Annotated in this window: 69 protein-coding genes (2 of these 69 cut by a window edge); 13 read left to right on the top strand and 56 right to left on the bottom strand. The window is 70.7% G+C overall.

The window, feature by feature from the left end; translation table 11 throughout:
• From AMK18_RS11055 to tsaB, 6 genes are all read right to left on the bottom strand, one after another.
• On the bottom strand, positions 1–326 hold the beginning of the coding sequence (locus tag AMK18_RS11055) for a hypothetical protein (RefSeq protein WP_073862656.1). The gene continues 340 nt to the left of window position 1, outside the view; the window shows 326 of its 666 coding nt (coding positions 1–326); the start codon lies at positions 324–326; the stop codon falls past the left edge of the window.
• Positions 327–373: 47 nt separating this feature from the next.
• A complete protein-coding gene (locus AMK18_RS11050; protein WP_018101176.1) occupies positions 374–844 on the bottom strand; it encodes a VOC family protein in 471 nt (156 codons plus the stop codon).
• Between the two features lie 80 nt (positions 845–924).
• On the bottom strand, positions 925–1,197 hold the full coding sequence (locus AMK18_RS11045) for a hypothetical protein (protein WP_073862655.1): 273 nt from the start codon (positions 1,195–1,197) through the stop codon (positions 925–927).
• Positions 1,194–2,294 carry a tRNA (adenosine(37)-N6)-threonylcarbamoyltransferase complex transferase subunit TsaD gene (gene tsaD / locus AMK18_RS11040; protein WP_018101178.1) on the bottom strand — a complete coding sequence of 367 codons (1,101 nt, stop codon included), beginning with the start codon at positions 2,292–2,294 and terminating at the stop codon, positions 1,194–1,196. The genes AMK18_RS11045 and tsaD overlap by 4 nt, the downstream gene beginning before the upstream one ends.
• Positions 2,294–2,788, bottom strand: coding sequence for a ribosomal protein S18-alanine N-acetyltransferase (rimI, locus tag AMK18_RS11035; RefSeq protein WP_018101179.1), 495 nt, complete (start codon positions 2,786–2,788; stop codon positions 2,294–2,296). The genes tsaD and rimI overlap by 1 nt, the downstream gene beginning before the upstream one ends.
• Positions 2,785–3,432: a tRNA (adenosine(37)-N6)-threonylcarbamoyltransferase complex dimerization subunit type 1 TsaB gene (gene tsaB / locus AMK18_RS11030; RefSeq protein ID WP_018101180.1), complete on the bottom strand. Its 648-nt coding sequence runs from the start codon at positions 3,430–3,432 to the stop codon at positions 2,785–2,787. The genes rimI and tsaB overlap by 4 nt, the downstream gene beginning before the upstream one ends.
• A gap of 232 nt (positions 3,433–3,664) precedes the next feature.
• Between tsaB and AMK18_RS11025 the strand changes: the two genes are divergently transcribed.
• Complete coding sequence (locus AMK18_RS11025) at positions 3,665–4,210, top strand: hypothetical protein (RefSeq protein ID WP_018101181.1); 546 nt, start codon at positions 3,665–3,667, stop codon at positions 4,208–4,210.
• A gap of 448 nt (positions 4,211–4,658) precedes the next feature.
• Here the strand turns inward: AMK18_RS11025 and tsaE are convergent, their stop codons facing one another.
• The 8 genes from tsaE to AMK18_RS10985 form a co-directional block, all read right to left on the bottom strand.
• Positions 4,659–5,210: a tRNA (adenosine(37)-N6)-threonylcarbamoyltransferase complex ATPase subunit type 1 TsaE gene (gene tsaE, locus AMK18_RS11020; protein ID WP_073862654.1), complete on the bottom strand. Its 552-nt coding sequence runs from the start codon at positions 5,208–5,210 to the stop codon at positions 4,659–4,661.
• Complete coding sequence (locus AMK18_RS11015) at positions 5,179–6,417, bottom strand: alpha/beta fold hydrolase (RefSeq protein WP_073862653.1); 1,239 nt, start codon at positions 6,415–6,417, stop codon at positions 5,179–5,181. Before AMK18_RS11015 ends, tsaE begins: the two co-directional genes overlap by 32 nt.
• Positions 6,418–6,456: 39 nt before the next feature.
• Positions 6,457–7,605 (bottom strand): alanine racemase, encoded by a 1,149-nt coding sequence (gene alr / locus AMK18_RS11010; protein WP_073862652.1) that lies wholly within the window; start codon positions 7,603–7,605, stop codon positions 6,457–6,459.
• A 52-nt stretch (positions 7,606–7,657) separates the two neighbouring features.
• On the bottom strand, positions 7,658–8,044 hold the full coding sequence (locus tag AMK18_RS11005) for a DUF488 domain-containing protein (protein WP_018101185.1): 387 nt from the start codon (positions 8,042–8,044) through the stop codon (positions 7,658–7,660).
• A 50-nt stretch (positions 8,045–8,094) separates the two neighbouring features.
• A complete protein-coding gene (locus tag AMK18_RS11000; RefSeq protein ID WP_073862651.1) occupies positions 8,095–9,561 on the bottom strand; it encodes an NAD(P)H-hydrate dehydratase in 1,467 nt (488 codons plus the stop codon).
• A gap of 119 nt (positions 9,562–9,680) precedes the next feature.
• Positions 9,681–10,049, bottom strand: coding sequence for a holo-ACP synthase (locus tag AMK18_RS10995; RefSeq protein WP_073862650.1), 369 nt, complete (start codon positions 10,047–10,049; stop codon positions 9,681–9,683).
• Between the two features lie 22 nt (positions 10,050–10,071).
• Positions 10,072–11,919, bottom strand: a complete 1,848-nt coding sequence (glmS, locus tag AMK18_RS10990; RefSeq protein WP_018101188.1) for a glutamine--fructose-6-phosphate transaminase (isomerizing) — start codon at positions 11,917–11,919, stop codon at positions 10,072–10,074.
• A 93-nt stretch (positions 11,920–12,012) separates the two neighbouring features.
• Positions 12,013–13,500, bottom strand: coding sequence for an MFS transporter (locus AMK18_RS10985; RefSeq protein ID WP_073862649.1), 1,488 nt, complete (start codon positions 13,498–13,500; stop codon positions 12,013–12,015).
• Positions 13,501–13,632: 132 nt separating this feature from the next.
• On the opposite strand from AMK18_RS10985, the gene AMK18_RS10980 reads away from it, so the two are divergent.
• The 3 genes from AMK18_RS10980 to AMK18_RS10970 all read left to right on the top strand — a co-directional run bounded on the left by AMK18_RS10980 (position 13,633) and on the right by AMK18_RS10970 (position 16,478).
• Entirely contained in the window at positions 13,633–14,616 is a 984-nt protein-coding gene (locus AMK18_RS10980; protein ID WP_073862648.1) for an Lrp/AsnC family transcriptional regulator, read from the top strand.
• Between the two features lie 122 nt (positions 14,617–14,738).
• Positions 14,739–15,416 (top strand): type 1 glutamine amidotransferase domain-containing protein, encoded by a 678-nt coding sequence (locus tag AMK18_RS10975; protein WP_073862647.1) that lies wholly within the window; start codon positions 14,739–14,741, stop codon positions 15,414–15,416.
• Positions 15,417–15,575: 159 nt separating this feature from the next.
• Positions 15,576–16,478 carry a LysR family transcriptional regulator gene (locus AMK18_RS10970; RefSeq protein ID WP_018101192.1) on the top strand — a complete coding sequence of 301 codons (903 nt, stop codon included), beginning with the start codon at positions 15,576–15,578 and terminating at the stop codon, positions 16,476–16,478.
• Here AMK18_RS10970 and AMK18_RS10965 read toward each other — a convergent pair.
• Positions 16,429–17,397, bottom strand: coding sequence for a LysR family transcriptional regulator (locus tag AMK18_RS10965; protein ID WP_241836535.1), 969 nt, complete (start codon positions 17,395–17,397; stop codon positions 16,429–16,431). The two genes, AMK18_RS10970 and AMK18_RS10965, sit on opposite strands and share 50 nt — an antisense overlap.
• Positions 17,398–17,520: 123 nt before the next feature.
• On the opposite strand from AMK18_RS10965, the gene AMK18_RS10960 reads away from it, so the two are divergent.
• The 3 genes from AMK18_RS10960 to AMK18_RS10950 all read left to right on the top strand — a co-directional run bounded on the left by AMK18_RS10960 (position 17,521) and on the right by AMK18_RS10950 (position 19,610).
• Positions 17,521–17,919 (top strand): nuclear transport factor 2 family protein, encoded by a 399-nt coding sequence (locus tag AMK18_RS10960; RefSeq protein ID WP_073862645.1) that lies wholly within the window; start codon positions 17,521–17,523, stop codon positions 17,917–17,919.
• A 26-nt stretch (positions 17,920–17,945) separates the two neighbouring features.
• A complete protein-coding gene (locus AMK18_RS10955; protein ID WP_073862644.1) occupies positions 17,946–18,878 on the top strand; it encodes a zinc-binding dehydrogenase in 933 nt (310 codons plus the stop codon).
• Positions 18,879–18,965: 87 nt separating this feature from the next.
• On the top strand, positions 18,966–19,610 hold the full coding sequence (locus AMK18_RS10950; RefSeq protein ID WP_073862643.1) for a dihydrofolate reductase family protein: 645 nt from the start codon (positions 18,966–18,968) through the stop codon (positions 19,608–19,610).
• A 13-nt stretch (positions 19,611–19,623) separates the two neighbouring features.
• On the opposite strand, the gene AMK18_RS10945 is transcribed toward AMK18_RS10950, so the two are convergent.
• Positions 19,624–20,082 (bottom strand): DUF4396 domain-containing protein, encoded by a 459-nt coding sequence (locus AMK18_RS10945; protein ID WP_073862642.1) that lies wholly within the window; start codon positions 20,080–20,082, stop codon positions 19,624–19,626.
• A gap of 135 nt (positions 20,083–20,217) precedes the next feature.
• Here AMK18_RS10945 and argG point away from each other — a divergent pair, with 135 nt between their 5' ends.
• Positions 20,218–21,663, top strand: coding sequence for an argininosuccinate synthase (gene argG / locus AMK18_RS10940; RefSeq protein WP_018101198.1), 1,446 nt, complete (start codon positions 20,218–20,220; stop codon positions 21,661–21,663).
• A gap of 87 nt (positions 21,664–21,750) precedes the next feature.
• Here the strand turns inward: argG and AMK18_RS10935 are convergent, their stop codons facing one another.
• Both AMK18_RS10935 and AMK18_RS10930 read right to left on the bottom strand, forming a co-directional pair.
• Complete coding sequence (locus AMK18_RS10935; RefSeq protein WP_018101199.1) at positions 21,751–22,503, bottom strand: DUF6008 family protein; 753 nt, start codon at positions 22,501–22,503, stop codon at positions 21,751–21,753.
• Positions 22,504–22,679: 176 nt separating this feature from the next.
• A complete protein-coding gene (locus AMK18_RS10930; RefSeq protein ID WP_241836534.1) occupies positions 22,680–23,528 on the bottom strand; it encodes a hypothetical protein in 849 nt (282 codons plus the stop codon).
• A 137-nt stretch (positions 23,529–23,665) separates the two neighbouring features.
• Here AMK18_RS10930 and coaA point away from each other — a divergent pair, with 137 nt between their 5' ends.
• The 3 genes from coaA (at position 23,666) to AMK18_RS10915 (ending at position 27,268) form a co-directional block, all read left to right on the top strand.
• Entirely contained in the window at positions 23,666–24,658 is a 993-nt protein-coding gene (coaA, locus tag AMK18_RS10925; RefSeq protein ID WP_018101201.1) for a type I pantothenate kinase, read from the top strand.
• 19 nt (positions 24,659–24,677) lie between these two features.
• A complete protein-coding gene (locus AMK18_RS10920; RefSeq protein ID WP_073862640.1) occupies positions 24,678–25,634 on the top strand; it encodes a DUF389 domain-containing protein in 957 nt (318 codons plus the stop codon).
• A gap of 83 nt (positions 25,635–25,717) precedes the next feature.
• The gene (locus AMK18_RS10915; protein WP_073862639.1) at positions 25,718–27,268 is read left to right on the top strand and encodes a PH domain-containing protein; all 1,551 of its coding nucleotides are present in this window, start codon (positions 25,718–25,720) and stop codon (positions 27,266–27,268) included.
• Between the two features lie 37 nt (positions 27,269–27,305).
• Here AMK18_RS10915 and glmM read toward each other — a convergent pair whose 3' ends face one another.
• The 4 genes from glmM to AMK18_RS10895 all read right to left on the bottom strand — a co-directional run bounded on the left by glmM (position 27,306) and on the right by AMK18_RS10895 (position 31,694).
• Complete coding sequence (gene glmM, locus AMK18_RS10910; RefSeq protein WP_018101204.1) at positions 27,306–28,664, bottom strand: phosphoglucosamine mutase; 1,359 nt, start codon at positions 28,662–28,664, stop codon at positions 27,306–27,308.
• A gap of 163 nt (positions 28,665–28,827) precedes the next feature.
• A complete protein-coding gene (gene rpsI / locus AMK18_RS10905; RefSeq protein ID WP_018101205.1) occupies positions 28,828–29,352 on the bottom strand; it encodes a 30S ribosomal protein S9 in 525 nt (174 codons plus the stop codon).
• 45 nt (positions 29,353–29,397) lie between these two features.
• Positions 29,398–29,841, bottom strand: a complete 444-nt coding sequence (rplM, locus tag AMK18_RS10900) for a 50S ribosomal protein L13 (RefSeq protein WP_018101206.1) — start codon at positions 29,839–29,841, stop codon at positions 29,398–29,400.
• A gap of 224 nt (positions 29,842–30,065) precedes the next feature.
• Entirely contained in the window at positions 30,066–31,694 is a 1,629-nt protein-coding gene (locus AMK18_RS10895; protein ID WP_198957010.1) for an ABC-F family ATP-binding cassette domain-containing protein, read from the bottom strand.
• 58 nt (positions 31,695–31,752) lie between these two features.
• Between AMK18_RS10895 and AMK18_RS10890 the strand changes: the two genes are divergently transcribed.
• Positions 31,753–32,607, top strand: a complete 855-nt coding sequence (locus AMK18_RS10890; RefSeq protein ID WP_073863229.1) for a hypothetical protein — start codon at positions 31,753–31,755, stop codon at positions 32,605–32,607.
• Positions 32,608–32,615: 8 nt separating this feature from the next.
• On the opposite strand, the gene truA is transcribed toward AMK18_RS10890, so the two are convergent.
• From truA to AMK18_RS34400, 34 genes are all read right to left on the bottom strand, one after another.
• Positions 32,616–33,470: a tRNA pseudouridine(38-40) synthase TruA gene (gene truA / locus AMK18_RS10885; RefSeq protein WP_073862638.1), complete on the bottom strand. Its 855-nt coding sequence runs from the start codon at positions 33,468–33,470 to the stop codon at positions 32,616–32,618.
• Between the two features lie 88 nt (positions 33,471–33,558).
• Positions 33,559–34,035, bottom strand: coding sequence for a 50S ribosomal protein L17 (gene rplQ / locus AMK18_RS10880; protein WP_018101210.1), 477 nt, complete (start codon positions 34,033–34,035; stop codon positions 33,559–33,561).
• Positions 34,036–34,173: 138 nt separating this feature from the next.
• Entirely contained in the window at positions 34,174–35,196 is a 1,023-nt protein-coding gene (locus AMK18_RS10875; protein ID WP_003966937.1) for a DNA-directed RNA polymerase subunit alpha, read from the bottom strand.
• A gap of 137 nt (positions 35,197–35,333) precedes the next feature.
• Positions 35,334–35,738, bottom strand: coding sequence for a 30S ribosomal protein S11 (gene rpsK / locus AMK18_RS10870; protein WP_003948617.1), 405 nt, complete (start codon positions 35,736–35,738; stop codon positions 35,334–35,336).
• Between the two features lie 105 nt (positions 35,739–35,843).
• Entirely contained in the window at positions 35,844–36,224 is a 381-nt protein-coding gene (gene rpsM / locus AMK18_RS10865; RefSeq protein ID WP_018101211.1) for a 30S ribosomal protein S13, read from the bottom strand.
• Positions 36,225–36,415: 191 nt separating this feature from the next.
• The gene (gene rpmJ, locus AMK18_RS10860) at positions 36,416–36,529 is read right to left on the bottom strand and encodes a 50S ribosomal protein L36 (RefSeq protein ID WP_003956441.1); all 114 of its coding nucleotides are present in this window, start codon (positions 36,527–36,529) and stop codon (positions 36,416–36,418) included.
• A 60-nt stretch (positions 36,530–36,589) separates the two neighbouring features.
• Complete coding sequence (gene infA / locus AMK18_RS10855; RefSeq protein WP_003956442.1) at positions 36,590–36,811, bottom strand: translation initiation factor IF-1; 222 nt, start codon at positions 36,809–36,811, stop codon at positions 36,590–36,592.
• Between the two features lie 164 nt (positions 36,812–36,975).
• Positions 36,976–37,812, bottom strand: coding sequence for a type I methionyl aminopeptidase (gene map, locus AMK18_RS10850; RefSeq protein ID WP_073862637.1), 837 nt, complete (start codon positions 37,810–37,812; stop codon positions 36,976–36,978).
• Between the two features lie 129 nt (positions 37,813–37,941).
• The gene (locus AMK18_RS10845) at positions 37,942–38,601 is read right to left on the bottom strand and encodes an adenylate kinase (protein WP_018101213.1); all 660 of its coding nucleotides are present in this window, start codon (positions 38,599–38,601) and stop codon (positions 37,942–37,944) included.
• Positions 38,601–39,920 carry a preprotein translocase subunit SecY gene (secY, locus tag AMK18_RS10840; protein ID WP_018101214.1) on the bottom strand — a complete coding sequence of 440 codons (1,320 nt, stop codon included), beginning with the start codon at positions 39,918–39,920 and terminating at the stop codon, positions 38,601–38,603. The genes AMK18_RS10845 and secY overlap by 1 nt, the downstream gene beginning before the upstream one ends.
• Before the next feature lie 225 nt (positions 39,921–40,145).
• A complete protein-coding gene (rplO, locus tag AMK18_RS10835; protein WP_018101215.1) occupies positions 40,146–40,601 on the bottom strand; it encodes a 50S ribosomal protein L15 in 456 nt (151 codons plus the stop codon).
• 1 nt (position 40,602) lies between these two features.
• Positions 40,603–40,785: a 50S ribosomal protein L30 gene (rpmD, locus tag AMK18_RS10830; protein ID WP_003966943.1), complete on the bottom strand. Its 183-nt coding sequence runs from the start codon at positions 40,783–40,785 to the stop codon at positions 40,603–40,605.
• On the bottom strand, positions 40,785–41,390 hold the full coding sequence (gene rpsE / locus AMK18_RS10825; RefSeq protein ID WP_018101216.1) for a 30S ribosomal protein S5: 606 nt from the start codon (positions 41,388–41,390) through the stop codon (positions 40,785–40,787). Before rpsE ends, rpmD begins: the two co-directional genes overlap by 1 nt.
• Before the next feature lie 46 nt (positions 41,391–41,436).
• Positions 41,437–41,820, bottom strand: coding sequence for a 50S ribosomal protein L18 (gene rplR / locus AMK18_RS10820; RefSeq protein ID WP_018101217.1), 384 nt, complete (start codon positions 41,818–41,820; stop codon positions 41,437–41,439).
• Positions 41,821–41,822: 2 nt separating this feature from the next.
• A complete protein-coding gene (rplF, locus tag AMK18_RS10815; protein ID WP_018101218.1) occupies positions 41,823–42,362 on the bottom strand; it encodes a 50S ribosomal protein L6 in 540 nt (179 codons plus the stop codon).
• Between the two features lie 21 nt (positions 42,363–42,383).
• Positions 42,384–42,782 (bottom strand): 30S ribosomal protein S8, encoded by a 399-nt coding sequence (rpsH, locus tag AMK18_RS10810; RefSeq protein ID WP_018101219.1) that lies wholly within the window; start codon positions 42,780–42,782, stop codon positions 42,384–42,386.
• Positions 42,783–43,006: 224 nt separating this feature from the next.
• Positions 43,007–43,192 carry a type Z 30S ribosomal protein S14 gene (locus tag AMK18_RS10800; protein ID WP_003948630.1) on the bottom strand — a complete coding sequence of 62 codons (186 nt, stop codon included), beginning with the start codon at positions 43,190–43,192 and terminating at the stop codon, positions 43,007–43,009.
• A gap of 2 nt (positions 43,193–43,194) precedes the next feature.
• Positions 43,195–43,752 (bottom strand): 50S ribosomal protein L5, encoded by a 558-nt coding sequence (gene rplE / locus AMK18_RS10795; protein WP_018101220.1) that lies wholly within the window; start codon positions 43,750–43,752, stop codon positions 43,195–43,197.
• Entirely contained in the window at positions 43,752–44,075 is a 324-nt protein-coding gene (rplX, locus tag AMK18_RS10790) for a 50S ribosomal protein L24 (RefSeq protein WP_003966949.1), read from the bottom strand. Before rplX ends, rplE begins: the two co-directional genes overlap by 1 nt.
• A 2-nt stretch (positions 44,076–44,077) precedes the next feature.
• Positions 44,078–44,446: a 50S ribosomal protein L14 gene (gene rplN, locus AMK18_RS10785; protein ID WP_003966950.1), complete on the bottom strand. Its 369-nt coding sequence runs from the start codon at positions 44,444–44,446 to the stop codon at positions 44,078–44,080.
• Between the two features lie 100 nt (positions 44,447–44,546).
• On the bottom strand, positions 44,547–44,834 hold the full coding sequence (rpsQ, locus tag AMK18_RS10780) for a 30S ribosomal protein S17 (RefSeq protein WP_018101221.1): 288 nt from the start codon (positions 44,832–44,834) through the stop codon (positions 44,547–44,549).
• A complete protein-coding gene (gene rpmC, locus AMK18_RS10775) occupies positions 44,834–45,058 on the bottom strand; it encodes a 50S ribosomal protein L29 (RefSeq protein WP_014047786.1) in 225 nt (74 codons plus the stop codon). The genes rpsQ and rpmC overlap by 1 nt, the downstream gene beginning before the upstream one ends.
• Positions 45,058–45,477, bottom strand: a complete 420-nt coding sequence (rplP, locus tag AMK18_RS10770; RefSeq protein ID WP_018101222.1) for a 50S ribosomal protein L16 — start codon at positions 45,475–45,477, stop codon at positions 45,058–45,060. Before rplP ends, rpmC begins: the two co-directional genes overlap by 1 nt.
• A 5-nt stretch (positions 45,478–45,482) precedes the next feature.
• On the bottom strand, positions 45,483–46,319 hold the full coding sequence (rpsC, locus tag AMK18_RS10765) for a 30S ribosomal protein S3 (RefSeq protein WP_018101223.1): 837 nt from the start codon (positions 46,317–46,319) through the stop codon (positions 45,483–45,485).
• Positions 46,319–46,666 carry a 50S ribosomal protein L22 gene (gene rplV, locus AMK18_RS10760; RefSeq protein WP_004571827.1) on the bottom strand — a complete coding sequence of 116 codons (348 nt, stop codon included), beginning with the start codon at positions 46,664–46,666 and terminating at the stop codon, positions 46,319–46,321. Before rplV ends, rpsC begins: the two co-directional genes overlap by 1 nt.
• A gap of 40 nt (positions 46,667–46,706) precedes the next feature.
• On the bottom strand, positions 46,707–46,988 hold the full coding sequence (rpsS, locus tag AMK18_RS10755) for a 30S ribosomal protein S19 (RefSeq protein WP_018101224.1): 282 nt from the start codon (positions 46,986–46,988) through the stop codon (positions 46,707–46,709).
• A gap of 12 nt (positions 46,989–47,000) precedes the next feature.
• A complete protein-coding gene (gene rplB / locus AMK18_RS10750; RefSeq protein ID WP_018101225.1) occupies positions 47,001–47,837 on the bottom strand; it encodes a 50S ribosomal protein L2 in 837 nt (278 codons plus the stop codon).
• Positions 47,838–47,875: 38 nt separating this feature from the next.
• Positions 47,876–48,199: a 50S ribosomal protein L23 gene (gene rplW / locus AMK18_RS10745; protein WP_018101226.1), complete on the bottom strand. Its 324-nt coding sequence runs from the start codon at positions 48,197–48,199 to the stop codon at positions 47,876–47,878.
• Positions 48,199–48,849 carry a 50S ribosomal protein L4 gene (gene rplD / locus AMK18_RS10740; protein WP_018101227.1) on the bottom strand — a complete coding sequence of 217 codons (651 nt, stop codon included), beginning with the start codon at positions 48,847–48,849 and terminating at the stop codon, positions 48,199–48,201. Before rplD ends, rplW begins: the two co-directional genes overlap by 1 nt.
• Before the next feature lie 4 nt (positions 48,850–48,853).
• Entirely contained in the window at positions 48,854–49,498 is a 645-nt protein-coding gene (gene rplC, locus AMK18_RS10735) for a 50S ribosomal protein L3 (RefSeq protein WP_018101228.1), read from the bottom strand.
• A 14-nt stretch (positions 49,499–49,512) separates the two neighbouring features.
• Positions 49,513–49,821 (bottom strand): 30S ribosomal protein S10, encoded by a 309-nt coding sequence (gene rpsJ, locus AMK18_RS10730; protein ID WP_003948644.1) that lies wholly within the window; start codon positions 49,819–49,821, stop codon positions 49,513–49,515.
• Positions 49,822–50,247: 426 nt separating this feature from the next.
• Positions 50,248–50,940, bottom strand: a complete 693-nt coding sequence (locus AMK18_RS10725; protein ID WP_241836533.1) for a hypothetical protein — start codon at positions 50,938–50,940, stop codon at positions 50,248–50,250.
• A gap of 194 nt (positions 50,941–51,134) precedes the next feature.
• Positions 51,135–51,659 carry a hypothetical protein gene (locus tag AMK18_RS34190; RefSeq protein ID WP_079199265.1) on the bottom strand — a complete coding sequence of 175 codons (525 nt, stop codon included), beginning with the start codon at positions 51,657–51,659 and terminating at the stop codon, positions 51,135–51,137.
• A gap of 73 nt (positions 51,660–51,732) precedes the next feature.
• Positions 51,733–52,281, bottom strand: a complete 549-nt coding sequence (locus tag AMK18_RS34400) for an SMI1/KNR4 family protein (RefSeq protein ID WP_143202266.1) — start codon at positions 52,279–52,281, stop codon at positions 51,733–51,735.
• Between the two features lie 380 nt (positions 52,282–52,661).
• Between AMK18_RS34400 and AMK18_RS10710 the strand changes: the two genes are divergently transcribed.
• Positions 52,662–53,052: the 5' portion of a DUF5959 family protein gene (locus AMK18_RS10710; protein WP_073862636.1), read on the top strand. Its footprint extends 44 nt past the window's final position; only the first 391 of its 435 coding nucleotides appear in the window; its start codon is at positions 52,662–52,664; the stop codon falls past the right edge of the window.

Here is a 53,052-nt window from a genome sequence, read left to right as displayed (position 1 = left end):
GCCACGTCCCGGCGCAGTCCGGAGACGAGCAGGATCACCGCCGGGATCAGGGCGGCGGCGCCCATCGCGAGCAGCACCACGCCCAGGATCGCGCTGATGAAGTCGTACGACTCCTCGAAGGTGATGATCGCCGTCCCGATGAACGACCAGCCGATCGCGCCGACCACCCCCCACAGCCACAGCAGCCCGAGCCGGCCGGGGCCGATGTGCGCCTTGACCAGCACACCGAGCAGGAAGGACCGGTCGGCGAGCAGCGCGTCCCGGTCGGGCCAGGAACGTATCTCCACGGGCGGCGGGGGCGGCGGCAGCACGAAGCGAGGGGACATGGGGCAGACCCTATCGAGCACCCCTGGCCCCAATTACCGCACGGGGATCAGGCGTTGCGGATGGCCTCGATGTCCAGGCGCTTCATGCCGAGCATGGCCTTCATCGCGCGGGCGGCCTTCTCCGGATCCGGGTCGGTGAGCGCCTCACCGAGGCCCGGCGGGACGATCTGCCAGAACAGGCCGTACTTGTCCTTGAGCCAGCCGCACTGGATCTCCTGCCCGCCGCCGGAGGTGAGCTCGTTCCACAGCCGGTCCACCTCCTCCTGCGAGTCGCACTCGACGGAGAGCGAGGCGGCCTCGTTGAGGGTGATCTCGGGCCCGCCGTCGAACGCGACGTACTCCGCGCCGTCCAGCTGGAACCGTACGGTCATCGCCGTGCCCTCCTCGCCGGGGCTCGCGGCGGTCCAGCGGGTGGTCTCCAGGACGCGCGAGTCGCCGCCGACGACGGAGACGTAGTAGTCGGCCGCCTCCTCGATCACGCCCTTCGGATACCAAAGGAACGTGGTGACCTTCTGCATGGTCCTCTCCTCATGTACAGGGGCAAAGTGCCGTGAAGGGTAGACCGCGCGGGCGCCCGGAACTCATCGACGTGCCGGGGCTAGATCTCTCCCAGCGATTCGAAGCGCCAGCGGTGGACCGGCCGGGTGACGAGGTCCGGACCGGGCTCGGGCAGCTCCGGGAGCTCGTCGGCGTACCCGCCCTGCCACCAGGTGATGACGAGCACCCGGTCCTGCGGGGCGCGCAGCAGCTCGCTGCGGAGCGGGGGGCGGGACAGCGCGGCGGCGCGGGCGCGGGCCCACTCCGCCAGTTCGCCGCCCCGGCCCTCGGCGGCGCGGGCCTCCCACATCAGGGCGGTGACCGGGGCGCTCATGAGTAGAGGTTGTCCTTGCTGATCTCGTGCACGTGGTCGTGGTCGTGCGTGTGGGCGCCCGGGACGTGGGTCTCGGTGACGGGCAGCGAGGAGTCGGCGGACAGCTCCAGGTCGGAGGCGGGCCGGTTGCGGGCGACCATCTCGGCGCCGAGCGCGGCGACCATCGCCCCGTTGTCGGTGCACAGCTTGGGGCGGGGCACGCGCAGCCGGATGCCGGCCCGCTCGCACCGCTCCTCGGCGAGCGCGCGCAGCCGGGAGTTGGCCGCGACGCCGCCGCCGATCATCAGGTGGTCGACGCCCTCGTCCTTGCAGGCGCGGACGGCCTTGCGGGTGAGCACGTCCACCACGGCCTCCTGGAAGGACGCGGCCACGTCGCGCACCGGCACCTCCTCGCCGGCCGCCCGCTTGGCCTCGATCCAGCGGGCGACGGAGGTCTTCAGGCCGGAGAACGAGAAGTCGTAGGCGGGGTCGCGCGAGCCGGTGAGCCCGCGCGGGAACGCGATGGCGGCCGGGTCGCCCTCGCGGGCGAGGCGGTCGATGACTGGGCCGCCGGGGAAGCCGAGGTCCAGCACCCGGGCGATCTTGTCGAACGCCTCGCCGGCCGCGTCGTCGATGGTCGCGCCCAGCGGCCGGACGTCGTTGGTGATGTCCGGCGCGAGCAGCAGCGAGGAGTGCCCGCCGCTGACCAGGAGTGCCATGGTCGGCTCGGGCAGCGGGCCGTGCTCCAGCTGGTCGACGCAGATGTGGGACGCCAGGTGGTTGACCCCGTACAGCGGCTTGTTCAGCGCGTACGCGTACGCCTTGGCGGCGGAGACGCCGACGAGCAGGGCGCCCGCGAGGCCGGGTCCGGCGGTGACGGCGATGCCGTCGAGGTCGCGGCCGCTGACCCCGGCCTCCTTCAGGGCGCGCTCGATGGTGGGGACCATCGCCTCCAGGTGGGCGCGGGAGGCGATCTCGGGGACGACGCCGCCGAAGCGGGCGTGCGTGTCGACGCTGGACGCGACGGCGTCCGCGAGGAGCGTGGTCCCCCGGACGATGCCGACCCCGGTCTCGTCGCAGGAGGTCTCGATGCCGAGTACGAGCGGTTCGTCAGCCATCAGTCAGTCTCGTTTTCTTCGTGTACGTGGAGGCGCATGACGAGCGCGTCGATGTTGCCCGGCTGGTAGTAGCCGCGGCGGAAGCCGATCGGTTCGAAGCCGAAGCGCTCGTAGAGCTTCTGGGCGCGCGTGTTGTCGACGCGGACTTCGAGCAGCACCTCGGCGCACTCGAAGGCGGTGGCGTGCCGGAGCAGATCGGTCAGCAGCTCGGAGCCGAGCCCTCCGCCCCAGTGGTCGCGTGCGACGGCGATCGTCTGTACGTCGGCGAGGTCGCCGGCGGCCGCGAGGCCCGCGTATCCGACGATCCGGCCGGTGCCCGGCTCCTCGGCGACGACGTAGCGGCGGGTGGCCGCCGGGCCGCGCGCATGGGCCAGCTCGGACCAGAACATGCCCGCCGACCAGGCGTCCTCCGGGAACAGCTCGTGTTCGAGGGCGAGCACGGGGTCGATGTCCCACCAGCGCATCTCGCGCAGCACCGCAGTCGTGACGGTCACTTCGGGGTGACCACCTTGTAGTTCTTCGGGACCTGCGCGTCGGGCCTGCGGAGGTAGAGCGGCTGCGGCGCCAGCAGCTCCTCGCCGGCCGCGAGGCGTTCGGCGGCGAGGCCCGCGAGGGCGCCCGCCGCGAGGTGTTCGGGGCCGCGCGCGTCCGGGAACGCCTCCGGGTAGAGCACCGCGCCCGCGCCGACGACCGGGAGGCCCGCGAGCCGGTCCGCGATGTCGGCGGGCCGGTCGACGGAGGGGCCTTCGGTCCGGGTGCGGGCGTCCTCGTACCGCGCCCAGTAGACCTCCTTGCGGCGGGCGTCCGTGGCTACGGCGAACGGACCGTCGAGTCCGGAGCGCCCGGCGGCGTACGCGAGGCCGTCCAAGGTGCACAGGCCGTGCACGGGCACGGAGAGCGCCGAGCCGAAGGTGGCGGCCGTCACCAGGCCGACGCGCAGTCCCGTGTACGGGCCGGGGCCGACGCCCACGACGACGTCCGTCACGGCGTCGAGTTTCACCCCGGCGTCCGCGAGGACCCGGTCGACGGCGGGCAGCAGCAGCTCCCCGTGCCTGCGGGCGTCGACCTGCACGGACTCGGCGACGACGCGGGTCCCGTCGTGCAGGGCGACGGTGACGGCGGGGGTGGCGGTATCCATTGCGAGCAAGAGCACGCAAACAGCCTACGGCTCCGGCGCGGCCCGCCCCGCGCCCCGTACGGCATCCCTGCCGGGGCGGTCCCGGCTGCTACCGTCACCGGGTATACGCGGAGTACGTGTAAACGCTTGAACGCTTGTACGACTTACGGTCCGCGTACGACTTGTGGTTCGCGCCTGACGGCACACGACAGCGAAAGAGGCACGCACGGTGGCAAGGGGCAGCTCGGGAATCGTGGCCGCGCTCACCGCGGCGGCCGTCGTGGCGGTCGGCTTCCTGGCGTACCAGGCTTCCGCGAATGTGCCGGACGACCTGGCGTCGAAGCCGAAGGCGTCGAGCAGCGCCTCGGCGTCCGCGCCGGCCGGGGGCCACAGCAAGCCCAAGCCGAAGAAGGACCCGCTGGCCGTTCCCGCCGGTTCCGGCACCGGGGCGCGGGTCGTCTACGCGCTGCACGACCGCCGGGTGTGGCTGGTCGACGCGAAGGGGAAGGCGTCGCGGACGTTCAAGGTGATGCCGAGCACGGTGCTCGCGACGCCGGGCACGTATCACGTGACGTCGCGCTCGGGCAGCGTGAAGGGGTCCGACGGCGTGCCGATCGAGCACGTGGTGCGGTTCGCGACGGTGAACGACGTGACGATCGGTTTCAGCGCCGCGCAGGACGGGTCGATGGAGGAGCCGGATCCCACGGTGAAGGCAGGGGGCGTGCGGATGTCTCGGGCCGACGGGGATGCGGTGTGGCGGTTCGCCACGGTGGGGGCGACCGTGGTGGTGGTCCCCTAGCCGGGGGCGCCCTCAAACGCCGGACGGGCTGGTTTTCCGCGGGCCGTCGGTGCCCGCGCTCACCGATGTCCTCAATCGCCGGACGGGCTTGATTTTGCCGCCCGTCCGGCTTTTGCCGTGCGGGGGGATTTCGCCGCGTGGGCAGGGTTTGCCGCGTGAGCGGCGTTGACTGGGCGCGCAGGATTCACCGGGCGGGGCTGGTTGCGTGGCGATGGCGGCGTTGATACCGCGTTTGCCGCTGCCGTCGCGGCCAGCAGTGTGCTCATGGGAACCGCCGTGCTCGGCGGTCCCGGGTCACGGTCGGATGTCGGCATGGCGCCTCCTGGGGCTCCGGCTCCGGGGGAAGGCGTGGTTAGGTAGACCTAACCCGCTCTCGTCCTCCATGTCACCATGCCCGCCCCGTCCCGCGCAACATTTTGCCGACACCACGTCGGAAACTGCGGGGCGGTCAGCCCCACGGCGTCCAGGACTCGTTGCGCAGGCCCGCCCAGCGCGGCCCGACGCCCACCAGGGTCACCGTGCGGCGTTCGTCGTCGGTGTCCCCCACCGCGCGGTCGATGAACACCTGGAGCCGGTCGTCCGAGAGCTCCTCGACCTTGCCGTCGCCCCACTCCACGACCACCACGGACTCCGGCAGCGACACGTCGAGGTCCAGGTCCTCCATCTCGTCCAGCCCGCCGCCCAGGCGGTACGCGTCGACGTGGACCAGCGCGGGCCCCCCGGAGAGCGAGGGGTGGACGCGGGCGATCACGAACGTGGGGGACGTCACCGCACCCCGGACGCCCAGGCCCTCGCCGAGTCCCCGGGTCAGGGTCGTCTTGCCCGCGCCCAGCTCGCCGGTGAGCATCACGAGGTCGCCCGGGCGCAGCGCGGCGGCGAGGCGGCGGCCCAGGGCCTGCATCTGTTCGGGGGATTCGAGGGCGAGGCGCACGGTGACGGCGCCGGGGACGTTCTCGTACGCGGTGGCCTCAGCGGCCGCCGGGCTGTTCTGCGGTTCCATGCCCGCCAACGTTAGAGGACTCCGGTACGGCTCCGGCCCGCACCAGCAGGTCCGCGAGCCGGTCGGTCACCGTCTCGGGGTGCTCCAGCATCACCAGGTGCCCGGCGTCCGGCACGATGACGAGTTCCGCGTCGGGCAGCAGGTCCGCGATGGCCTCGCTGTGCGAGCTGGGCGTCACGAGGTCCTTGTCCCCGGCCAGGATGAGGACCGGGAGGTCGCGGAAGAGGGGCAGGGCCGCGCTCTTGTCGTGCTCCGCGAAGGCCGGGTAGAACTCGGCGACCACGTCGATCGGGGTGGACTCGATGAGCCGTTCCGCGAACCGCGCGACGGCCGGGTCCACGTCCCGGGAGCCGAAGGAGTACCGCTTGATCAGCCCGGCGAACAGGTCAGCGGTCGCCCGGCGCCCGCGCTCCACCAGCTCCGCCTGCGAGCCGAGCGCCCGCAGCACTCCGGGGAGGACGCGCCGCACGGCGTTGACGCCCATCACGGGCAGCCCGAAGCTGACCTCGTTCAGCCGGCCGCTCGACGTACCGACGAAGGCGACGGCGACGACCCGGTCGCGGAGCAGGTCCGGGTACTGGTCGGCGAGCGCCATGATCGTCATGCCGCCCATCGAGTGGCCGACGAGGACGAGCGGGCCCTCGGGGGCGGCGGCGTCGATGACGGCCTTGAGGTCGCGGCCGAGCTGGTCGATGCCGACGGGCACCCCGCCCCCGGCGCGGGCCTGGGCGCGGCCGCGCTCGGAGCGGCCGTGGCTGCGCTGGTCCCAGTGGACGGTGCGCACGAGACCGCGCAGGGCGGCGCGCTGGAAGTGCCAGGAGTCCTGGCCGAGGCAGTAGCCGTGGCTGAAGACGACGGTGACGGGGGCGGGCGCCTTGCGGCCGAAGAGGCGGCGTCGGCGGGAGCCCGAGGGGGCGGTGTCCTCGGGCGGATCGACCTCGTCCACCTCGTAGTAGAGCTGGGTGCCGTCGTCGGCGGTGGCCCGGCCGGGCGTCCCGCGCAGCGCGCCGTACGGGCCGGTGGCGTCCAGGGCGAGGCGCGCACGTTGCCGCATGCCCCGGCCGACGGTCAGCCGCTCCACGGCGACCCCGGCCGCGGCCCCGGCGGCGAGCACGCCTATGGCGGCGCCGGCGATGCCCGCCCGGCGCCAGCCGGCCCCCGAGGCGGCCGCCGTCGCCACCACGTCACCCGTGCTGAAGTCGCTCACCCGTGCCCCGCTCCTCGTGGGTCGTGTCAGTGGGTCGTGTCAGTCGGTCGTGGCGCCCAGGTGGACGCGCGGTACCCGGGCCCCGATCCGGGTGACGATCTCGTACGCGATGGTGCCTGCGGCCTCCGCCCAGTCCTCGGCGCTCGGCTCGCCCCGGTCGCCGGGCCCGAACAGCACCGCCTCGCCGCCCGCCGCCACCTCGTCGCCGTCCAGGTCCACGACGAACTGGTCCATGGCGACCCGGCCCGCGATCGTCCGCCGCACCCCGCCGACCAGGACCGGGCCCCGGCCGGACGCGTGGCGCGGGATGCCGTCGGCGTAACCGAGGGGCACCAGGGCGAGGGTGGTCTCGCGGGGGGTCGTGTAGTGGTGGCCGTAGCTGATGCCGTGTCCGGCCGGGACCTGCTTGACCAGGGCGACCGACGCGGCGAGCGTCATCACGGGGCGCAGCCCGAAGTCGGCGGAGGTGCCCAGCTCCGGGCTGGGCGAGATGCCGTACATGGCGATCCCGGTCCGCACCAGGTCGAAGTGGGAATCGGGGACGGTCAGGGTCGCCGGGGAGTTGGCGATGTGCCGCACCTCGGGCTCGACGCCCGCCTTCTCCGCGTACGCCACCATGTCGCGGAAGGTGTCCAGCTGGGCGGTGATCGAGGGGTGGCCCGGCTCGTCGGCGCAGGCGAAGTGGGACCAGAGGCCGGTGACGCGGACGGTGCCCGCGCGCTCGGCGGTGCGGGCGGCGGCGACCAGTTCGGGCCAGTCGGCGGGCTGGCACCCGGCCCGGCCGAGTCCGGTGTCGGCCTTGAGGTGGATGCGGGCGGTCCGCCCGGCCGCCGCGGCGGCCTCGGTGACCTCGCGCAGCGCCCACATGCCGCTGACCGACACGTCGATGTCGGCCTCGATCGCCTCGCGCCAGGGGCCGCCCGGGGTCCAGAGCCAGCACAGCATCGGGCCGTCGATCCCGGCCACGCGCAGGGCCAGGGCCTCCTGCGGGGTCGCGGTGCCCAGCCAGGCGGCGCCCGCCTCCCGCGCGGCGCGCGCGCAGGGGACCGCGCCGTGCCCGTAGGCGTCGGCCTTGACCACGGCCATGAGTTGCGCCCCGGCCGCCCGGGCACGCAGGACGCGCACGTTGGCGCGGAGTGCGGCGAGGTCGATCTCGGCACGGGCTCGCAAGGACGCTGTCTCGTTCATATCGCGCCCAGTCTCTCAGAGCCGCCCGCGCGGGCCGGTCCGGCGGGGCGCGTCAGCGGTGGCGCAGCTCGTGTTCCAGATGGTCGGCGAGGACCGGTACGTGGCTGTGCTCGACGTCCTTGACGGCCGTCACGAGCGTCACCGGGCCGCCCGCGCGGACCAGCCCGGCCAGCTCGTCCACGGCCGCCGACTCGGCCGGACCGGCGAGCTCCGCGCGGTAGCGCTCCACGAAGGCGTCGTAGCGGGTGGCGGAGCGGTCCTCGTGGTACCAGGAGCGCAGCTCGTCCGACGGGGTGAGGTCCTTGAGCCAGCGGTCGATCGCGGCCTTCTCCTTGGACACCCCGCGCGGCCACAGCCGGTCCACCAGGACGCGGGTGCCGTCGCCCTCCTCCACCCCGTCGTACACCCGGCGTACGCGCACGTCACCGCTGCTGCTCACGGCCGGTCACCTCTCCTCGGGTCCTCGGCGGTCGTCCTCCTCAGCTTCGCTCAGGCCCGGACGTCCCGCCACGCCCCGGGGATCGCGTCGGCGACGTCCATCGCGGCGAGCGGGGAGCCGTCGGCGGCGCGGCGGGCGGCGAGCCCGTGCAGATAGGCCCCGGCGGATGCGGCGTCGAGCGGGGCGAGCCCGGCGGCGAGCAGGGAGCCGGTGAGGCCGGAGAGCACGTCGCCGCTGCCCGCGGTGGCGAGCCACGGGGTGCCGGTCGGGTTGACCCGGACCGGGGTGTGCGGGGCGTCCGTGGCGATCAGGGTCGTAGAACCCTTCAGCAGCACGGTCGCCCCGAACCGCCCGGCGAGTTCCCGTACGGCGGCGAGCCGCCCCGCCTCGACCTCCTCGCGCGCCACGCCGAGCAGCGCGGCGGCCTCCCCGGCGTGCGGGGTGAGGACGGTGGGCGCGGTACGGGCCCGCACCACGTCCGGGTCGAGCAGCCGCAGCCCGTCCGCGTCGACCAGCACCGGCACCTCGGTGGCCAGCACGTCGGAGACGGCCGCCCCGGCCTCGGTGCCGTCGCCGAGCCCGGGGCCGACGACCCACGCCTGCACCCGCCCGGCCTCCGAGGGGCGGCCCGCGTGGACCAGGGTCTCCGGATGCCGGGCGATGACCGCCTCGCCGCCGGGGCCCGCGTAGCGCACGGCGCCCGCCCCGGCGCGCAGCGCCCCGGAGACGGCGAGGACGGCGGCGCCCGGGTAGCGCGCCGATCCGGCGGCGATACCGACGACCCCGCGCCGGTACTTGTCGCTCTCGGCGGCGGGCACGGGCAGCAGCGCGGCCACGTCCGCGTACTGCAGCGCTTCCAGGTCGGGCACGGCGGGGAGTTCGGGCCCGAGGCCGATGTCCACGAGGCGCAGCGCCCCGGCCCGTTCGGCGGCCGGGTCCACGAGCAGCGCGGGCTTGTACGCGCCGAAGGTGACGGTGGCGTCGGCGCGCACCGCGTCGCCGGTCACCTCGCCGGTGTCCGCCTCGACCCCGCTGGGCAGGTCGACGGCGACGACGGGCGCGCCGTGCGCGGTGTACTTCCGGACCAGCTCGGCGGCCCCGGGGCGCAGTCCGCCGCGTCCGCCGATGCCGGTGATGGCGTCCACGACGAGGTCGATCCGCCCGGCCCAGTCCTCGTGCGCGGTGCTCTCGGCACCGTCGACCACGTGTCCCCCCGCCGCGACCAGGGCCGCGCTGCCGCCCTCGTGGGCCCGGCCCGGGGTGACCCGCACGGCGACCACGCCGGCGCCGCGCCGCGCGAGCCGCGCCCCGGCGTACAGCGCGTCGCCGCCGTTGGCACCGGTGCCGACGAGGAGGACGACGCGCGAACCGTAGACCCGCCCGGCCCGACGCAGCAGATCGGCACAGGCAGCGGCGAGCCCGGCAGCGGCCCGCTGCATCAACGCCCCTTCGGGAACCCGCGCCATGAGGGCGGCTTCGGCGGCCCGTACGGTGTCAACGCTGTAGGCAGTACGCATGCCTTCAACGTACGCACGTTCAGTGGCGCACGCAGACCTCAGCGAAATCAAGCCCGTCCGGCGATTGAGGACGGAACCGGCCCGCCGGACCCCCCGAGGCCACAGGGGCGGAGCCCCCGTCACCCCTCAGCGATCACCACGGCCGACGCCACCCCCGCGTCATGGCTGAGCGACACATGCCACTGCCGCACCCCCAACGCGGCGGCGCAAGCCGCCACCGTCCCGCGCACCCGAAGCCGCGGCTGCCCGCTCTCCTCCACGTACACCTCCGCGTCCGTCCACAGCAGCCCGCCAGGCGCGCCGAGCGCCTTCGCCAGGGCCTCCTTCGCGGCGAACCGGGCGGCCAGCGAGGCGATCCCGCGCCGCTCACCGCTCGGCAGCAGCAGCTCCGCCTCCACGAACAGCCGCGCAGCGAGCTGCGGCGTACGCTCCAACGCCGCGTCGAACCGCTCGATCTCCGCCACATCGATCCCGACCCCGATGATCACGTTCCCACCCTCACTGCTCGGCTCACTCCACGGTGACGGACTTCGCCAGGTTGCGCGGCTGGTCCACCTCGTTGCCGCGGGCCGTCGCGAGTTCGCAGGCGAAGACCTGCAACGGCACGGTGGCGACCAGCGGCTGAAGCAGCGTAGGCGTTGCGGGGATGCGGATGAGGTGGTCGGCGTACGGGACGACCTCGTCGTCGCCCTCCTCGGCGATGACGACGGTCCGGGCGCCCCGGGCCCTGATCTCCTGGATGTTGGACACGATCTTGCCGTGCAGCACGGACCGCCCGGCCGGGGACGGGACCACGACGACGACGGGCACCCCGTCCTCGATGAGCGCGATCGGCCCGTGCTTCAGCTCACCGGCGGCGAACCCCTCGGCGTGCATGTACGCGAGTTCCTTGAGCTTCAGCGCGCCTTCCAGGGCGACCGGGAAGCCGACGTGCCGGCCGAGGAAGAGCACGGTGTCGTGGGAGGCCAGGGACCGGGCCAGCTCGCGGACCGGCTCCATGGTCTCCAGGACCCGTTCGACCGAGCCGCTGATCTCGGAGAGCTGCCGGATGACGGTGCGGATCTCGTCGCCCCACTTGGTGCCGCGCACCTGGCCCAGGTAGAGGGCGACGAGGTAGCAGGCGACGAGCTGGGTGAGGAACGCCTTGGTGGAGGCGACGGCGACCTCGGGCCCGGCGTGCGTGTAGAGGACCGCGTCGGACTCGCGCGGGATGGTCGAGCCGTTGGTGTTGCAGATGGCGAGCACCTTCGCACCCTGCTCGCGGGCGTGCCGCAGGGCCATCAGGGTGTCCATGGTCTCCCCGGACTGGGAGATGGCGACGACCAGGGTGTGCGGGTCGAGGATCGGGTCGCGGTAGCGGAACTCGCTGGCGAGCTCGGTCTCGCAGGGGATGCGGGTCCAGTGCTCGATGGCGTACTTGGCGATCATCCCGGCGTGGTACGCGGTCCCGCAGGCGACGATCACCACCTTGTCGACCTCGCGCAGCTCGCCGCGCGTGATGCGGACCTCGTCCAGGTGGAGGGTGCCCTCGGGGTCGATGCGGCCGAGGAGGGTGTCGGTGACGGCCTTCGGCTGCTCGGCGATCTCCTTGAGCATGAAGGACGCGTACCCGCCCTTCTCGGCGGCCGAGGCGTCCCAGTCCACGTGGTACTCGCGGACCTCGGCGGGCCGGCCGTCGAAGCCGGTGACGAGGACGCCGTCCCGGCGCAGCTCCACCACCTGGTCCTGGCCGAGCTCGATCGCGGACCGGGTGTGCTCGATGAACGCGGCGACGTCGGAGGCGAGGAAGGACTCGTCGTCCCCGAGCCCCACGACGAGCGGGGAGTTGCGCCGGGCGCCGACCACCACGTCGGGCGCGTCCGCGAAGACCGCGACCAGGGTGAACGCCCCTTCCAGGCGGCGGCACACCTGGCGCATGGCCTCCGCCGGCTCCCCGCTCTGGCTGTACGCCTCGGCGAGGAGGTGGGCGACGGTCTCGGTGTCGGTCTCGGAGAGCAGGTCGTGGCCGCGCTCGCCGAGTTCGGCGCGCAGGGCGGCGAAGTTCTCGATGATCCCGTTGTGGACGACGGCGACGCGGCCGGCGTTGTCGAGGTGCGGGTGGGCGTTGACGTCGGTGGGCCCGCCGTGGGTGGCCCAGCGGGTGTGCCCGATCCCGGCGGTCCCGGCCGGGAGCGGCTGTTCGGCGAGCGCCTTCTCCAGGTTGACCAGCTTCCCGGCCTTCTTGGCGGCGGCGAGCCCGCCGTCGGCGAGGACGGCGATGCCCGCGGAGTCGTAGCCCCGGTACTCCAGCCGCTTGAGGCCCGCGACGACGACGTCCTGCGCCGACTGCCCGCCGACGTAACCCACGATTCCGCACATAGTGGTCCCTTCCTGGTCACCAGCCCCTGTTCTTCGCATAATCGCAGAAAACCGGGTCCACCAGCCGATTGAGCACCACGCGCCGCCGCGCCCTCACCCGGCCCGTACGGCCTCCGGCACGGGTTCCCCGACCCCCTTCGGGGCCACCGGCCGCTCCCCCTTGACCAGCAGCAGCACCGCGACGCCCGCGACGACGCCCACCGCACCGGCCACCACCGCGGCCGTGTTCAGCCCCGAGGCGAACGCCGTCCGCAGCGCGTGCTCCGGCATCCCGGCGGCCCGCAGCCCCGCCGCGCCGCCGCCCGCCAGGGCGTGAGACGTCCCGTCGCCCAGGCTGTCCGCCATCCGGGAGGTCAGCACGGTCCCGAGCACGGCGACCCCGAAGGCGTAACCGAGCTGGCGGAAGGTGTTGACCGCGCCGCCCGCCATCCCGGCCCGCTCCGGCGGGACCGCGGCGAGCGCCGCGCCCGCGATGGCCGGCGAGACCAGTCCCGTACCGATGCCCGCGAGCGCCAGGCCCGGGATCAGGGCGGGCCAGGAGGAGCCCGCGCCCAGGACCGCCTGGGCGAGGGTGCCGGCGCCGATGAGGGCGAGTCCGATGCCGATGGTGAAGCGCGGCTGCACCCCGTGCAGCAGCCGGCCGCCGGCGGCGGCGACCACGAAGGAGGTCGCGGCGAGCGGCAGGACCGCCAGACCGCCCTGGACCGGGCTGAGTCCGAGGACCGTCTGCAACCAGATGGAGGTGTACGGCAGCACGCCGAAGGCCGCCATGTTGAAGGCGAGCGACCCGGCCATCACCCCGGTGAACGCGGAGGTCCGGAACAGCGACAGGTCGAGCAGCGGGTGCGCGACGCGCAGCTCCACGACGACGAAGCAGACCAGGGCGAGCGCGGCGACGGCGAACGTGGCGAGCGTCTGCCCGGACGCCCAGCCGACGCTGCCCGCCCGGACGACGGCGTACGTGGCCGCCCCGGCGAACACCGCGAAGGCGGCGGTCCCCGCCCAGTCGGTGCGCCGGTCCCGCGCCCCGTGCGACTCGGGCACGGTCCTGCCGGTCAGCCAGATCGCGACGACGCTCACGGGGAGGTTGACGTAGAAGATCCACCGCCAGCCGGGCCCCTCGGCGAGCAGCCCGCCGACCACGGGCCCGATCGCGGCGGCGCCCCCGGCCACCGCGCCCCAGAGCCCGAGCGCCACGGACCGGTCCTTGCCCTGGTACACCGAGGCGAGCAGCGGCAGCGTCGTCGCGAACATCGCGGCGGCCCCCACGCCCTGGACGGCGCGCGCCGCCACCAGCAGGCCCGGTGACGAGGCGAGCCCGCAGGCCAGCGAGGCGGCGGCGAAGAGCACGACGCCGATGACGTGGACCCGGCGGCGGCCGAGCCGGTCGGCCGCCGCGCCTATGCCGAGGAGCAGGGCCGCCAGCGCGAGGGCGTAGCCGTCGATGACCCATTGCAGATCGGAGAGCGAGGCGTCGAGCGCCTTCGCCATGCCGGGCAGTGCCACGATGACGATCGTGACGTCCAGCAGCAGCATGAACGTCCCCAGACAGACCGCGGTGAGCGGCCCCCACTTACGCATGTCCTTGATTCCTTCTCCCGTACGGGTTCCGCGTGACCGGCGGCCACCCCCGTACGATCGGACGGAGGCGGCCGGAATCCCCAGCCAGTGACGCCCCGGCGCCGGAATCCGACATGGAAGGGGGCTTCGGCAGTGGAATCACCCACCCGGGGCGACGTCCTGGACCTGCGCATCCTGCACGCGCTGGAGCTGGACGCCCGTGCGCCCTTCAGCCGGATCGCGGCCGCCCTCGGCGTCTCCGACCAGACGGTCGCGCGCCGCTTCCGCGCGCTGCGGGCGGAGGCGGGGCTGCGGGTGGTGGGGGTGCGGTGCGCGGCGACCGAGGAGTCGTTCGAGCACTGGCTGCTGCGGGTGCGGTGCGCGCCGGAGGGTGCGATGCCGATCGCGGAGGCCCTGGCCAAGCGCCCCGACACGTCGTGGATCGGGCTGACGTCGGGCGGTACGGAGGTGACGTGCACGGTCAACGTGCGCAGCCGGGACGACGCGGACGACCTGCTGATCGGCAAGCTGCCGCGTACCCCGCACATCGTGGACATCCGCGCGCACCAGCTGCTGCACCGGTTCTACGGCGGTCCGGCCGGCTGGCTGCACAAGAGCGGGGCGCTGACCCCGGAGGAGACCGCCGCGCTCACCACGTCCCCCTCCCCCGCCCCGCCCGGCCCGGCCGTCATCACCGCCGAGGACGAGCCCCTGGTCGCCGCGCTGGAACGGGACGGCCGGGCCACGTACCCCGAGCTCCAGCGTGCGAGCGGCCTCTCCGAATCGGCGGTCCGCCGACGGCTGGCCCGGCTGGTGGCCTCGGGCGCGCTGTACGTGGACGTGGAATTCGACTCCGCCCACCTCGGCTACCGCAACGCGAGCATGCTGTGCGTCACCGCCGCGCCCCGCGCCCTGCACGCGGTGGGCACGGCCCTGGCCACGGACCCCGAGGTGGCCTACGCGGCGGCCACCACGGGCCCGTCGAACCTGATGGCCGTCGTGATCACCCGCGACTCCGGCCACCTGTACCGCTACCTCAGCGACCGCCTGGGCGGCCTGGACGGCGTCGAGCACGTGGAGTCGATGCCGCTGCTGCGCCGGGTGAAGCAACTGACGTACGGGCCGTTCCGGGGGTAGGGCCCGGGTCCATAGGAATCCGTATGACGGGCATGGGCGCACCTATTTTCCGGAGGGGGCCCGCGGTCCCTAGATTCCTGGGGAACCCACCGCACACCACGGCCCGTTCGGGAGATTCCGCCATGCCCAAGAAGGTTCTTTTCGCCCTCACCAGCCACGACGAGCTCGGTGCGACCGGCCGTAAGACCGGTTTCTACGTCCCCGAGGTTGCTCACCCGGCGGCGGTCTTCCGCGAGGCCGGTTACGACATCGCCTACGTCTCCGTGCGGGGCGGGGCTGCCCCGCAGGACGGCATCAACCCCGACGACACGGTCGTCACCGAGTTCCTCGCGGACCCCGCGACCACGAAGGCCCTCGCCGCGACGCCCACGCCGGGCGAGGTGAAGGCGGAGGAGTACGACGCGATCTACTTCGCCGGCGGCCACGGCACGATGTGGGACTTCCCCGAGTCCGAGGAGCTGGCCTCACTGGCCGCCTCCATCTACGAGCAGGGCGGCGCGGTCGCGGCCGTCTGCCACGGCCCGGCCGGGCTGGTCAACATCAAGCTCTCGGACGGCAGCCACCTCGTGGAGGGCAAGCAGGTCTCGGCCTTCACCAACGAGGAGGAGGAGGCGGTGGGCCTGACCGGCGTCGTCCCCTTCCTGCTGGAGAGCACCCTCGCCGAGCGTGGCGCGAAGATCACCAAGACCGGCAACTTCGCCCCGCACGCGGTGGCCGACCAGCGCCTCGTGACCGGTCAGAACCCGGCCTCGGCCGCCCGGGTAGCGGAGCTGGTCGTCGCGGAGCTCGCCGCCCGCTGACCGCACGCCGCGCGGGTGGGTGCCCCCGGGCCCTCCGGGCACCCACCCGGGCCGTGCGGGCCGGGGACCCGGCCCTGCGTACGAAGCCGCTGGCGTAGGGTCGTACGCACCGCCGGTCCGGCCCGTGCCGCACCGGGACAACGCTTCCGGGGGGATGGCTTGTCCGTACAACTCGGCTGGGTACGCACGTTCGTCGCGGTCTACCGGCTCGGTTCGTTCACCAAGGCGGCGCACCAACTCGGTCTCTCCCAGCCCGCGGTCACCCATCAGATCCGCAACCTGGAGCAGGCGATGGGCCGCCCGCTCTTCGAACGCCTCCCCCACGGCGCACAGCCCACCCAGGCCGCCGACGGCCTGATCCGCGAGGTCCAGGGCCCCATCGACCTGCTGACGCACGCCGTGGACCGGGCCTTCGGCGACGACCCGGCGGCCCGGCCGCTGACGGTGGCCGGCCCCGTCGAGCTGACGACGACCCGTGTCATCCCGGCCGTCAGCGACCTCGCGTCGGAGGGCATGCGGCTGACGTTCACCTTCGGGCTCTCCGACAACCTCCTCGACCGGCTGGAGGACGACGAGTTCGACCTCGTCATCTCGACCGTGCGCCCGCGCGGCCGCCGGGTGACGGCCACCCCGCTGGTCGACGAGGAGTTCGTCCTGGTCGCCTCGGCCGAGCTGGCCGCGCGCCTCCCCCTGGACCGGCTCGCGGCCGAGGGCCCGGGTGTCCTGGGCGACGTGCCGATGATCAGCTACGCCGAGTCCCTGCCGATCATCCGCCGCTACTGGCACACCGTCTTCGACCGCTCCCTCACCACCCCGCCCGCCCTGGTCATCCCCGACCTGCGCGGCGCCCTGGCGGCGGTCCGGTCCTCGGCCGGCATCTCGGTCCTGCCCACGTACCTGTGCGCCGAGGAACTGGCCGACGGCACGATCGTCCCGCTCATCGAGCCGGAGATCCCCCCGCTGAACACGTTCTACCTGGCCACCCGCCGGGGCAGTCCCCCGCACCCGGATCTCACCGTGCTCCACGGCCATCTGCTGATGAAGGCGCAGCTGTGGATCTGAGCCCGCCGGGTCCGCCGGGCGACCGCAGCCACCCCCCGGCCCGCGCCACCTCCCCTGCCACGCCGAGGAGTTGGGCGGCGACCGGGCGGGCCGTACGGCCCCGGGTGAGGAGGTGGAGCTCGATGGCGGCTCCTCCGGTCAGGGGGCGCCAGACCAGCCCGGCGGGCAGGCTCGGGGCGGCGGAGTCGCCGACGATGGAGACCGCCTCGCCGCGGGCGACCGGGGTGTGCCCGGCGTCGAACGTCAGGGGGCGGAGGAGGAGTCCGGGGTCGGCGCCCGCCTCGGCCAGGAGCGCCGTGATCGCGTCGTAGTGGCCCGGGTTGGCCTCGCGCGGGTGGATCAGGAGCGTTTCCGGGGACAGCTCGGCCGGGTCCACGGCAGGGCGCGCAGCGAGACGGTGGGCGGCGGACATCAGGACGCCCTGCGGTTCCAGCCGTACGAGTGTCCGCACCAGCTCGGGCGTCGGCGGCGGGCAGCGGACCAGGCCCGCGTCGAGGGTGCCGTCGGCGACTCCGGACAGGATCCCGGCGGTGGGCAGCAGTCGGGTGTCGGCGGTGATGCCGGGCAGCCGGTCCGCCAGGGCGGCGAGGATCGCGGGGGCCGTCTCGTAACTCGTACTCATGCTGTAGCCGAGCACCAGCGTGCCGCTCTCGCCCCCGGCGAAGCCGCGCACCTCGCGCCAGAGGCGGTCCGCCTCCTCGCAGAGGGCCGCGCCGCGCTCCTTCAACAGCCGTCCGGCCTCGGTGGGTTCGACGGAGTGCGTGGTGCGGTCCAGGAGCCGTACGCCCAACTCCCGCTCCAGCTCGCGTATCTGGCGGCTGAGCGCGGGCTGTGCGATGTGCAGGCGCTCGGCGGCCCGGGTGAAGTTGCGTTCCTCCGCCACGGCCAGGAAGTAGCGCAGGCGCCGTAGATCCGACATGCGGAACAGCATATGAGCTGCGGTGATGCCGTGCGATTCTGAAGCGATCGGGAACAGGTCTTTCCCTGCGGGGCCCCGGTCTCCTTAGCGTCGGGGGCAACACGGAGGAAGGGACTCACGATCATGCACAGCACCCCCAAGGACGTCGTCCTCGACTACATGAAGACCCTCGCCGCGGGCGACATGGACCGGCTGAGGGCGTTCTTCGACGCCGATGTCACCTGGACGCTCGCCGGTGACCTGCCCGTCTCGGGCACCTGGACCGGGCCGGACCAGATCTTCGACGAGTTCGTGGCGACGATGACCGCCCGGCTGGTGCCGGAGACCGTGGAGATGGAGTTCCTGGGCGTGATCGCGGAGGGCGAGCGGGTGTTCGCGGAGTGGAAGACGCGCGGGACGACCCGCAAGGGCGCCCGCTACGACCAGCACTGCCTGGCCGTGTTCACCGTGCGCGACGGCCGGATCGCCGCCGTCCGGGAGCACTTCGACACCCTGCACGCCCACGACGTCGTCTTCGCCTGATGAGCCGAGGAACCGAGGAGCCCGACATGCGCGCACAACTCCCCGCCGCCGAAGAGGGCGGCACAGTCCACATCGGCGAGGCCCCCGAGCCCGTCCCCGCCGCCGACGAGGCCCTCGTCGCGGTCGAGGCGTACTCGGTCAACCGGGGCGAGACCTTCCAGCTCGACGGGCAGCTGAACCGCCGGTGGCCCGGCTGGCGGCCCGGCAAGGACGTCGCGGGCACGGTCGTCCGGGCGGCCGCCGACGGCACCGGACCGGCCGCCGGCACCCGGGTCGTCGCCCACCCGCCCGCGTACGGCTGGGCCGAGCGCGTCGCCGTCCCGGTGCACAGCCTCGCCCCGCTCCCCGACAGCGTCGACGCGGTGACGGCGGCGGCCCTCCCGCTGGCCGGGATCACCGCGCTGCGGCTGCTGCGCGCGGCCGGTCCGGTGGCGGGGCGGCGGGTCCTGCTGACCGGGGCGAGCGGGGGCGTCGGCCACTACGTCACGGAGCTGGCGGCCTCCTCGGGCGCGGCGGTGACGGCGGTGAGCGCGACTCGGGAGCGCGGGGCGCGGCTGCTGGAGCTGGGCGCCGAGGCGGTGGTGACGTCGCCGGAGGAAGCGGAGGGCCCGCATGACGTGGTCCTGGAGTCGGTGGGCGGGGACTCGCTGCCGGCCGCGCTGGCCCGGCTTGCCCCGGGCGGCCTGCTGGTCTGGTTCGGCCAGGCGAGCCGGACCCCGGTCACGCTGGACTTCTTCGACTTCTTCGGCGGCCCGGCCCAGGCCCGTATCGCCCACTTCGACTACACCCGCGCCGACACCACGTACGCGGCCGAACTCGCCACCCTGGTACGGCTGGTGGCGGGCGGACGGCTGCACCCGGAGATAGGCTCGGTCCGCGACTGGTCGCGGACCGGGGACGCCATCGCCGACCTCCGGGCGCGCCGGGTGCGGGGGAACGCGGTGCTTACGGTGGGATGAGAAATCGCGGCGGTGTACGGCGATGAGTCCGGGCCGCCCGAGGAGTCACCCCTTGCGTTGTCACCCATCACCGGGAGAAGAGCACCCATGACTCAACTGCTGAAGGTCCAGAACTTCACCGTCTCCGCCGACGGCGTGGCCTGCGGGGAGAACCAGACCCTGGAACGGCCCTTCGGCCATGTCGATCCGGGGCAGCTGTTCGCCTGGGCCGGGGCGACCGCGAGCTGGCCCGGCCGGAGGGACCCGGGCGGGAGCCGAGGCCTGGACGACTACATGACGCGGGACTTCTCGCTCAACATCGGCGCCGAGATCATGGGCCGCAACAAGTTCACCCCGGAGCGCGGTCCGTGGGAGAACCACGACTGGCAGGGCTGGTGGGGCGACGAACCGCCGTTCCACACCCCGGTGTTCGTCCTGACGCACCACACGCGCCCCTCCTTCACGCTCTCCGACACCACGTTCCACTTCGTGAACGGTGAGCCCGCCGAGGTCCTGGCCCAGGCCCGGGAGGCGGCCGACGGCAAGGACGTCCGGCTCGGCGGCGGGGTCTCCACCATCAGGGAGTTCCTGGACGCCGACCTGGTCGACACCCTGCACGTGGCGGTGTCCCCGGTGAAGTTCGGGACGGGCATGCGCCTCTGGGACTCCCCGGACGACCTCCGCGACCGCTTCCACCTGGACGTCGTCCCGAGCCCGAGCGGGGTGACGCACCACCTGTTCTGGCGGAAGTGAGGTCCGTCCGCCCTCAGTGGTAGGCGTGCACCACGGCGTGGCCCTTGCCGCGTCCGATCATCCAGCGGTTGACCGGTGTGGTGATGACGAAGGCGAGGGCCAGCGAGCCGGCGAGCGCGCCCCAGAAGAGGCCGTCGGACAGGCCCGCGTCCATCGCGCCGGGGATGGCGACCATGACGGTGTTGTCGATGAGCTCCATGACCGCGATGGACAGCGTGTCGGCGGCCAGCGCCACCTTCAGCGCCTGCCGCAGGGGCACGTCCGCCTTGAGGACCCCGCGCATGGTCAGCGCGTAACCGAAGACGAAGGCCAGGGCGATGGACAGGGCCACGGTCGCGCCGTTGTGCAGGCCTGCGGCCGTGCCGATCACCATGCCGAGGATCTCGCCGATCGCGCAGCCGGTGAGGCAGTGCAGGGTGGCCTGCGCCGCCATCCGCCAGGTGGCGTGACCGCCGTGGTGGACGTGTTCCATCGCGCTTCCCTCCGTCGGGCGGTACGAGACGGGTTTCCCGTACGCACCGTCCCAACCGCATACCCCCAGGGGTATTACCGCAAGGGAATGCGCATGGACGTTGCATGACCATGCGAGATGATGCATAATCTTCCTATGTCCAAGGTCCTCACCTCCCTGCCCACCGGCGAACGCGTCGGCATCGCCTTCTCGGGCGGCCTCGACACCTCGGTCGCGGTCGCGTGGATGCGCGACAAGGGTGCCGTTCCGTGCACCTACACCGCCGACATCGGCCAGTACGACGAGCCCGACATCGCCTCGGTCCCGGGCCGCGCCAAGACGTACGGCGCCGAGCTCGCCCGCCTGGTCGACTGCCGCGCCGCACTCGTGGAGGAGGGGCTGGCCGCGCTGACGTGCGGGGCGTTCCACATCCGCTCGGGCGGCCGGGCGTACTTCAACACGACGCCGCTGGGCCGCGCGGTCACCGGCACGCTCCTGGTCCGGGCGATGCTGGAGGACGACGTCCAGATCTGGGGCGACGGCTCCACGTTCAAGGGCAACGACATCGAGCGGTTCTACCGCTACGGCCTGCTGGCCAACCCGCACCTGCGCATCTACAAGCCCTGGCTGGACGCCGAGTTCGTGACGGAGCTCGGTGGCCGCAAGGAGATGTCGGAGTGGCTGGTCGCCCACGGCCTGCCCTACCGGGACAGCACCGAGAAGGCGTACTCCACGGACGCCAACATCTGGGGCGCCACCCACGAGGCCAAGACGCTGGAGCACCTGAACACCGGTGTGGAGACCGTCGAGCCGATCATGGGCGTGCGGTTCTGGGACCCGTCGGTCGAGATCGAAACCGAGGACGTCACGATCGGCTTCGACCAGGGCCGCCCGGTCACGATCAACGGCGAGAAGTTCGAGACCGCCGTCGACCTGGTCCTGAAGGCGAACGCCATCGGCGGCCGCCACGGCCTGGGCATGTCCGACCAGATCGAGAACCGGATCATCGAGGCCAAGAGCCGGGGCATCTACGAGGCCCCCGGCATGGCCCTGCTGCACGCCGCGTACGAGCGCCTGGTCAACGCCATCCACAACGAGGACACCCTCGCCCAGTACCACAACGAGGGCCGCCGCCTCGGCCGGCTGATGTACGAGGGCCGCTGGCTGGACCCGCAGGCGCTGATGGTCCGCGAGTCGATCCAGCGCTGGGTCGGTACGGCCGTCACCGGCGAGGTCACCCTGCGGCTGCGGCGCGGCGAGGACTACTCGATCCTCGACACCACGGGCCCGGCCTTCAGCTACCACCCGGACAAGCTGTCCATGGAGCGCACCGAGGACTCCGCGTTCGGCCCGGTCGACCGCATCGGCCAGCTCACCATGCGGAACCTGGACATCGCGGACTCCCGCGCCAAGCTGGAGCAGTACGCGGGCCTCGGCATGATCGGCACCGCGAACCCGGCCATCGGCGCGGCCCAGGCCGCCGCCACCGGCCTGATCGGCCAGCTCCCCGAGGGCGGCGCCGAGGCCATCGCCTCGCGCGGCGAGGTCTCGGACCAGGACGAGATGCTGGACCGCGCGGCGATGGAGGCCGGCACGGACTGACCCGCCCCGCACGGACGACCGGCCGGACACCCCTCGGGGTGCCCGGCCGGCTCTGTTCCGTACGGGGGGGAGTGCGCGGCGCCACGGTCAGGGGCGCCCCGCCGGTTCGGGGGTGCGCGCGGGGTCGTCCTCCGCCGGGGTGGCCGCCGCCGGGGCGTCCTCCGTGAGACCGAAGCTCGCCCTGACCGCCCGCTTCTCCTTCCACAGGTGGTACACCGCGATCCCGAGGATGGTCGTGCCGACCGCGTTGGCCACGAAGTGCCACCAGATCCGGTACGTGGCCAGCGCCGGGCCCGGCTCGATGGCGCCGAACCAGGTCGACAGGCCGATGGCCCGGCTGGCGCCGAGCGCGACGGAGAGGGTCAGCACGACGTGCTCCAGCCCGTGGATGCCCTGCATCCAGACGCCCATCCGGGCCCACTTGCGCGACTTCAGCTGCCCGGCGACCCGGTGGGTGATCTGCACGATGCCGACCAGTCCGGCGAGGAAGATGAAGTTCCCGATCAGATGCAGGATCTCCATCCCGAGCGACGGCTTGCTCGCGTCGACCTGCCCGAACCCGCGCGAGAAGCTGTTGCCCCACGGCGTCATCCACGCCGGGTCGTAGGGGTGCCCGATCCAGTACGCGGCCTGGGCGACGTGCTCCTGGAAGTGCCCGATCTGGCCGATGACGCCGATGCCGATGAGCGCGACGGCGACCTTGTACAGCCCCGGCCGCAGCGGCCGCCGGTTGCCGACCGCGAGCACGGCTACGGCGCCCCACATCGCCACGGCCCAGCCGATGAACAGGACGGCGCCCAGGGTGTCCACCGTCGACGCGGTGGACTCCATCCCGGGCATACCCGTCATTCCTGGCATTCCTGAGTGGTCCATACGAGGTCCCTTCGAGAAACACATACGTGTGCGAAGAGACTGCTGCCGAACCGCCCGTTTCGCTTCTTCCTGATTGCGGAATCCGGCACCGACGAGCAGCGGGCCGGGCGCCCCGAAGCACGCCCGGCCCCCATCGCCCCAGGTCACCAGGGACGTGCGTGCATCTCTCTGACGAGCCCGCCCGCACCGCTCACATCGACGTAGTCGCCGGACGAGACCGCGCTGCCCGTGGTGGACCAGCCGCCGAAGCTCCACCGCCAGTCCCCGTCGAGGGTCGCGGTGACCGTCGCCTTCAGCGCGCCCGTGGAGCTGGACCGCACGGTCTTCACGGTGTCGTACGAGGTGGTGCCCTTGGGCCGGAACTGCAACTGGACGGACGCGTCCGCGACCCCGGTGTACGTGTGCTTCACCCAGTCCGCCCGCTTCAGCGTGCCGGTCACGGTGATCGGCTTGCCCTTCGCCACGGGCTCGGGAGCGGCGTTGACGGTGGCCTTGGCGTAGCGCCGGACCTGAACGCGGCCGGACGTGCCCACGTGCTTCTCGGACTTGATGGCATCGTCGTTGCCGAGGAGCACGACTCCGTAGCCGACCGTCCATGCGGTCGCGTCGCTGTTCACGGCCAGGTCGTAGCGGGGGTCGACGGACAGGGTGCCCGCGCACTGCGCGACCCTCTCGGTCACCTCGTAACAGCCGTATTCGCTCATCCCGATGCCGTGCGCTGCCCCCTCGGCGGCCGTGGTCCCGTGATACAGGTACGGCCCGCCGTTCCAGCTGTAGGGGTCGGCGGCACTGTATCCGGCGGGCAGGTTGACCCGGTACGAGACCGGCACGCTCTTCACATCGATGGTCCCCACCACGATCGGCTTGCCCCCGTTGACGACGATCCCCGACACCGTGCCCGTGTCCGCGGCCGTCGCCGGCGGAGCCGTGAGCGCCGAGAGGGCCAGAGCCCCCGCGAGCGCGGCCACGGCCCCGGTTCTGCCTGATTTCATGCGCACCCCGTTACGTAGGTGAAAGGCGGGGCGGCAGGCTACCAGCGCCCCGGAACCGGGCCCGCACCGGTGTGCCCGCTCCCCCACGTGACCGAGCCCACCCCCCGCTCCCGTAAAACTCCCGCAACAATGAAGACGTGATCACTTCACCCGCACGGAGCCCCCGACGCGCCGAGCACGCGGCGACGCCGTACGTCGACCTCTCCCGGGCGGAGTGGAGCGCGCTGCGCGACAAGACGCCGCTGCCGCTGACCGCCGAGGAGGTGGAGCGGCTGCGCGGGCTCGGCGACGTCATCGATCTCGACGAGGTGCGGGACGTCTACCTGCCGCTCTCGCGGTTGCTGAACCTGTACGTGCAGGCCACCTCCGGGCTGCGCGGCGCGCTCAACACCTTCCTCGGCGACGCGGGCAACGGGCAGGGCGCGCAGCGCGGCACCCCGTTCGTCATAGGCGTCGCGGGCAGTGTCGCCGTCGGCAAGTCCACCACCGCGCGCATCCTCCGCGCGCTGCTGGCCCGCTGGCCGGAGCACCCCCGGGTCGAGCTGGTCACCACCGACGGGTTCCTGCTGCCGATGAAGGAGCTCCACGCGCGCGGCCTGATGTCCCGCAAGGGCTTCCCGGAGTCGTACGACCGGCGCGCCCTCACCCGTTTCGTCGCCGACATCAAGGCGGGCAAGGACGAGGTCACCGCCCCGGTCTACTCGCACCTGATCTACGACATCGTGCCCGGCGAACGGCTCACCGTGCGCCGCCCGGACATCCTCATCGTGGAGGGGCTGAACGTCCTCCAGCCCGCCCTGCCCGGCAAGGACGGCCGCACCAGGGTCGGGCTCGCCGACTACTTCGACTTCAGCGTGTACGTGGACGCCAAGCCGGAGGACATCGAGACCTGGTACCTCAACCGCTTCCGGAAGCTGCGCGAGACGGCGTTCCAGGACCCGTCCTCGTACTTCCGGAAGTACACCCAGGTCTCCGAGGCCGAGGCGATGGAGTACGCGGCCACCATGTGGCGGACCATCAACCGGCCGAACCTCGTGGAGAACGTGGCGCCGACCCGCGGACGTGCCACGCTGGTGCTGCGCAAGGGGCCCGACCACAAGGTCCAGCGGCTGTCACTGCGCAAACTCTGACTCCGGAAGGGGCCGCTCCGTGCTCCACCTGCGCCTGCTCGTCCCCGCCGACCGCACGGACGAGGTGACGGACCTGCTGGAGCGGACCGTCGGCACCGCCCACCTCGCGGTGCTGCCGGGCGTCTCGCGCGACCCGGTCGGCGACATGGTGCTGTGCGACGTGGCGCGCGAGGCGGGCGACGAGCTGATCGCGGCGCTGCGCCGGCTCGGTCTCGACGAGTACGGGGCGATCACCGTCGAGAACATGGACCTGACGCTCTCCGCGCGCGCCGACCGGGCGGAGGAGGAGGCGCCGGGTGAGGGGTCGGACGCGGTGCTCTGGGAGGAGCTGGTCGAGGCCACGCACGACGACTCGACGTTCAGCGCCACCTTTGTCGCCTTCCTCGCGGTCGCGACGATGCTCGCGGCCTGCGGGGTGATGCTCGACAACGCGATCCTGATCGTCGGCGCGATGGCGGTGGGCCCCGAGTTCGGGCCGCTCGCCGGGATCTCGACGGCACTCGTGCAGCGCGCCCCGCGCCTGGTGGTGCGCTCGCTGATCGCGCTGATCGGCGGGTTCGCCGCGGCGATGCTGCTCACCGTGGGCTTCGCCTGGCTGATGGACGTCTTCGGGCTGTTCGACCGCGCGATGATCGAGGGGGACCGGCCCAACACCGCGTTCGTCTGGCAGCCGGACTGGATGTCGTTCGTCGTGGCGTTCCTCGCCGGCATCGCGGGCACGCTCTCCCTGACCTCGGCGAAGTCCGGCGCGCTCATCGGGGTCGCGATCTCGGTGACGACCGTGCCGGCGGCCGCCAACGCGGCGGTGGCCTTCAGCTACCGGGACTACGGCCAGATGACCGGGTCCGTCAAGCAGCTGCTGGCCAACCTCGGCGGGATCGTCGCGGCGGGGACGCTGACCCTGCTCGCCCAGAAGGCCCTGTGGCGCAGGACCCGGCACTTCCAGCGCGCCCACACGAAGCCGACGGCCCCCTAGGGCCTGACCGGCAGGGTGAGGGCCGCCGAGACTTCCGTAACCCCCACAAGTGCCCGGCGGGGAGCCGATGGCAGTCTTCCGCCATGGCCGAAATCGGGGAAGTGATCTGCCGCGCTCCGTCACGGCGCGCGCTGTGGTGGGGCGTCGGCGTGGGCGGCGCCGGGGCGGCCGTGGCCGCGCTGCGCGCGGGGCACCTGGGCGGCCCGCTCGACCCGTGGTTCACGGCGGGGGCACTGGTCGCCCTGCTGGGACTGGTCTTCCTGTACGCGGCCACCGCCCGGCTCAGCGCGGGGGCGTACGGACTGCGTTCCCGGACCCTGCTGCGCCGCCGTACGGTGCCGTGGTCCCGGATCGTGGATCTGCGCCGGTACATCCAGACCGGCCGGAACCAGGACATCCACCGCGTCAGCGTGCTGCTGGAGGACGGGCGCACCTGGCGGCTGCCGCTGCCGACGAGCGGGGCCGCCACCACGGACTTCGACGCCGACCTGGAGGCGCTGCGCGCGCTGCACCGCCGTTACGGGAGCCCCGCGTCGGACGGCGAGGCCCCGGTCATCACGCCCCGGTCGGCGGGGCGCCGGCCCGTCATCACCTGGATCGTGGGCGTCGTGCTGCTCACCGCCTCGGCGGTGGCCGCGTCGTACGTCGCGGACGCCGCGTCGGAGCAGCGGGCGTGGCGGGCGGCCGTGGACTGCACCGACGCCACCCCGGCCGCCGAGCGCCGCGACTGCCTGGACACCTTCGACGGGGTGATCGAGCGGACCGACGTCAACCGGGGCAGGGGCAGCAGCTGGCTGTACTTCACCGACGACCGCCCGATCGACCGGCTCGCGGTCTCCCAGGACGACGCCGCGGCGTTCCGCGCCGGGGAGAAGGTGGAGCTGGTCTTCTGGCACGGCTCGGCCAGGACGGTCACCGGTGAGCACCGGGTCTGGCACGACCACCTGATCAGCCCCGGGGAACTCGCCGTGTTCTCCGCGCTCTGCCTGCTGGGCGCGGGTTACGCGGGGGCCCGGCTGCTGGTCCGCAGGCGCGGGCGCGGGCTGCGCGACGACGAGCTGCTGCCCTCCGCCCTTCCGTTCGCGGGCGCCCTCGGCGTGACGGCCGTGTGGCTGCTGCCCCTGCTCTATCTGCACTCCACGGACCCGCTGGGCTCGCCGGGGAGGGTCGTCTGGGCGGCGGCGGGCGCGGCGGTCACCGCGGCCGTGCTCGGCCTCGCCTGGCGCGCCACCCGCGTCCGTGCCCCCGGCGAGGCCCGGGCCGCCGCCCCGGACGGGCGCGACCACTTCCTGGCCGCCCGTTTCCTGGAGGCCACCGCCTACAACCCGAACCACTTCGGCACCCACGTGGTCGTCGGCGACGGCCCGCCGGCCGTGACGCCCCACCCGGGCCCCGGCCGCTTCGCCGCCCGCCGCATCCCGGCGGAACGGCTCACCGTCACCGGCGTGCGGCGGGCCCGGGGCAGCGACGGCGACACCGTCCCCCGGGGCTGGCACATCGCCGAGCTGGACGACGACGGCACGCCGGTCCGGCTGGCCGCCGCCCCCGCGGACCTGGCCCGGATCACCGACGCGCTGGAGCGCGAGCGCCGCGACGGCGGGCGGGACCCGGAAACGGCGACGACCCGGCCGTGAAGCCGGGTCGTCGCCGCGCCAAAAACTCCGGCGCCGGTCAGCCCAGCGCCGACTTCACGACGTCCGCCAGCTGCCCCGCCACCGAGCGGGCCTGCTCGATGTCCGCCGCCTCGACCATGACCCGTACCAGCGGCTCCGTGCCCGAGGGGCGCAGCAGCACGCGGCCGGTGTGGCCCAGCTCGCGCTCGGCCTCCGCGACGGCGGCGGCCACCTCCTGCGAGGTGTGCACGCGGGACTTGTCCACGTCCGGGACGTTGACCAGGACCTGCGGCAGGCGCTCCATGACCCCGGCCAGCTCGGCGAGCGAGCGGCCCGTCGCGGCGACCCGGGCCGCGAGCATCAGGCCGGTCAGGGTGCCGTCGCCGGTCGTGGCGTGGTCCAGGACGATGACGTGGCCGGACTGCTCGCCGCCCAGCGCGAAGCCCTCGGCCTTCATGGACTCCAGCACGTAGCGGTCGCCGACGGCCGTCTGGACGAGCTGGATGCCCTCGCGCTCCATGGCCAGCTTGAAGCCGAGGTTCGACATCACGGTGCCGACCACGGTGTCCCGGCGCAGCTGCCCGGCCTCGCGCATGGCGAGGGCCAGCACGGCGAGGATCTGGTCGCCGTCGACCTCCTCGCCCGCCGCGTCCACGGCCAGGCAGCGGTCGGCGTCGCCGTCGTGCGCGATGCCCAGGTCCGCGCCGTGCTCGACGACGGCGGCGCGCAGCAGCTCCAGGTGGGTGGAGCCGCAGCCGTCGTTGATGTTCAGCCCGTCCGGCTCGGCGCCGATCGTGACGACCTCGGCCCCGGCGCGGGCGAACGCCTCGGGCGAGACGCGGGCGGCGGCGCCGTGCGCCTCGTCCAGGACGACCTTCAGGCCGTCGAGGCGGTTCGGGAGGACGCCGATGAGGTGGGCGACGTACCGGTCGAAGCCCTCCACGTAGTCCGTGACGCGGCCGACACCGGCGCCGGTCGGGCGGGTCCACGGCTCACCGGTGCGGTGCTGCTCGTAGACCGTCTCGATGCGGTCCTCCAGCTCGTCGGCGAGCTTGTGGCCGCCCCGGGCGAAGAACTTGACACCGTTGTCCGGCATGGCGTTGTGGCTGGCGGAGAGCATGACCCCGATGTCGGCGCCGAGCGCGCCGGTCAGGTAGGCCACGGCCGGGGTCGGCAGCACGCCGACGCGCAGGACGTCGACGCCCGCGCTCGCCAGGCCGGCCACCACGGCGGCCTCCAGGAACTCTCCGGAGGCGCGTGGGTCGCGGCCCACCACGGCCGTCGGCCGATGGCCCTCGAAGGTGCCCGCCTCGGCCAGTACGTGTGCCGCGGCCACCGAGAGGCCGAGCGCGAGCTCGGCCGTCAGGTCCGCATTGGCGACACCGCGCACGCCGTCCGTGCCGAAGAGTCGTCCCACTGGTGTCCTCCGAAAGTGCTCCGAAACGCAAAAGTCAGATCACGCAACCAACAAGCCTATGAACGCCTTATGCCGTTATATGCCCGAGGATGTCGATAAACGAACGCCCCGGCAGCACGAGAGGTGCCGCCGGGGCGAACGGTAACGCGGGTGAGCAGGCGGTTTAGCGCTTGCTGTACTGCGGGGCCTTGCGGGCCTTCTTGAGACCGGCCTTCTTGCGCTCGACCGCACGGTCGTCGCGGGAGAGGAAGCCGGCCTTCTTGAGGGTCGCGCGGTTGTTGTCCACGTCCGCCTCGTTCAGCGCGCGGGCCACGCCCAGGCGCAGGGCGCCGGCCTGACCCGAGACGCCGCCACCCGCGATGCGGGCGATGACGTCGTAACGGCCGTCGAGCTCGAGCACCTTGAAGGGCTCGTTGACTTCCTGCTGGTGCACCTTGTTCGGGAAGTAGCTCTCGAGGGTGCGACCGTTGATCTTCCACTTGCCGGTGCCCGGAACGATCCGGACGCGGGCGATGGCGTTCTTGCGACGGCCGAGGCCGGCGGCGGGCTGCGGGTCGCCGAAGCGGCCGGCGAGCGACTCGGAGGTGTACTCACCCTCGACGGGGACCTCGGACTCGAAGGTGGTCACCTCGGCGAAGGTCTCCTCGCCCTCGGTGCCCTCGACGGTCTCAACAGTGGTCTCGGCCACGATTCTCCTCAGATCTTTCTTTATGTCTTTGGGGGGAGGCCGGAACTACTGCGCGACCTGGGTGATCTCGTACGGGACCGGCTGCTGCGCAGCGTGCGGGTGCTGGTCGCCCGCGTAGACCTTCAGCTTCGAGATCATCTGACGGCCCAGGGAGTTCTTGGGGATCATGCCCTTGATGGCCTTCTCGACGGCCTTCTCGGGGTTGTTCGCGAGCAGGTCGTCGTAGCGCACGGAGCGCAGACCGCCCGGGAACCCGGAGTGGCGGTACGCCATCTTCTGGGTCCGCTTGTTGCCGGACAGGTGAACCTTGTCGGCGTTGATGATGATGACGAAGTCGCCCATGTCCATGTGGGGGGCGTAGATCGCCTTGTGCTTGCCTCGCAGGAGGTTCGCAGCCGTGGTGGCGAGACGGCCCAGGACGACGTCCTGCGCGTCAATGATGTGCCACTGGCGGGTCACATCGCCGGGCTTGGGGCTGTACGTACGCACTTCGTAGCCTTCGCTTCTTCAGTGGATGGGGTCCAGACACACGACACCTCTGAAGCGATCATGCAGCTGGGGCCCACAATGCCGGGACGACGCCCGTATGCGAGCCACTGGTAACTGCTCCAGAGAACCTGCGTACGGGCTGTCGCACCATGACGGTGCAGCCCATACGCATAACAAACGTCGAGACTACCCGCCCCGCCCCGGACGGGTCAAAACGCGGCCCCTCACCGCGCCCGCTCGACCCGCCGCTCGTCCCACACCGGCTCCGAGGTCTCGCGGACGACCCCGTCCGAGCCGAAGACCAGGTAGCGGTCGAAGCTCTTCGCGAACCACCGGTCGTGCGTCACCGCGAGCACCGTGCCCTCGTACGCCTCCAGGCCGTCCTGCAGCGCCTCCGCCGACTCCAGGTCCAGGTTGTCCGTCGGCTCGTCCAGCAGCAGCGCGGTCGTGCCGGACAGCTCCAGGAGCAGGATCTGGAACCGGGCCTGCTGCCCGCCGGACAGCTTCTCGAACGCCTGGTCCCCCTGCCGCTCCAGCTCGTAGCGGCGCAGTACGGACATCGCCCCGCCCCGGTCCTTGGCGTGCTCGGTCCACAGGATGTCGACCAGCGTGCGGCCCAGCAGCTCCGGGTGGGCGTGGGTCTGCGCGAAGTGCCCGGGGACCACCCGCGCACCGAGCTTCCACTCCCCCGTGTGCGCGACGGGCTCGCCCGCGAGCAGCCGCAGGAAGTGGGACTTGCCGGACCCGTTGGAGCCGAGGACCGCGACCCGTTCCCCGTAGAAGACCTCCAGGTCGAACGGTTTCATCAGGCCGGTCAGCTCCAGGCCCTTGCAGGTCACCGCGCGCACCCCGGTCCGGCCGCCGCGCAGCCGCATCCGGATGTCCTGCTCGCGCGGCGGCTCCGGCGGCGGGCCCGCCTCCTCGAACTTCCGGAACCGGGTCTGCATCGCGTGGTAGCGGCTCGCCATGTCGGGGCTGATCGCCGCCTGCTGGCGCAGCCGGTGCACGAGGGCCTTCAGCCGCTTGTGCTCCTCCTCCCAGCGCCGCAGCAGCTCCTCGAAGCGGGCGAACCGCTCCTTGCGGGCCTGGTGGTACGTGTCGAAGCCGCCGCCGTGCACCCAGACGTCGCTGCCGGCCGGGCCCGGCTCCACGCTGACGATCTTCTGCGCCGCGCGGGACAGCAGCTCCCGGTCGTGGGAGACGAAGAGGACGGTCTTACGGGTCTCCTTCAGCCGCTCCTCCAGCCACCGCTTGCCGGGCACGTCGAGATAGTTGTCCGGCTCGTCCAGGAGCAGCACCTCGTCGGGGCCCCGCAGCAGGGCCTCCAGGACCAGCCGCTTCTGCTCACCGCCGGACAGCGTGCGCACCTCGCGCCACTGCGCCTTCTCGTACGGGACACCCAGCGCGGCCGTGGTGCACATGTCCCACACCGTCTCGGCCTCGTAGCCGCGCGCCTCCGCCCAGTCGCTCAGCGCCTGCGCGTACGCCATCTGCGCGGCCTCGTCGTCCACGGTGAGGATGCGCTCCTCGGCCCGGTCGACGGCGAGCGCGGCCTCCCGGATGCGGGGCTGCGCGACGGAGACCAGCAGGTCGCGGACGGTGCGCCCGTCGCGGACCGAGCCGACGAACTGGCGCATCACACCGAGCCCGCCGCTCACGGACACCGAGCCGCCGTGCGGCTGGAGCTCCCCGGCGAGCAGCCGCAGCAGCGTGGTCTTCCCGGCGCCGTTCGCCCCGACGAGGGCGACGACGGCACCGTCGGCCACCCGGAACGAGGCATCGCCGAGCAGCACCCGCCCGTCCGGAAGGTAGTACTCAAGGTGGCCCGCTTCGAGATGTCCCATGCAGAGCATTGTCACGGGCGGCGGAGGGTTGGCCCAACCGGATTACGTCCCGTCTAGGATGCGCGGCATGAGCTTTGGGGACGGGGGGCCCGACGAAGGGCCCGGGAACGGCGGCACTCCCGACTGGGAGGCGCTGGCCGATGCCTCCGCGGCCCGGGCCCGGCGCAAGAAGTGGCTGCTGATCGGCGGCGGCGCCCTCGCCACGGCGGCCGTCGCCGCGGTCGTCGCGACGGCGGTGATCTCCGCGAACGGCGGCGGCAAGGGCACCTCCGCCGGGAAGCACGCGAGCGAGCTGCCCACGGGGGACGACCTGCACACCGAGCTCCCCGCGCCCGAGCCGTCCTTCTCGTCGGTGGCGCCCCCGCCCCCGCCGGACCCCCGGGACTACATAGCGGACGTGAAGAAGGACCGGCTGCCGGTCGACGTCGACGCCTTCTTCCCCGACGACAAGCTGACCGCCGGAGGCCGTACGTACGCCAGGGGCGCGACCCACCGCACCAAGCAGTGCGCGGCGACCACCCAGGGCGCGCTGGGCGCGATCCTCACCGCCAACGGCTGCGACCAGGTCATCCGGGCCACGTACAGCCGGAACGGCGTGGCGGTCACCGTCGGCATCGCGGTCTTCGACACGGAGGCCCAGGCGAAGCGGACCGCGCAGCTGGCGACCGGCGGCCTGGCCTCGCTGAGCGGGTCGGGCGTCCCGGTCTTCTGCCGCGACGGCGTGATCTGCCGCCGCACGGCGAACTCGTACGGCCGGTACGCGTACTTCACGGTCGGCGGCTTCACGGACGGCCGCAACGCCACCAAGGCCGACAAGGACGTGTACACGACCGGCGACGACCTGACGGACTACACGTTCCGCCGCATCCGCCACCGCGGCGAGGTCCAGGCGTCCGCCGCCGCCGACATCACGACGACCTAGGCCAGGGCCTAGCAGCAGCCGGCGCCCGGCAGCGTCCGCACGTTGCGGGCCTCCACCGCGCGCGCCGCCAGCAGCTCGTCCGCCGGGTACGCGACCTCCTCCAGCGTCAGCCCGTGCGGGCGCACCACGTGCACCCCGGGGTCGCGCACGGCGGCGGCCAGCACCTCGGCCGGCCAGGGGTCGGGGCGCCGCCCGTCGCCCACGAAGAGCATCGCGCCCACGAGGGCCCGCACCATGTTGTGGCAGAACGCGTCCGCCTGCACGGTCCCGGTGATGATCCCGGTCTCCCGGTCCCGCACCCAGTGCAGCTTCTGGAGCGTCCGGATCGTCGTCGCGCCCTCGCGCTTCTTGCAGTACGCCGCGAAGTCGTGCTCCCCGGTCATCCGCGCCGCGGCGGCGTTCATCGCGGCCACGTCCAGCGGCCGGTCGTGCCAGAGCACATGGCCCCGGACGAGGGGGTCGACGCCGCCGGGGCGGTCGGCGATGCGGTACGCGTACCGGCGCCACAGGGCGGAGAACCGGGCGTTGAACCCCGGCGCCGCCTCCGCGATCCGCCAGACCCGCACATCGGGGGCCATCCGCCCGGCGAGCCGCCGCAGCAGCTTCTCGGCGTGCTCGGCCCACACCTCTTCCGGCAGGTCGACATGGGCGACCTGGCCCCGGGCGTGCACCCCGGCGTCGGTGCGGCCCGCCACCGTCAGGTCGTACGTGTGCGAGGAGCGCGTCACGGTCCGCAGCGCATCCTCGATCTCGCCCTGGACCGTCCGCCGCGCGGTCTGCTTCGCCCAGCCCGAGAAGTCCTTGCCGTCATAGGCCAGGTCCAGCCGTACCCGTACGAAACCGGGCTCCACCTCGTCACTCACCAGCGCATCCTCTCAAGATCCCGCACAGCCGAACGGGCCCGCACCGCCCCGGAGGGTGATGCGGACCCGTTCAGTGGTTCCGGAACGCTCAGGCGTCCTGCGCGTCCTCGACGGACTCGACCGGGGTCTCGTCCTTCTTGGCCGCGTCTTCCTTGACCGCACGCTTGGTGGCGGCCTCGGCCTCACCGGTGGCCTGCTGCGCCACGGTCAGCGCCTCGACCAGCTCGATGACGGCCATCGGGGCGTTGTCGCCACGACGGTTGCCGATCTTGGTGATGCGGGTGTAACCACCGGGGCGGTTCTCGTACCGCGGGGCGATCTCGGTGAAGAGCGTGTGGACGACGCCCTTGTCCGTGATCGACTGCAGCACCAGGCGACGGTTGTGGATGTCGCCCTTCTTCGCCTTGGTGATGAAACGCTCCGCGACCGGACGCAGGCGGCGGGCCTTGGCCTCGGTCGTGGTGATGCGGCCGTGCTCGAACAGCGACTTCGCGAGGTTGTTGAGAAGAAGCTTCTCGTGCGCGGCGCTGCCGCCCAGACGGGCACCCTTGGCGGGCTTCGGCATGGGTTTTCTCCTTGTGTGCTGCACCGGCCGTATCAGGTACCGATGTCAGTTCCCACCCGGCGGCCGCCGAGCGGAAGTATGTGCAAATCAAGCCCGTCCGGCGATTGAGGACATCTTTTCAATCGCCGGAGTACAGGCTCAGTACTGCTCGGTCTCCACGAAACCGGCATCCGCGTCGTCGTCGGCGCCAAAGGCGTCGGCGGCGGCGGTCGGGTCGAAGCCGGGAGGCGAGTCCTTCAGCGCCAGGCCCATACCGGCCAGCTTCGCCTTGACCTCGTCGATCGACTTCGCACCGAAGTTGCGGATGTCGAGCAGGTCCGCCTCGGAGCGGGCCACGAGCTCGCCCACCGAGTGGATGCCCTCGCGCTTGAGGCAGTTGTACGAGCGGACCGTGAGCTCCAGCTCCTCGATCGGCAGCGCCAGGTCCGCCGCGAGCGCGGCGTCCGTCGGCGACGGGCCCATGTCGATGCCCTCGGCGTCGATGTTGAGCTCGCGCGCCAGACCGAACAGCTCGACCAGGGTCTTACCGGCCGAAGCCATCGCGTCACGCGGACGCATGGCCTGCTTGGTCTCGACGTCGACGATCAGCTTGTCGAAGTCGGTGCGCTGCTCGACACGGGTCGCCTCGACCTTGTACGTGACCTTGAGCACCGGCGAGTAGATGGAGTCGACCGGGATACGGCCGATCTCCTGGCCCACCTGCTTGTTCTGGACGGCGGAGACGTAGCCGCGACCGCGCTCGACGGTCAGCTCCATCTCCAGCTTGCCCTTGCCGTTCAGCGTGGCGAGGACGAGGTCCGGGTTGTGCACCTCGACACCGGCCGGCGGAGCGATGTCCGCGGCGGTGACCAGGCCGGGGCCCTGCTTGCGCAGGTACATCACGACGGGCTCGTCGTGCTCCGAGGAGACGACCAGCTGCTTGATGTTGAGGATGAGGTCGGTCACGTCCTCCTTGACGCCCGGCACGGTGGTGAACTCGTGCAGGACACCGTCGATGCGGATGCTGGTGACAGCGGCACCCGGAATCGAGGAGAGGAGCGTGCGGCGCAGGGAGTTGCCGAGCGTGTAGCCGAAGCCCGGCTCCAGCGGCTCGATGACGAACCGCGAGCGGAATTCGTCGACGACCTCTTCGGTCAGCGACGGACGCTGAGCGATAAGCATGCTGTGATCCTTCAGTCGGGGGCACCCACTATTTGATGCCCGACAGATGTAACAAGGGTACGGGCGGTACGCCCCCGAAGAGGTGTACCGCCCGGACCCGGCACTACTGGCGCACGGCCGTCACCGGCCGTGACGACTCAGACGCGGCGACGCTTCGGCGGACGGCAGCCGTTGTGCGGCGTCGGGGTGACGTCCTGGATCGAACCGACCTCGAGGCCCGTGGCCTGGAGGGAGCGGATCGCGGTCTCGCGGCCGGAGCCCGGACCCTTCACGAAGACGTCGACCTTGCGCATGCCGTGCTCCTGCGCGCGGCGGGCGGCCGACTCGGCGGCCATCTGCGCGGCGAAGGGGGTGGACTTGCGCGAGCCCTTGAAGCCGACGTGGCCGGCGGAGGCCCAGGAGATCACGTTGCCCGTGGGGTCCGTGATCGAGACGATCGTGTTGTTGAACGTGCTCTTGATGTGCGCGTGGCCGTGAGCGACGTTCTTCTTTTCCTTGCGACGCACCTTCTTGGCTGCGCCCTGACGACCCTTGGGGGGCATGTCTTGACTCCAGATGGAGAGGGGAGGTGATCGGTCCTACAGCGAAGACCGCTGGTTGCTGCGGAGGCCGGGGGTGCCGGTCGCCCGCAGTGCGTCCGCTGAGGACTACTTCTTGCCGGGCTTCTTCTTGCCGGCGATCGCGCGACGCGGACCCTTGCGGGTACGAGCGTTGGTGCTGGTGCGCTGGCCGTGGACCGGCAGACCGCGGCGGTGACGGAGACCCTGGTAGCAGCCGATCTCGACCTTGCGGCGGATGTCGGCCTGGATCTCGCGGCGGAGGTCACCCTCGGTGCGGAGGTTGGCGTCCACGTACTCGCGGATCTTGACCAGGTCCTCTTCGGCCAGGTCGCGAACGCGGGTGTTCGGGTTCACGCCGGAGGCGGCGAGGATCTCCTTGGACCGGGTGCGCCCGATACCGAAGACGTAGGTGAGGGCAACCTCCACGCGCTTTTCGCGCGGGATGTCAACACCTGAAACGCGTGCCATTCAATGGCTCCAGTTGTTAAGTCGGGGGTCTTCCGCAGAGCCACTCCCGGCCGCCGACCCCTCGCTGGGAGAGGTGGTACGTCCGGGTCCCCGGCCCCCGCCGGAGGTGCCGTCAGCCGTGGCTTGGACGGGCTCTGCGTATGTACGTATTACGTGCGTCGCGCGAACTGCGAGATGCAGGGGGTCGTGCGTCAGCCCTGGCGCTGCTTGTGGCGCAGGTTGTCGCAGATGACCATGACCCGGCCGTGACGGCGGATCACCTTGCACTTGTCGCAGATCTTCTTGACGCTCGGCTTGACCTTCATGGGATGTCAGGTTCTCCGGGTCAGTGCCCACGTCCGCACGGATGCGGACGGCGGCAAGATCTACTTGTAGCGGTAGACGATCCGGCCACGCGTCAGGTCGTACGGAGAAAGCTCCACGACGACCCGGTCATCCGGGAGGATGCGGATGTAGTGCATACGCATCTTGCCGCTGATGTGCGCGAGGACCTTGTGACCGTTCTGGAGCTCCACCTTGAACATGGCGTTCGGGAGGGACTCGATCACGGTGCCCTCAATTTCGATGGCACCTTGCTTCTTGGCCACGCTTCGCCCTTCGAATCGGCTACCTTGATCGACTTTCGCTCTTCGTATGCGGGCACACGGATGCACGAGAGCCGACGAGTCAGTCTACGTCAGCGGACTCCCAAAGGCGAATCCGTCAAGTTTGCCCATCCGGGGAGATCCTTAGACCTCCCCGGAGGCTCCAATCAGCCCAGAGGGTCCGGCGCCGCCTCGACGCCGTACTGCGCCAGCTTCTCGCGGCCGCAGTCCGGGGCGGTGAGGACCAGCGGGCCCTGCTCCGTGAGGGCGATGGAGTGCTCCCAGTGCGAGGACCAGGTGCCGTCCGTGGTGATGACGGTCCACTCGTCCTCCAGCACCTCGGTGTGCGGGGTGCCCAGCGAGACCATGGGCTCGATGGCCAGGCAGACGCCCGGGACCAGCTTGATGCCCTTGCCGCGCTTGCGGGAGACGTAGTTCAGCAGGTGCGGGTCCATGTGCATCTCGGTGCCGATGCCGTGCCCGCCGTAGTCCTCGATGATCCCGTACTTGCCGGTGGCGGGGCGGGGCTGGCGGCGGATGTAGGACTCGATCGCCTTCGAGATGTCGACCAGGCGGTTGTTGACCTTCATCGCGGCGATGCCGGCCCACATCGACTCCTCGGTCACCCGGGAGAGCTCGACCAGCTCCGGCGCGTGCCCCGTACCGACGAAGGCGGTGTACGCGGCGTCGCCGTGCCAGCCGTCCACGATCGCGCCGGCGTCGATGGAGATGATGTCCCCGTCCTTGAGGACCGTCCTGTCGTCCGGAATGCCGTGGACGACGACCTCGTTGACCGAGGTGCAGATGGTCGCGGGGAAGCCGCCGTACCCGAGGAAGTTCGACTTCGCGCCGTGGTCGGCGATCACCTTGCGGGCGACCTGGTCCAGGTCGCGGGTGGTGGCGCCGGGCACCGCCGCCTCACGGGTGGCCGCGTGGATGGCAGCGACCACCAGCCCCGCCTCGCGCATCTTCGCGATCTGCTCGGGGGTCTTGATCTGCACCATGCTGCGGCGCCTTTCCGGTGGGACGGTGAACGGGGGGCGGGTCTTCCACGATACGCGGCGGCAAGCAGTCGGCCGCGGCGTCCGAGGACGCCGCGGCCGGCTTGTACTGCGTGATACAGGGGTGGGCGCTCAGTCCTCCGCGGACTTCTTCAGCGCCTCCATGGCCCGGTCGGTCACATCGGTGACCTTGCCGAGCGCGGAGATGGTGACCACCAGGTCCTGTGCCCGGTAGTAGTCGATGATCGGCTCGGTCTGCGTGTGGTAGACCTCCAGCCGGGTACGCACCGTCTCCTCGCTGTCGTCGTCGCGCTGGTACAGCTCGCCGCCGCAGGTGTCGCAGACACCCTCGGTCTTCGGCGGGTTGTACGTGGCGTGGAAGACGTGCGCGCTGTCGTTGCGGCAGATGCGGCGACCCGCGATCCGCTTCACGACCTCGTCCTCGGGGACCTCCAGGTCGAGCACGGCGTCCAGCTTCACGCCCTCGTCCTTGAGCATCACATCCAGAGCCTCGGCCTGACCCACGTTGCGCGGGAAGCCGTCAAGCAGGAAGCCGTTGACCGCGTCCGGCTGGGACATGCGGTCCTTGGCCATCCCGATCGTCACCTCGTCCGGCACCAGCTGCCCCGCGTCCATGTACGCGCGGGCCTGCTTGCCAAGGTCGGTGCCCTGGCTGATGTTGGCGCGGAAGAGGTCGCCCGTGGAGATGTGCGGAATCGACAGGTTCTTGGCAAGGTACGCGGCCTGCGTTCCCTTGCCGGCACCCGGCGGGCCGACGAGGACGATTCGCATCAGCGGAGGAACCCTTCGTAATTGCGCTGCTGGAGCTGACTCTCGATCTGCTTCACGGTCTCCAGACCCACACCCACGATGATGAGGATGCTCGTCCCGCCGAACGGGAAGTTCTGGTTAGCGCCACCGAAGCTTGCCAACGCCATCGTCGGCACCAGAGCGATCAGACCCAGGTACAGCGAGCCCGGCCAAGTGATCCTGTTGAGCACATAGCTCAGGTACTCGGCAGTAGGTCGACCAGCCCGGATACCCGGGATGAAGCCACCATACTTCTTCATGTTGTCGGCGACTTCCTCGGGGTTGAACGAGATCGCCACGTAGAAGAAGGCGAAGAACACGATCAACAGGAAGTACGCCGTCATGTAGTACGGGTGGGTGCCCTTGGTCAGGTTGTCCTGGATCCAGATGGCCCAGCCCGCCTTGGAGTTGGAGAACTGGACGATCAGGGCCGGGATGTAGAGCAGCGAAGAAGCGAAGATGACGGGGATCACACCCGCCTGGTTCACCTTCAGCGGGATGTAGGTGGAGGTGCCACCGTACGAACGACGTCCGATCATGCGCTTCGCGTACTGCACCGGGATGCGGCGCTGGGCCTGCTCGACGAAGACGACGAGGGCCACCATGACGAAGCCGACCAGGATGACGGTGGCGAACTCGATCCAGCCGTCCGCCAGCTTGCCGCTGGTCTTGATGGCCCACATGGCCGACGGGAAGGTCGCGGCGATCGAGATGAACATCAGGATCGACATGCCGTTGCCGATGCCGCGGTCGGTGATGAGCTCACCGAGCCACATGACGGCGGCGGTGCCGGCGGTCATCGTGATGACCATCGTGATCGTCGTGAACAGCGAGTCGTTCGGGACGATCTGGTCGGCGACCGGGCAGCCGCTGAACAGGGCGCCGCTGCGGGCGGTGGCCACCAGGCCGGTGCCCTGGAGGATGGCGAGCGCGACCGTCAGATAACGCGTGTACTGCGTGATCTTCGCCTGGCCGGACGAGCCCTCCTTCTTGAGCGCCTCGAGGCGGGGGATGACCACGGTCAGCAGCTGGAGAATGATGCTGGCCGTGATGTACGGCATGATGCCGAGCGCGAAGATCGTGATCTGCAGCAGCGCACCACCGCTGAACATGTTCACCAGGCCGAAGAGGCTGTTGTTGCCCTTGCTGGCCTGATCAACACAGGTCTGGACGTTCTCGTAGCTCACACCCGGAACCGGGATGTGGGCCCCGAGCCGGTAGAGCACGATGATGCCGAGAGTGAAGAGCAGCTTCTTGCGCAGGTCGGGCGTCTTGAACGCCCGGGCGAAGCCGGTGAGCACGGTGCCTCCTGCGACCCCCGCGCAGAGCGTAGAGGTGACGGTCTTGAGGATCGACGGATACGTATGAAAGCCAAGGAGCCCGGGCGCACGCGCCCAGGGGATACCACAGCAACGGACGCCACCTTACCGGCGTACATGCCCCCCTAGGAACGACCAACCGGGGATGCCCCATTTGAGAGGGCATCCCCGGTCGGATGTTCAGGTCACCTGAGTGTCCGAGTTGTCTCAGACGAGCTCGGTGACGGTACCGCCGGCGGCGGTGATCTTCTCCTTGGCGGAGCCGGAGACGGCGTCAACCGAAACCTGCAGCGCCACGGAGATCTCGCCCTGTCCGAGGACCTTGACGAGGTGGTTGTTGCGCACGGCACCCTTGGCGACCAGGTCGGCCACCGTGACCTCTCCACCCTCGGGGTAGAGCGTCGCGAGCTTGTCCAGGTTCACGACCTGGTACTCCGTGCGGAACGGGTTCTTGAAACCCTTGAGCTTCGGCAGACGCATGTGGAGGGGCATCTGCCCACCCTCGAAGCGCTGCGGAACCTGGTAGCGGGCCTTGGTGCCCTTGGTGCCACGACCAGCGGTCTTACCCTTGGACGCCTCACCACGACCCACACGGGTCTTGGCGGTCTTGGCGCCCGGGGCAGGCCGGAGGTCATGGGCCTTCAGCGGCTTGTTCTCCGCCATGTCAGTCGACCTCCTCAACCGTCACGAGGTGGCGGACGGTGTGCACCATGCCGCGGAACTCGGGGCGGTCCTCCTTGACAACCGAGTCGTTCAGGCGCTTGAGCCCGAGCGAACGCAGGGTGTCGCGGTGGTTCTGCTTGCTGCCGATGTACGACTTCGTCTGCGTGATCTTGAGACGGGCCATTACGCACCCGCTCCCGCACGCGCACGAAGCAGGGCCGCGGGGGCGACGTCCTCGAGGGGCAGACCGCGGCGGGCCGCGATCTCCTCGGGACGCTGCAGGCCCTGGAGGGCCGCCACGGTCGCGTGCACGATGTTGATCGGGTTCGAGGACCCGAGCGACTTCGACAGGATGTCGTGGACGCCGGCGCACTCGAGAACGGCGCGCACCGGGCCACCGGCGATCACACCGGTACCGGGGGAAGCCGGCTTGAGCAGGACGACGCCCGCAGCCTTCTCACCCTGGATCGGGTGAGGGATGGTGCCCTGGATACGCGGGACCTTGAAGAAGTTCTTCTTGGCCTCTTCCACGCCCTTGGCGATGGCCGCGGGAACTTCCTTGGCCTTGCCGTAACCGACACCGACGGTGCCGTCACCATCGCCCACCACGACCAGCGCGGTGAAGCTGAAGCGACGACCACCCTTCACAACCTTGGCGACTCGGTTGATCGCGACGACGCGCTCGACGTACGCGGTCTTCTCGGCGGCGGCAGCGCCGCCGTCACGGCCCTTCCGGTCCCGCCGCTCGCCGCCACCGGCACCGCTTCCGCGGCGCTGGGGTCCAGCCATTGGATTTACCTCTCTCTGTTACGTCCGCTGTGCGTAGGAACCGGGGCTAGAACTTCAGCCCGGCTTCACGGGCGGCGTCAGCCAGAGCGGCAATCCGCCCGGCGTACTGGTTACCACCGCGGTCAAACACGACGGCCTCGACGCCTGCGGCCTTGGCACGCTCGGCGACCAGGGCGCCGACCTGCTTGGCCTGGCTGCTCTTGTCGCCCTCGCCACCACGGATGGAGACGTCCAGGGTCGACGCCGACGCGAGCGTGTGGCCCGCGATGTCGTCGATGATCTGGGCGACCATGTGGCGGTTGGAGCGGGTCACGACCAGGCGCGGACGCTCCGGCGAACCGGAGATGTGCTTGCGGACGCGGATGTGGCGCCGCTTGCGAGCCGCGCGCTTGTACGCGTCGCCCTTGGCGATCTTCACGCCGTATGCCATGGCTACTTACCAGCCTTTCCGACCTTGCGGCGGATGACCTCGCCGGCGTACTTGACGCCCTTGGCCTTGTACGGGTCAGGCTTCCGCAGCTTGCGGATCTTGGCCGCGGTCTCGCCGACCTTCTGCTTGTCGATGCCCTCGACGGTGAACTTCGTGGGGGTCTCCACCTTGAAGGTGATTCCCTCCGGGGCCTCGATCAGGATCGGGTGGCTGTAGCCCAGGGCGAACTCCAGGTTGGAGCCCTTCGCCTGGACGCGGTAACCGACACCGCTGATCTCGAGCGCCTTGATGTATCCCTGGGTCACACCGGTGATCATGTTCGCCACCAGCGTGCGGGACAGGCCGTGCAGGGCCTTGTTCTGACGCTCGTCGTTCGGGCGGACGACGTTCAGGACGCCGTCCTCACCCTTGGTGACCTCGATCGGCGACGCGACGGTGTGCGTGAGGGTGCCCTTGGGGCCCTTCACGTTGACCGTGCGGCCATCGATGGTGACGTCCACACCGGCGGGAACCTGGATGGGGAGCTTGCCGATTCGCGACATGAGCTATTCCTCCGTTCCCGACTACCAGACGTAGGCGAGGACTTCCCCACCTACGCCCTTCTTCTGAGCCTGCTGGCCGGTCAGGAGACCGTGGGACGTGGAGATGATCGCCACGCCCAGGCCGCCGAGGACCTTCGGCAGGTTGGTGGACTTTGCGTAGACACGCAGACCCGGCTTCGAGATTCGCTTGATGCCAGCGATCGAGCGCTCGCGGTTCGGGCCGAACTTCAGCTGGAGGACGAGGTTCTTGCCGACCTCGGCGTCCTCGACCTTCCAGCCGGTGATGAAGCCCTCCTGCTGGAGGATCTCCGCGATGTGCGACTTGATCTTGCTGTGCGGCATCACGACGTCGTCGTGATACGCCGAGTTCGCGTTGCGCAGACGCGTGAGCATGTCTGCGATGGGATCAGTCATGGTCATGAGTTGGCCTTCGGCCTCTCTCGCCGGGGTTTCCTGTATGCGCCATCCCTCTCCCCGCTCAGAGGCGGGACGGGTGCGGTGCGGGGACCTACGGCGTAGTAAGTCGGTCATGGGCGGCAGGCGCCCAACCCTGCAAGCCTACGGCATGCGGGGCCGGGCTCCTGCCGACCAGATGCTTACCGAGAGTCTCCGGTGATTCCCAACGCCCAAAGGGCGAAGGAGAATTACCAGGAGCTCTTGGTCACGCCCGGCAGCTCGCCACGGTGAGCCATCTCACGAAGGCACACGCGGCACAGGCCGAACTTGCGGTAGACGGAGTGGGGCCGGCCGCAGCGCTGGCACCGGGTGTAACCCCGGACGCCGAACTTCGGCTTACGGGCGGCCTTAGCGATCAGAGCCTTCTTCGCCACGGTCAGTTCTCCTTGAACGGGAAGCCGAGGTGACGAAGGAGGGCACGACCCTCGTCGTCATTGGTCGCCGTGGTGACCACGGTGATGTCCATGCCCCGGACCCGGTCGATCTTGTCCTGGTCGATCTCGTGGAACATGACCTGCTCCGTGAGACCGAAGGTGTAGTTGCCACGGCCGTCGAACTGCTTGGGCGACAGGCCGCGGAAGTCACGGATACGCGGCAGCGCGAGCGACAGCGTACGGTCCAGGAACTCCCACATGCGGTCACCGCGGAGGGTGACGTGGCAGCCGATCGGCTGCCCCTCGCGCAGCTTGAACTGCGCGATCGACTTGCGGGCCTTGGTGACGGCCGGCTTCTGACCGGTGATCGTGGTGAGGTCCTTGACGGCACCGTCGATCAGCTTGGAGTCGCGGGCGGCGTCGCCCACACCCATGTTGACCACGATCTTGACCAGACCGGGAATCTGCATGACGTTCTCGTAGGAGAACTCCTCACGCAGCTTGCCGGCGATTTCCTCGCGGTAGCGCGTCTTGAGACGCGGCGCGGTGGTGGTAGTCATCAGATGTCCTCACCGGTGCGCTTGGCAACACGGATCTTGTTGCCCTCGTCGTCAAAGCGGTAGCCGACGCGAGTAACGACCTTGTTGCCGTCCTTCTCAACAACCAGCTGCACGTTGCTGACGTGGATCGGGGCCTCGGTCGTCACAATGCCACCGGTCTGCGAACCGCGAGCGGTCTGGCCGGCCTTGGTGTGCTTCTTGACCCGGTTGACACCCTCGACGAGGACGCGGTCCTGAGCGGGGTAGGCCACGATGACCTTGCCCTGCTTGCCCTTGTCCTTACCGGTGATGACCTGTACCAGGTCGCCCTTCTTGATCTTCATGCTTACAGCACCTCCGGCGCGAGCGAGATGATCTTCATGAACTTCTTCTCGCGCAGCTCACGGCCCACCGGGCCGAAGATACGGGTGCCGCGGGGGTCGCCGTCGTTCTTCAGAATGACGGCGGCGTTCTCGTCGAAGCGGATGTACGAGCCATCCTGGCGACGACGCTCCTTGACGGTGCGAACGATGACCGCCTTGACGACGTCACCCTTCTTCACGTTGCCACCGGGGATCGCGTCCTTGACGGTGGCGACGATGACGTCACCGATGCCCGCGTAGCGGCGACCCGAGCCACCGAGAACACGGATGGTGAGAATTTCCTTCGCACCCGTGTTGTCGGCGACGCGCAGTCGCGACTCCTGCTGGATCACGTCTATCTCCTGATCGTCTGCCGGTTCCCGGCAGGGGCTCCGTTGCGGGAGCCCCTGCCGAGCCTGGCGGAACTGACCTGAGGGGAAGTCCCCTCAGGAATTACTTGGCCTTCTCGAGGATCTCGACGATGCGCCACCGCTTCGTGGCGGACAGCGGCCGGGTCTCCATCAGGAGGACGCGGTCGCCGACGCCGGCGGCGTTCTGCTCGTCGTGGGCCTTGAGCTTGTTCGTACGGCGGATGACCTTGCCGTACAGCGCGTGCTTCACGCGGTCCTCGACGGCGACGACGACGGTCTTGTCCATCTTGTCGCTGACGACGAGGCCCTCGCGGGTCTTGCGGAAGCCGCGCTCGGCGGTCTTGCTCTCAGTCACAGTCTTCTCGCTCATCAGACGCTCTCCACCGTCTCGATACCGAGCTCGCGCTCGCGCATCAGGGTGTAGATCCGGGCGATGTCCTTACGGACGGACTTGAGCCGACCGTGGTTCTCGAGCTGGCCCGTCGCCGCCTGGAAGCGGAGGTTGAACAGCTCTTCCTTGGCCTCGCGGAGCTTGTTGAGGAGCTCCTCGTTGCCCAGCTCGCGCAGCTCGGACGCCTTGGTACCGGCCGACATCACGCTTCACCTGCCTCGCGCTTGACGATCCGGCACTTCATCGGCAGCTTGTGGGCCGCACGAGTCAGCGCCTCACGGGCGATCTTCTCGTTGGGGTACGACAGCTCGAACATGACGCGTCCGGGCTTGACGTTGGCGATCCACCACTCCGGGGAACCCTTACCGGAACCCATGCGGGTCTCGGCAGGCTTCTTGGTGAGGGGACGGTCCGGGTAGATGTTGATCCAGACCTTGCCGCCACGCTTGATGTGACGCGTCATGGCGATACGAGCGGACTCGATCTGACGGTTCGTCACGTACGCCGGGGTCAGCGCCTGGATGCCGTACTCGCCGAACGCAACCTGCGTGCCACCCTTGGACATGCCGCTGCGCTTCGGGTGGTGCTGCTTGCGGTGCTTGACCCTACGGGGGATCAGCATTTCGGTCAGGCCTCCGTTCCGGTGCTCTCAGCAGCCGGAGCAGCGGCGGTCGCCTCGGCCTTGGGGGCCTCGGCGGCCGGAGCCGACTGCTGCGGCTTGCGGCCGCGGCCGCCACGCTCGCCACCGCGGCCACCGCGGCCGGCCGGGCGGTCAGCGCCGCCACGGGCCGGGCGGTTGCCCGCACGGGCAGCAGCGTTCTCGGCGCGGACCTCGGCGATGTTCTTGACGTCGCCCTTGTAGATCCAGACCTTCACGCCGATGCGGCCGAAGGTCGTCTTGGCCTCGAAGAAGCCGTAGTCGACGTTCGCGCGGAGCGTGTGCAGGGGCACACGGCCCTCGCGGTAGAACTCCGAGCGGGACATCTCGGCGCCGCCGAGGCGACCGCCGCACTGGACCTTGATGCCCTTGGCGCCGGCCTTCATCGTGCTCTGCATGCTCTTGCGCATGGCACGACGGAAGGAGACGCGGGAGGAGAGCTGCTCGGCAACGGCCTGGGCCACCAGCTGAGCGTCCACCTCGGGGTTCTTGACCTCGAGGATGTTCAGCTGGACCTGCTTGCCGGTCAGCTTCTCCAGCTCGCCGCGGATGCGGTCGGCCTCGGCGCCGCGGCGGCCGATGACGATGCCCGGGCGAGCGGTGTGGATGTCGACGCGGACGCGGTCGCGGGTGCGCTCGATCTCAACCTTCGAGATGCCGGCGCGCTCCATGCCCTTCGTCATCATGCGACGAATGGCGACGTCTTCCTTGACGTAGTCCTTGTACAGCTTGTCGGCGTACCAGCGGGACTTGAAGTCCGTGGTGATGCCGAGCCGGAACCCGTGCGGGTTTACCTTCTGGCCCATTACCGGGTTCCTTCCTTGCTGCTGACGACCACGGTGATGTGGCTGGTCCGCTTACGGATCCGGTAGGCACGGCCCTGAGCACGCGGACGGAACCGCTTCAGGGTCGGGCCCTCATCCACGTACGCCTCGCTGATGACCAGCGAAGAGGCGTCGGTGTGGTCGTAGTTGTGTGCGGCGTTGGCAATGGCGCTGTCCAGCACCTTGCCGACCGGCACGCTCGCGGCCTGCGGGGCGAAACGCAGGACCGCCTGAGCCTCCGTGGCATCCATGCCACGGATGAGGTCCACCACGCGGCGGGCCTTCATGGGCGTGACGCGGATGTACCGCGCCTGGGCCCTGGCTTCCATGGTTGTCCCTTCGGTGTAAGTCATAGTCAGTCACCCCGCGTTAGCGGCGCTTCGACTTCCGGTCGTCCTTGACGTGGCCGCGGAAGGTGCGAGTCGGCGAGAACTCGCCGAGCTTGTGGCCGACCATCGACTCGGTGACGAACACCGGGACGTGGATCTTGCCGTTGTGCACCGCGATGGTGTGACCCAGCATGGCCGGGACGATCATCGAGCGACGGGACCAGGTCTTGATGACGTTCTTGGTGCCGGCCTCGTTCTGTACGTCCACCTTCTTGGCGAGGTGGCCGTCGACGAAGGGCCCCTTCTTGAGACTGCGCGGCATCTAAACCCGCTCCTAGCGCTTCTTGTTCGTCTTGCGGCGGCGGACGATGTACTTGTTCGACGCCTTCTTGGGCGAACGAGTACGACCTTCCTTCTTACCCCACGGCGAAACCGGGTGACGGCCACCGGAGGTCTTACCCTCACCACCACCGTGCGGGTGGTCGACCGGGTTCATCACGACACCACGGACGGTCGGGCGGACGCCCTTCCACCGCATACGGCCGGCCTTGCCCCAGTTGATGTTCGACTGCTCGGCGTTGCCGACCTCGCCGATGGTGGCGCGGCAGCGGGCGTCGACCAGGCGGATCTCACCCGACGGCATACGAAGGTGGGCCATGGTGCCCTCCTTCGCCAGCAGCTGCACGGAGGCACCCGCGGAGCGGGCGAACTTCGCGCCGCCGCCGGGCCGCAGCTCGATGGCGTGGATGGTCGTACCGACCGGGATGTTGCGCAGCGCCAGGTTGTTGCCGGGCTTGATGTCGGCGGCCGGGCCGTTCTCGACACGGTCGCCCTGGCCCAGGCCACGCGGCGCGATGATGTAGCGCTTCTCGCCGTCCGCGTAGTGCAGGAGCGCGATGCGCGCGGTGCGGTTGGGGTCGTACTCGATGTGCGCGACCTTGGCCGGCACGCCGTCCTTGTCGTGACGACGGAAGTCGATCACGCGGTAGGCGCGCTTGTGGCCACCACCCTGGTGGCGAACGGTCACACGACCGGTGTTGTTACGGCCGCCCTTGTTGTGCAGGGGGCGGACCAGCGACTTCTCCGGCGTGGACCGCGTGATCTCGACAAAGTCGGCGACGCTGGAGCCACGACGGCCCGGGGTCGTCGGCTTGTACTTGCGGATACCCATTTCTCAGTCCTCGTCCGATTCCGGACGACTCGGCCTCACTAGGAGGTCGGGCCGCCGAAGATGTCGATACGGTCGCCCTCAGCGAGGGTCACGATGGCGCGCTTGGTGTCAGCGCGCTTGCCGAAACCGCTCTTGGTGCGCTTGCGCTTGCCCTGGCGGTTGATCGTGTTGACCCCGGTGACCTTGACCGAGAAGACCGCTTCCACGGCCTGCTTGATCTGGGTCTTGTTGGAGCCCGGCGCGACGATGAACGTGTACTTGTTCTCGTCGAGCAGCGCGTAGCTCTTCTCCGAGACAACCGGCTTGACGAGAACGTCGCGCGGGTCGTCGTAGGTCTTGCTGGTAACGGTCGCCTCGCTCATCAGGCGTCGCTCCCTTCGGTCTCAGCGGTCTGGGGGCCAGACACGAAGGACTCGAAGGCGGCCTGGGTGAAGACCACGTCGTCAGAGACGATCACGTCGTACGTGTTCAGCTGGCCCGGCTCCAGGATGTGCACCTGGGGCAGGTTGCGTGCGGAGAGCCACGCGGCCTCGTCGTTGCGGTCGACGACCAGGAGCACGTTCTTGCGCTCCGAGATCTTGCCGAACAGCGTCTTGGCGGCCTTCGTGGAGACCCCACCCTCGACCACGCCGGTGACGACGTGGATACGGGAGTGACGCGCCCGGTCCGAGAGGGCACCGCGGAGGGCGGCGGCCTTCATCTTCTTCGGGGTGCGCTGCGAGTAGTCACGCGGCTGCGGGCCGTGGACGACGCCACCGCCGACGAACTGCGGCGCACGGGTCGAACCCTGGCGCGCGCGGCCGGTGCCCTTCTGGCGGTACGGCTTGCGCCCACCACCGCGGACCTCGCCGCGACGCTTGGTCTTGTGCGTGCCCTGACGGGCAGCTGCCAGCTGCGCGACAACGACCTGGTGGATCAGCGGAACGCTGGTCTTCGCGTCGAAGATCTCCGCGGGGAGCTCGACGGTACCGGCCTTGTCGCCTGCCGGCGAAAGGATGTCAATGGTGCTCATTACCTCAAGCCCCCTTGGCCGCGGTACGGACCAGGACGAGGCCGCCGTTCGGACCGGGGACCGCGCCCTTGATGAGCAGCAGACCCTTCTCCGCGTCAACCGCGTGGATGGTCAGGTTCTGGGTGGTGACGCGCTCGTTACCCATGCGACCGGCCATGCGCATGCCCTTGAAGACACGCCCAGGGGTGGCGCAGCCACCGATCGAACCGGGGGAACGGTGCTTGCGCTGCACGCCGTGACCGGCGCCGAGGCCCCGGAAGTTGTGACGCTTCATGACACCGGCGAAGCCCTTGCCCTTGCTCTTGCCCGTGACGTCAACCTTGACGCCGGACTCGAACACCTCGGCATTGATCTCCTGGCCGAGCGTGTACTCGCTGGCGTCAGGAGTGCGGATCTCCACCAGGTGGCGGCGCGGGGTGACGTCGGCCTTGGCGAAGTGACCCTTGAGGGGCTTGTTCACCTTGCGCGGGTCGATCTCGCCGAAGGCGATCTGCACCGACTCGTAGCCGTCGCTGTCGTTCGTACGGACCTGCGTCACGACGCACGGACCGGCCTTGACGACGGTCACCGGGACAACCCGGTTGTTCTCGTCCCAGACCTGGGTCATGCCGAGCTTCTCGCCCAGGACGCCCTTGATGTTCTTGCTCATCTCGGCCCGTCCCCTCAGAGCTTGATCTCGATGTCGACGCCAGCCGGCAGGTCGAGACGCATCAGCGAGTCAACCGTCTTCGGGGTGGGGTCGAGGATGTCGATGAGGCGCTTGTGCGTGCGCATCTCGAAGTGCTCGCGAGAGTCCTTGTACTTGTGCGGCGACTTGATGACGCAGTACACGTTCTTCTCAGTGGGCAGCGGCACCGGGCCCGCGACCGACGCACCAGTGCGGGTCACCGTCTCGACGATCTTCTTCGCCGAGGAGTCGATGACCTCGTGGTCGTAGGCCTTGAGCCGGATGCGGATCTTCTGTCCCGCCATGGCTACTAGTAGTCCTGTCTCTCGTTTAACGCTCTGGAACCCGGGGTTCGGTACCTTCTCCTCCGACCCACGCGGTCGGGCGTGTCGCATCCCCTCTACGCAGAAGTCCCGAAGGATTTCCCAACCAAGGGGGTGCGGGCCGAAGACCACGCTGCCGGGGGTGAAACCCCACCGGGCGCCTGGCCGGTGCCCCACTTACGCTTCCCGGAAGATTCCCGTACGTCCGGCCCGCATGGGGCCGACGAGTACTGTGGGACTCGCTTCCGGTCCTCCCGGCGGGAGGCGCGCAGCATTGACACTCAACCGAGCAACCTGGCTAGTGTGCCATACGGGCTGCGAGCCTGGCCAATCGGGCCGGGGATCTTACCCCGCCCGAGTGTCCGGTCAAACGCAGGCGCGCATCGGGGGCCTCGCGGCGGCCTCGGCTCAGGTGCGGGTGGTCGTTCCGCAGCGGCCGTCGCCCGGCATCCCCAAGGAGCGGTGACGGTCGACGGAGCCGTCCCCGTCGGCCCGTACCAGCGGATAGACGAACGTGTAGTCCGCGTGCACCCGCACCTCGCCCTGCTTCCCCGCGCCGAACGTGATACACCCCCGCACCCGGACCACGTCACCGACCGGCGCCACCTCGTCCGGGTCGAATCGGCTCACCAGATCCAGCGGATCGTGCCGCTCGTCCGGGTCGCGCAGGGCGCGCCGCAGCTCCGGCAGCGTGTCCGGATCCTTCGGGTCGAGCAGGGCCATCGCGGCGGTGGGCTGCCCGCCGCGCAGCACGGCCGGGTCCAGATTGGTGCCGACCAGGAACTCCTTGGTCAGGCGCAGCGCGAGCGCCACGTCCGCCTTGCTCATCCCGCCCACCGCCTTCGCCTTGGGCAGCTCGATCGCATCGGCCCCGGAGGCCCACCGCTCGGCGGGCGACCCCCGGAACGGGTGCGCGCGGTCGGGCAGCCCCGCGCGGGCCACCGGGGCGGCGTTCGGCCGCGCGGTCTCGGCGGGCAGCGGCGAGGCATCGGCCGAGACGGCCTCAGCGTGGTGCCCGGGGAGCCGGTCCAGCAGCAGCGACGGCCGTATGACGACCAGGGTCACCCCAGCGACCAGCGCCAGCACGAGCACCGAGCGCACGGTCCGCAGCCGGGCGGGAGCGCTGGCTCAGCCACCTGCTTCCGCCGCCGCCAGGGCGACCGGCGCCTCGCCGTCCACGACGCCCGCTGACCCACACCGGGTCCGTCGTCGGGGTGCTCGGGGGGGGGGGGGTATGACGGTGCTCATGGGTCGGCTCTTTTACGGGAGGACGGGTACGGGACGGCGGGGCCTGGTCAGTTAGTCTCGACCGTCGGGTTATCCACCGGGAAGTCCGGCGGCAGACCGTCCGGTGCCACGGTCCCCTTCACCAGGCCCGCCAGATACTGCGTGAGGGAGCCGCGGAACTCGCACCAGTCGTCGTTGCGGCCCGCCACCAGGACGGTCCAGTCGTCCGGACCGTCTCCCCCGGTCCTCCAGTAGAAGTCGTCACCGTCGCAGGAGTCCCCCCAGGGAACGAGGCCGCCGGGCTCGGGAGAGGGCACGTGTCCGTGGGACATTCCGTCGTCACGCAGGCTCGTCAACGTACCGGTCATCTGCCGGATCCCGGACACGAAGTTCCGCTCCCGGCCCGCCTCGGGGACATGGACGGAGAGGAACTCGTCGAGGACGAACGGCGGGTAGTACGTCGACAGCTCCACGAAATCCGCCGGAAAGGCGCAGCCGACCTCCCGCTCGATGAACGCCCAGTCGACCGGGGGAAGGTCGCTGCGGCGGTGCGCACGGAGAGCGGGAAGGGCCTCTTCGAGTTCGTCGAGCATCTGCGCGGTCTCGCTCCTGCAGGGTGTCGGGCGGTATGAGGGCAATGCCAGGCAGCGGGGCCCGCAGGCGGGCTCAGCCAGGAAACGCACGTACCGCAGGGTGCCTGCTCGGAATGTCCCCCGGCAGACCTCGCCGCTCGGCCGACCCGTCGATCAGGCCGACGAGGAAGGCGATGGCCCCGCCCGGAAACTCCCACCAGTCGTCGTTCCTGCCGCTCACGACGACGGGCCAGGAATCGGGGTCCGAACCCGCGACCCGCCAGTAGAAGACGTCACCGGAGAGGGACTCGCTCCAGGGAATCAGCCCGTTGGGTGCCGGATGGGCCTCGTACCCTCCCGCCATGTCGTTGTCCTGCGGATCCCGCAGGATTTCGAGTTCCCGACGGATTCCGTCGACGAAGGCCGACTCGGCACCGGGACGGGGCAGCGGCACACGCAGGAACCCGTCGAACTCCAGCGTCGGGTAGCGCCGGGCCAGCTCCTTGAAGTCCGTCGGCAGGTCGGAGCCCAGTGCGGAGGAGACGGCGGCGAAATCGACGCCCCGAGGCGCCTCGGAGCGGAACGGCACCATGGCCGGAGCCACGTCTTCCAGAGATGTCACATTCACCATGTCGTCTGCCAATCAGAGGTGTTCCGGACCGTCACAGGTTCGCCCTCAACTGCTTCGCCGTCTTGTGCACGCAGTGCTTCAGGTCGGCCGGACGAATTCCAAACGCCACCGGTGCTCGGCGATCCAGTCCTCGCCAGGCCAGGTCCACGGGGCACGTTTCGCCATGACGCGTGGGCCATATCGTTCCCCACCGCCGCACGACGTCGTAGCCGGGGCCCGGCATAGCGAAATCGCCTTCGCTGGGCGAGCCGGTGCCGCGAAACGGCCGCCGATCGCGTCCGGCCGTTCCTGGAGCTTCTTGAAGTGATACTTGATCACGTGAGCGACTTGGCCGAGGCCGGCGGGCCGCGGCAACCGTGCGTACACACCGCCCAGGAGAAAGCAGAACCGACGTGCCCGATTCCAGCCCGGTCGAGCTGATGTCCCTCACGGACGGGGAGCAGGTCGTCTCGGTGCGCATCGTCGAGAGGATGAGCTTCTCCGGCACCGACCGGTACGACACCCTCCGCGCCGAGATCGTGGTCGACACCGGATTCGTCAGTGGCCGTGTCGAGCTGTATCTCAACGCGTACGACCTCGACCGCTGGGCCGAGGTACTGGAGTCTGTCGCGGCCGGAGGAAAGGGCACCTGGCTGGAGAGCGGACGCTCCCCGCGGATCATGATCGACCCCACGGACGAGAACGAGAGCGGGTGCACGGAGGTGAGCGTCTACGACGTCACCGGCTCACAGGTCGTCGTCACCGTGCCCCTCATGGACCGGCCCGACTGGGACGCACACCGTC

This window comes from Streptomyces sp. CB01249, assembly GCF_001905735.1.
In the GTDB taxonomy this organism is placed as follows: Bacteria; Actinomycetota; Actinomycetes; order Streptomycetales; family Streptomycetaceae; genus Streptomyces.
Note: the sequence above shows the minus strand (reverse complement) of the source record. Positions and strands in the feature narration are given on the sequence as shown.

What these genes read in the sequence shown, in the direction of transcription:
- tsaB (WP_018101180.1), bottom strand. Translation starts at nt 3,432, where the DNA reads ATGGATACCGCCACCCCCGCCGTCACCGTCGCCCTGCACGACGGGACC.
- AMK18_RS10935 (WP_018101199.1), bottom strand. Translation starts at nt 22,503, where the DNA reads ATGCCCGGGATGGAGTCCACCGCGTCGACGGTGGACACCCTGGGCGCC.
- AMK18_RS10945 (WP_073862642.1), bottom strand. Translation starts at nt 20,082, where the DNA reads ATGGAACACGTCCACCACGGCGGTCACGCCACCTGGCGGATGGCGGCG.
- rpsQ (WP_018101221.1), bottom strand. Translation starts at nt 44,834, where the DNA reads ATGAGCGAGAAGACTGTGACTGAGAGCAAGACCGCCGAGCGCGGCTTC.
- rpsC (WP_018101223.1), bottom strand. Translation starts at nt 46,319, where the DNA reads ATGGGCCAGAAGGTAAACCCGCACGGGTTCCGGCTCGGCATCACCACG.
- rpmD (WP_003966943.1), bottom strand. Translation starts at nt 40,785, where the DNA reads ATGGCCCGTCTCAAGATCACGCAGACGAAGTCGTACATCGGCAGCAAG.
- tsaE (WP_073862654.1), bottom strand. Translation starts at nt 5,210, where the DNA reads ATGGAACCGCAGAACAGCCCGGCGGCCGCTGAGGCCACCGCGTACGAG.
- rplR (WP_018101217.1), bottom strand. Translation starts at nt 41,820, where the DNA reads ATGGCATACGGCGTGAAGATCGCCAAGGGCGACGCGTACAAGCGCGCG.
- rpsS (WP_018101224.1), bottom strand. Translation starts at nt 46,988, where the DNA reads ATGCCGCGCAGTCTCAAGAAGGGGCCCTTCGTCGACGGCCACCTCGCC.
- rplX (WP_003966949.1), bottom strand. Translation starts at nt 44,075, where the DNA reads ATGAAGATCAAGAAGGGCGACCTGGTACAGGTCATCACCGGTAAGGAC.
- rpsJ (WP_003948644.1), bottom strand. Translation starts at nt 49,821, where the DNA reads ATGGCGGGACAGAAGATCCGCATCCGGCTCAAGGCCTACGACCACGAG.
- AMK18_RS10960 (WP_073862645.1), top strand. Translation starts at nt 17,521, where the DNA reads ATGCACAGCACCCCCAAGGACGTCGTCCTCGACTACATGAAGACCCTC.
- rplO (WP_018101215.1), bottom strand. Translation starts at nt 40,601, where the DNA reads ATGGCGGAGAACAAGCCGCTGAAGGCCCATGACCTCCGGCCTGCCCCG.
- alr (WP_073862652.1), bottom strand. Translation starts at nt 7,605, where the DNA reads ATGAACGAGACAGCGTCCTTGCGAGCCCGTGCCGAGATCGACCTCGCC.
- rpmC (WP_014047786.1), bottom strand. Translation starts at nt 45,058, where the DNA reads ATGTCGGCCGGTACCAAGGCGTCCGAGCTGCGCGAGCTGGGCAACGAG.
- rplQ (WP_018101210.1), bottom strand. Translation starts at nt 34,035, where the DNA reads ATGCCGAAGCCCGCCAAGGGTGCCCGTCTGGGCGGCAGCGCCGCGCAC.
- tsaD (WP_018101178.1), bottom strand. Translation starts at nt 2,294, where the DNA reads ATGGCTGACGAACCGCTCGTACTCGGCATCGAGACCTCCTGCGACGAG.
- rplV (WP_004571827.1), bottom strand. Translation starts at nt 46,666, where the DNA reads ATGGAAGCCAGGGCCCAGGCGCGGTACATCCGCGTCACGCCCATGAAG.
- rplF (WP_018101218.1), bottom strand. Translation starts at nt 42,362, where the DNA reads ATGTCGCGAATCGGCAAGCTCCCCATCCAGGTTCCCGCCGGTGTGGAC.
- AMK18_RS10955 (WP_073862644.1), top strand. Translation starts at nt 17,946, where the DNA reads ATGCGCGCACAACTCCCCGCCGCCGAAGAGGGCGGCACAGTCCACATC.
- glmS (WP_018101188.1), bottom strand. Translation starts at nt 11,919, where the DNA reads ATGTGCGGAATCGTGGGTTACGTCGGCGGGCAGTCGGCGCAGGACGTC.
- rpmJ (WP_003956441.1), bottom strand. Translation starts at nt 36,529, where the DNA reads ATGAAGGTCAAGCCGAGCGTCAAGAAGATCTGCGACAAGTGCAAGGTG.
- AMK18_RS34190 (WP_079199265.1), bottom strand. Translation starts at nt 51,659, where the DNA reads ATGCTCGACGAACTCGAAGAGGCCCTTCCCGCTCTCCGTGCGCACCGC.
- AMK18_RS11045 (WP_073862655.1), bottom strand. Translation starts at nt 1,197, where the DNA reads ATGAGCGCCCCGGTCACCGCCCTGATGTGGGAGGCCCGCGCCGCCGAG.
- rplB (WP_018101225.1), bottom strand. Translation starts at nt 47,837, where the DNA reads ATGGGTATCCGCAAGTACAAGCCGACGACCCCGGGCCGTCGTGGCTCC.
- AMK18_RS11050 (WP_018101176.1), bottom strand. Translation starts at nt 844, where the DNA reads ATGCAGAAGGTCACCACGTTCCTTTGGTATCCGAAGGGCGTGATCGAG.
- map (WP_073862637.1), bottom strand. Translation starts at nt 37,812, where the DNA reads ATGGTGCAGATCAAGACCCCCGAGCAGATCGCGAAGATGCGCGAGGCG.
- AMK18_RS10975 (WP_073862647.1), top strand. Translation starts at nt 14,739, where the DNA reads ATGCCCAAGAAGGTTCTTTTCGCCCTCACCAGCCACGACGAGCTCGGT.
- rplP (WP_018101222.1), bottom strand. Translation starts at nt 45,477, where the DNA reads ATGCTGATCCCCCGTAGGGTCAAGCACCGCAAGCAGCACCACCCGAAG.
- rplW (WP_018101226.1), bottom strand. Translation starts at nt 48,199, where the DNA reads ATGAGCGAGGCGACCGTTACCAGCAAGACCTACGACGACCCGCGCGAC.
- rplC (WP_018101228.1), bottom strand. Translation starts at nt 49,498, where the DNA reads ATGAGCAAGAACATCAAGGGCGTCCTGGGCGAGAAGCTCGGCATGACC.
- AMK18_RS10915 (WP_073862639.1), top strand. Translation starts at nt 25,718, where the DNA reads ATGGCCGAAATCGGGGAAGTGATCTGCCGCGCTCCGTCACGGCGCGCG.
- rpsE (WP_018101216.1), bottom strand. Translation starts at nt 41,390, where the DNA reads ATGGCTGGACCCCAGCGCCGCGGAAGCGGTGCCGGTGGCGGCGAGCGG.
- rpsH (WP_018101219.1), bottom strand. Translation starts at nt 42,782, where the DNA reads ATGACCATGACTGATCCCATCGCAGACATGCTCACGCGTCTGCGCAAC.
- argG (WP_018101198.1), top strand. Translation starts at nt 20,218, where the DNA reads ATGTCCAAGGTCCTCACCTCCCTGCCCACCGGCGAACGCGTCGGCATC.
- AMK18_RS10930 (WP_241836534.1), bottom strand. Translation starts at nt 23,528, where the DNA reads ATGAAATCAGGCAGAACCGGGGCCGTGGCCGCGCTCGCGGGGGCTCTG.
- AMK18_RS11000 (WP_073862651.1), bottom strand. Translation starts at nt 9,561, where the DNA reads ATGCGTACTGCCTACAGCGTTGACACCGTACGGGCCGCCGAAGCCGCC.
- rplD (WP_018101227.1), bottom strand. Translation starts at nt 48,849, where the DNA reads ATGAGCACCATTGACATCCTTTCGCCGGCAGGCGACAAGGCCGGTACC.
- rplE (WP_018101220.1), bottom strand. Translation starts at nt 43,752, where the DNA reads ATGACTACCACCACCGCGCCGCGTCTCAAGACGCGCTACCGCGAGGAA.
- rpsK (WP_003948617.1), bottom strand. Translation starts at nt 35,738, where the DNA reads ATGCCCCCCAAGGGTCGTCAGGGCGCAGCCAAGAAGGTGCGTCGCAAG.
- AMK18_RS10845 (WP_018101213.1), bottom strand. Translation starts at nt 38,601, where the DNA reads ATGCGAATCGTCCTCGTCGGCCCGCCGGGTGCCGGCAAGGGAACGCAG.
- AMK18_RS10950 (WP_073862643.1), top strand. Translation starts at nt 18,966, where the DNA reads ATGACTCAACTGCTGAAGGTCCAGAACTTCACCGTCTCCGCCGACGGC.
- AMK18_RS10875 (WP_003966937.1), bottom strand. Translation starts at nt 35,196, where the DNA reads ATGCTTATCGCTCAGCGTCCGTCGCTGACCGAAGAGGTCGTCGACGAA.
- AMK18_RS10965 (WP_241836535.1), bottom strand. Translation starts at nt 17,397, where the DNA reads ATGTCGGATCTACGGCGCCTGCGCTACTTCCTGGCCGTGGCGGAGGAA.
- rpsM (WP_018101211.1), bottom strand. Translation starts at nt 36,224, where the DNA reads ATGGCACGCGTTTCAGGTGTTGACATCCCGCGCGAAAAGCGCGTGGAG.
- AMK18_RS10895 (WP_198957010.1), bottom strand. Translation starts at nt 31,694, where the DNA reads ATGCTCTGCATGGGACATCTCGAAGCGGGCCACCTTGAGTACTACCTT.
- AMK18_RS10890 (WP_073863229.1), top strand. Translation starts at nt 31,753, where the DNA reads ATGAGCTTTGGGGACGGGGGGCCCGACGAAGGGCCCGGGAACGGCGGC.
- AMK18_RS10985 (WP_073862649.1), bottom strand. Translation starts at nt 13,500, where the DNA reads ATGCGTAAGTGGGGGCCGCTCACCGCGGTCTGTCTGGGGACGTTCATG.